Origin of the sequence: Pantoea sp. JGM49, assembly GCF_018257655.1 — a bacterium.
Taxonomy (GTDB): domain Bacteria; phylum Pseudomonadota; class Gammaproteobacteria; order Enterobacterales; family Enterobacteriaceae; genus Pantoea; species Pantoea communis.
The window spans coordinates 168,693-226,363 of the sequence record NZ_JAERJM010000001.1 but is presented as its reverse complement, the minus strand read 5'-3'; the positions used below and the strand labels follow the sequence as shown (position 1 = coordinate 226,363).

Annotated in this window: 53 protein-coding genes and 1 pseudogene (2 of these 54 cut by a window edge); 25 read left to right on the top strand and 29 right to left on the bottom strand. The window is 52.8% G+C overall.

All coding sequences use genetic code 11. From position 1 onward, the window contains the following. From motA to otsB, 5 genes are all read right to left on the bottom strand, one after another. Positions 1-510 carry the 5' portion of a flagellar motor stator protein MotA gene (gene motA, locus JK231_RS01215; protein WP_034821846.1) on the bottom strand. 378 nt of this gene lie to the left of the window's left edge, so 510 of the gene's 888 nt are visible here — the first part of the coding sequence; its start codon is at positions 508-510; its stop codon lies beyond the left edge, outside the window. A 132-nt stretch (positions 511-642) separates the two neighbouring features. After that, entirely contained in the window at positions 643-1,221 is a 579-nt protein-coding gene (gene flhC, locus JK231_RS01210) for a flagellar transcriptional regulator FlhC (protein ID WP_034821849.1), read from the bottom strand. Further along, a complete protein-coding gene (flhD, locus tag JK231_RS01205; protein ID WP_211727820.1) occupies positions 1,221-1,571 on the bottom strand; it encodes a flagellar transcriptional regulator FlhD in 351 nt (116 codons plus the stop codon). Before flhD ends, flhC begins: the two co-directional genes overlap by 1 nt. Positions 1,572-2,531: 960 nt before the next feature. Beyond that, entirely contained in the window at positions 2,532-3,971 is a 1,440-nt protein-coding gene (gene otsA, locus JK231_RS01200) for an alpha,alpha-trehalose-phosphate synthase (protein ID WP_211727819.1), read from the bottom strand. Next, positions 3,968-4,756, bottom strand: coding sequence for a trehalose-phosphatase (otsB, locus tag JK231_RS01195; protein ID WP_034821859.1), 789 nt, complete (start codon positions 4,754-4,756; stop codon positions 3,968-3,970). The genes otsA and otsB overlap by 4 nt, the downstream gene beginning before the upstream one ends. Positions 4,757-4,980: 224 nt before the next feature. On the opposite strand from otsB, the gene JK231_RS01190 reads away from it, so the two are divergent. From JK231_RS01190 to JK231_RS01170, 5 genes are all read left to right on the top strand, one after another. After that, a complete protein-coding gene (locus tag JK231_RS01190; protein WP_160834653.1) occupies positions 4,981-5,289 on the top strand; it encodes a hypothetical protein in 309 nt (102 codons plus the stop codon). A gap of 9 nt (positions 5,290-5,298) precedes the next feature. Next, on the top strand, positions 5,299-5,589 hold the full coding sequence (locus JK231_RS01185) for a hypothetical protein (protein ID WP_034822107.1): 291 nt from the start codon (positions 5,299-5,301) through the stop codon (positions 5,587-5,589). Positions 5,590-5,699: 110 nt separating this feature from the next. Beyond that, complete coding sequence (locus JK231_RS01180) at positions 5,700-6,383, top strand: outer membrane beta-barrel protein (RefSeq protein WP_211727818.1); 684 nt, start codon at positions 5,700-5,702, stop codon at positions 6,381-6,383. 169 nt (positions 6,384-6,552) lie between these two features. Then, positions 6,553-7,065: a GNAT family N-acetyltransferase gene (locus tag JK231_RS01175; RefSeq protein WP_034821865.1), complete on the top strand. Its 513-nt coding sequence runs from the start codon at positions 6,553-6,555 to the stop codon at positions 7,063-7,065. Positions 7,066-7,223: 158 nt separating this feature from the next. Beyond that, on the top strand, positions 7,224-8,282 hold the full coding sequence (locus JK231_RS01170; protein WP_211727817.1) for a YeiH family putative sulfate export transporter: 1,059 nt from the start codon (positions 7,224-7,226) through the stop codon (positions 8,280-8,282). Between the two features lie 32 nt (positions 8,283-8,314). On the opposite strand, the gene JK231_RS01165 is transcribed toward JK231_RS01170, so the two are convergent. The 6 genes and pseudogenes from JK231_RS01165 to umuD form a co-directional block, all read right to left on the bottom strand. Continuing rightward, positions 8,315-8,626, bottom strand: a complete 312-nt coding sequence (locus tag JK231_RS01165) for a hypothetical protein (RefSeq protein ID WP_058959704.1) — start codon at positions 8,624-8,626, stop codon at positions 8,315-8,317. A gap of 311 nt (positions 8,627-8,937) precedes the next feature. Continuing rightward, on the bottom strand, positions 8,938-9,198 hold the full coding sequence (locus JK231_RS01160; RefSeq protein ID WP_058959703.1) for a hypothetical protein: 261 nt from the start codon (positions 9,196-9,198) through the stop codon (positions 8,938-8,940). A 258-nt stretch (positions 9,199-9,456) separates the two neighbouring features. Continuing rightward, a pseudogene (locus JK231_RS25435) lies at positions 9,457-9,642 on the bottom strand (sigma 54-dependent transcriptional regulator); the annotation flags it as partial. A 67-nt stretch (positions 9,643-9,709) separates the two neighbouring features. Beyond that, on the bottom strand, positions 9,710-10,306 hold the full coding sequence (locus JK231_RS01155) for a DsrE family protein (protein ID WP_038647436.1): 597 nt from the start codon (positions 10,304-10,306) through the stop codon (positions 9,710-9,712). Between the two features lie 154 nt (positions 10,307-10,460). Continuing rightward, positions 10,461-11,723: a translesion error-prone DNA polymerase V subunit UmuC gene (gene umuC / locus JK231_RS01150; protein ID WP_097119227.1), complete on the bottom strand. Its 1,263-nt coding sequence runs from the start codon at positions 11,721-11,723 to the stop codon at positions 10,461-10,463. Beyond that, positions 11,723-12,145, bottom strand: coding sequence for a translesion error-prone DNA polymerase V autoproteolytic subunit (gene umuD / locus JK231_RS01145; protein ID WP_034821888.1), 423 nt, complete (start codon positions 12,143-12,145; stop codon positions 11,723-11,725). Before umuD ends, umuC begins: the two co-directional genes overlap by 1 nt. Positions 12,146-12,404: 259 nt before the next feature. Between umuD and alaE the strand changes: the two genes are divergently transcribed. The 4 genes from alaE (at position 12,405) to JK231_RS01125 (ending at position 17,470) form a co-directional block, all read left to right on the top strand. Then, positions 12,405-12,842 carry an L-alanine exporter AlaE gene (gene alaE / locus JK231_RS01140; RefSeq protein ID WP_211727816.1) on the top strand — a complete coding sequence of 146 codons (438 nt, stop codon included), beginning with the start codon at positions 12,405-12,407 and terminating at the stop codon, positions 12,840-12,842. A 1,064-nt stretch (positions 12,843-13,906) separates the two neighbouring features. After that, positions 13,907-14,191 (top strand): biofilm development regulator YmgB/AriR family protein, encoded by a 285-nt coding sequence (locus JK231_RS01135; RefSeq protein WP_058959699.1) that lies wholly within the window; start codon positions 13,907-13,909, stop codon positions 14,189-14,191. Between the two features lie 392 nt (positions 14,192-14,583). Continuing rightward, positions 14,584-15,324, top strand: a complete 741-nt coding sequence (locus JK231_RS01130) for an SDR family oxidoreductase (protein ID WP_211727815.1) — start codon at positions 14,584-14,586, stop codon at positions 15,322-15,324. A gap of 511 nt (positions 15,325-15,835) precedes the next feature. Further along, entirely contained in the window at positions 15,836-17,470 is a 1,635-nt protein-coding gene (locus tag JK231_RS01125; RefSeq protein WP_160868197.1) for a sigma factor-like helix-turn-helix DNA-binding protein, read from the top strand. Positions 17,471-17,830: 360 nt separating this feature from the next. On the opposite strand, the gene JK231_RS01120 is transcribed toward JK231_RS01125, so the two are convergent. Continuing rightward, positions 17,831-18,232 (bottom strand): hypothetical protein, encoded by a 402-nt coding sequence (locus JK231_RS01120; protein ID WP_211727814.1) that lies wholly within the window; start codon positions 18,230-18,232, stop codon positions 17,831-17,833. A gap of 1,659 nt (positions 18,233-19,891) precedes the next feature. On the opposite strand from JK231_RS01120, the gene JK231_RS01115 reads away from it, so the two are divergent. From JK231_RS01115 to JK231_RS01105, 3 genes are all read left to right on the top strand, one after another. After that, positions 19,892-21,130, top strand: a complete 1,239-nt coding sequence (locus JK231_RS01115) for a hypothetical protein (RefSeq protein ID WP_211727813.1) — start codon at positions 19,892-19,894, stop codon at positions 21,128-21,130. A 329-nt stretch (positions 21,131-21,459) separates the two neighbouring features. After that, positions 21,460-21,852 (top strand): VOC family protein, encoded by a 393-nt coding sequence (locus JK231_RS01110; protein ID WP_211727812.1) that lies wholly within the window; start codon positions 21,460-21,462, stop codon positions 21,850-21,852. Positions 21,853-21,920: 68 nt separating this feature from the next. After that, on the top strand, positions 21,921-22,349 hold the full coding sequence (locus JK231_RS01105) for a hypothetical protein (protein WP_211727811.1): 429 nt from the start codon (positions 21,921-21,923) through the stop codon (positions 22,347-22,349). Positions 22,350-22,413: 64 nt separating this feature from the next. Here the strand turns inward: JK231_RS01105 and JK231_RS01100 are convergent, their stop codons facing one another. After that, entirely contained in the window at positions 22,414-22,917 is a 504-nt protein-coding gene (locus JK231_RS01100) for an ATP-binding protein (protein WP_211727810.1), read from the bottom strand. Positions 22,918-23,024: 107 nt separating this feature from the next. Here JK231_RS01100 and JK231_RS01095 point away from each other — a divergent pair, with 107 nt between their 5' ends. The 4 genes from JK231_RS01095 (at position 23,025) to dcuR (ending at position 26,670) form a co-directional block, all read left to right on the top strand. After that, positions 23,025-23,591 (top strand): flavin reductase family protein, encoded by a 567-nt coding sequence (locus JK231_RS01095; protein ID WP_034821914.1) that lies wholly within the window; start codon positions 23,025-23,027, stop codon positions 23,589-23,591. Between the two features lie 64 nt (positions 23,592-23,655). After that, a complete protein-coding gene (msrA, locus tag JK231_RS01090; protein WP_211727809.1) occupies positions 23,656-24,192 on the top strand; it encodes a peptide-methionine (S)-S-oxide reductase MsrA in 537 nt (178 codons plus the stop codon). A 130-nt stretch (positions 24,193-24,322) separates the two neighbouring features. Next, the gene (locus JK231_RS01085) at positions 24,323-25,954 is read left to right on the top strand and encodes a sensor histidine kinase (protein WP_034821920.1); all 1,632 of its coding nucleotides are present in this window, start codon (positions 24,323-24,325) and stop codon (positions 25,952-25,954) included. Further along, positions 25,951-26,670 (top strand): two-component system response regulator DcuR, encoded by a 720-nt coding sequence (dcuR, locus tag JK231_RS01080; RefSeq protein ID WP_034821922.1) that lies wholly within the window; start codon positions 25,951-25,953, stop codon positions 26,668-26,670. Before JK231_RS01085 ends, dcuR begins: the two co-directional genes overlap by 4 nt. Here dcuR and JK231_RS01075 read toward each other — a convergent pair. Beyond that, positions 26,664-27,623: an FAD:protein FMN transferase gene (locus tag JK231_RS01075; RefSeq protein ID WP_211727973.1), complete on the bottom strand. Its 960-nt coding sequence runs from the start codon at positions 27,621-27,623 to the stop codon at positions 26,664-26,666. The genes dcuR and JK231_RS01075 overlap by 7 nt on opposite strands. 133 nt (positions 27,624-27,756) lie before the next feature. Then, entirely contained in the window at positions 27,757-30,537 is a 2,781-nt protein-coding gene (locus tag JK231_RS01070; RefSeq protein WP_097119218.1) for a flavocytochrome c, read from the bottom strand. 606 nt (positions 30,538-31,143) lie between these two features. On the opposite strand from JK231_RS01070, the gene JK231_RS01065 reads away from it, so the two are divergent. Both JK231_RS01065 and fumA read left to right on the top strand, forming a co-directional pair. Then, the gene (locus JK231_RS01065) at positions 31,144-32,655 is read left to right on the top strand and encodes an anion permease (protein ID WP_211727808.1); all 1,512 of its coding nucleotides are present in this window, start codon (positions 31,144-31,146) and stop codon (positions 32,653-32,655) included. 164 nt (positions 32,656-32,819) lie between these two features. Next, positions 32,820-34,463: a class I fumarate hydratase FumA gene (fumA, locus tag JK231_RS01060; RefSeq protein WP_097119217.1), complete on the top strand. Its 1,644-nt coding sequence runs from the start codon at positions 32,820-32,822 to the stop codon at positions 34,461-34,463. A gap of 78 nt (positions 34,464-34,541) precedes the next feature. Here the strand turns inward: fumA and JK231_RS01055 are convergent, their stop codons facing one another. From JK231_RS01055 to JK231_RS01045, 3 genes are all read right to left on the bottom strand, one after another. Then, on the bottom strand, positions 34,542-34,706 hold the full coding sequence (locus JK231_RS01055) for a hypothetical protein (protein WP_211727807.1): 165 nt from the start codon (positions 34,704-34,706) through the stop codon (positions 34,542-34,544). Between the two features lie 151 nt (positions 34,707-34,857). Further along, positions 34,858-36,201 (bottom strand): aryl-sulfate sulfotransferase, encoded by a 1,344-nt coding sequence (locus tag JK231_RS01050; protein WP_211727806.1) that lies wholly within the window; start codon positions 36,199-36,201, stop codon positions 34,858-34,860. Between the two features lie 124 nt (positions 36,202-36,325). Further along, positions 36,326-37,846 carry an aldehyde dehydrogenase family protein gene (locus JK231_RS01045; protein WP_160832521.1) on the bottom strand — a complete coding sequence of 507 codons (1,521 nt, stop codon included), beginning with the start codon at positions 37,844-37,846 and terminating at the stop codon, positions 36,326-36,328. Between the two features lie 383 nt (positions 37,847-38,229). Between JK231_RS01045 and JK231_RS01040 the strand changes: the two genes are divergently transcribed. Further along, a complete protein-coding gene (locus JK231_RS01040; protein ID WP_211727972.1) occupies positions 38,230-38,793 on the top strand; it encodes a methyltransferase domain-containing protein in 564 nt (187 codons plus the stop codon). On the opposite strand, the gene JK231_RS01035 is transcribed toward JK231_RS01040, so the two are convergent. Next, entirely contained in the window at positions 38,781-39,500 is a 720-nt protein-coding gene (locus JK231_RS01035) for a glutamine amidotransferase (RefSeq protein ID WP_058959686.1), read from the bottom strand. The genes JK231_RS01040 and JK231_RS01035 overlap by 13 nt on opposite strands. A gap of 191 nt (positions 39,501-39,691) precedes the next feature. Here JK231_RS01035 and JK231_RS01030 point away from each other — a divergent pair, with 191 nt between their 5' ends. Both JK231_RS01030 and JK231_RS01025 read left to right on the top strand, forming a co-directional pair. After that, positions 39,692-40,576 carry an EamA family transporter gene (locus JK231_RS01030; protein ID WP_211727805.1) on the top strand — a complete coding sequence of 295 codons (885 nt, stop codon included), beginning with the start codon at positions 39,692-39,694 and terminating at the stop codon, positions 40,574-40,576. A 47-nt stretch (positions 40,577-40,623) separates the two neighbouring features. Continuing rightward, positions 40,624-41,985, top strand: coding sequence for a CoA transferase (locus JK231_RS01025; RefSeq protein ID WP_160832519.1), 1,362 nt, complete (start codon positions 40,624-40,626; stop codon positions 41,983-41,985). Here JK231_RS01025 and JK231_RS01020 read toward each other — a convergent pair whose 3' ends face one another. From JK231_RS01020 to ghrA, 3 genes are read right to left on the bottom strand one after another with little or no spacing between them, the layout of a single operon-like run. Continuing rightward, complete coding sequence (locus tag JK231_RS01020; protein ID WP_211727804.1) at positions 41,986-42,546, bottom strand: molecular chaperone; 561 nt, start codon at positions 42,544-42,546, stop codon at positions 41,986-41,988. Between the two features lie 26 nt (positions 42,547-42,572). After that, positions 42,573-43,310, bottom strand: a complete 738-nt coding sequence (locus JK231_RS01015) for a phosphatase (protein WP_160832518.1) — start codon at positions 43,308-43,310, stop codon at positions 42,573-42,575. 24 nt (positions 43,311-43,334) lie between these two features. Beyond that, positions 43,335-44,273, bottom strand: coding sequence for a glyoxylate/hydroxypyruvate reductase GhrA (ghrA, locus tag JK231_RS01010; protein WP_211727803.1), 939 nt, complete (start codon positions 44,271-44,273; stop codon positions 43,335-43,337). Between the two features lie 207 nt (positions 44,274-44,480). Between ghrA and treA the strand changes: the two genes are divergently transcribed. Both treA and JK231_RS01000 read left to right on the top strand, forming a co-directional pair. After that, positions 44,481-46,160 carry an alpha,alpha-trehalase TreA gene (gene treA, locus JK231_RS01005; protein WP_211727802.1) on the top strand — a complete coding sequence of 560 codons (1,680 nt, stop codon included), beginning with the start codon at positions 44,481-44,483 and terminating at the stop codon, positions 46,158-46,160. Between the two features lie 398 nt (positions 46,161-46,558). Beyond that, on the top strand, positions 46,559-48,655 hold the full coding sequence (locus JK231_RS01000) for a TonB-dependent siderophore receptor (RefSeq protein WP_097119208.1): 2,097 nt from the start codon (positions 46,559-46,561) through the stop codon (positions 48,653-48,655). Between the two features lie 61 nt (positions 48,656-48,716). Here the strand turns inward: JK231_RS01000 and JK231_RS00995 are convergent, their stop codons facing one another. Further along, positions 48,717-48,965: a GlsB/YeaQ/YmgE family stress response membrane protein gene (locus JK231_RS00995; protein WP_038647498.1), complete on the bottom strand. Its 249-nt coding sequence runs from the start codon at positions 48,963-48,965 to the stop codon at positions 48,717-48,719. A 186-nt stretch (positions 48,966-49,151) separates the two neighbouring features. On the opposite strand from JK231_RS00995, the gene JK231_RS00990 reads away from it, so the two are divergent. Next, a complete protein-coding gene (locus tag JK231_RS00990; protein WP_160832514.1) occupies positions 49,152-49,886 on the top strand; it encodes a flagellar brake protein in 735 nt (244 codons plus the stop codon). A gap of 89 nt (positions 49,887-49,975) precedes the next feature. Continuing rightward, the gene (locus JK231_RS00985) at positions 49,976-51,103 is read left to right on the top strand and encodes a mechanosensitive ion channel family protein (RefSeq protein WP_211727801.1); all 1,128 of its coding nucleotides are present in this window, start codon (positions 49,976-49,978) and stop codon (positions 51,101-51,103) included. Positions 51,104-51,137: 34 nt separating this feature from the next. Here the strand turns inward: JK231_RS00985 and JK231_RS00980 are convergent, their stop codons facing one another. The 6 genes from JK231_RS00980 to JK231_RS00955 all read right to left on the bottom strand — a co-directional run. After that, positions 51,138-52,625 (bottom strand): FGGY-family carbohydrate kinase, encoded by a 1,488-nt coding sequence (locus JK231_RS00980; protein ID WP_211727800.1) that lies wholly within the window; start codon positions 52,623-52,625, stop codon positions 51,138-51,140. A 2-nt stretch (positions 52,626-52,627) separates the two neighbouring features. Beyond that, positions 52,628-53,572, bottom strand: coding sequence for a transketolase C-terminal domain-containing protein (locus JK231_RS00975; protein ID WP_097119205.1), 945 nt, complete (start codon positions 53,570-53,572; stop codon positions 52,628-52,630). Beyond that, entirely contained in the window at positions 53,565-54,395 is an 831-nt protein-coding gene (locus tag JK231_RS00970; protein WP_034821964.1) for a transketolase, read from the bottom strand. The genes JK231_RS00975 and JK231_RS00970 overlap by 8 nt, the downstream gene beginning before the upstream one ends. 197 nt (positions 54,396-54,592) lie before the next feature. Beyond that, the gene (locus JK231_RS00965) at positions 54,593-55,693 is read right to left on the bottom strand and encodes an ABC transporter permease (RefSeq protein WP_034821966.1); all 1,101 of its coding nucleotides are present in this window, start codon (positions 55,691-55,693) and stop codon (positions 54,593-54,595) included. Positions 55,694-55,695: 2 nt separating this feature from the next. Further along, positions 55,696-57,210 carry a sugar ABC transporter ATP-binding protein gene (locus JK231_RS00960; protein WP_097119204.1) on the bottom strand — a complete coding sequence of 505 codons (1,515 nt, stop codon included), beginning with the start codon at positions 57,208-57,210 and terminating at the stop codon, positions 55,696-55,698. Beyond that, positions 57,210-57,671 carry the 3' portion of a DUF2291 family protein gene (locus JK231_RS00955; protein WP_211727799.1) on the bottom strand. It continues 150 nt past the right edge of the window, so the window shows 462 of its 612 coding nt (coding positions 151-612); its start codon lies beyond the right edge, outside the window; the stop codon is at positions 57,210-57,212. Before JK231_RS00955 ends, JK231_RS00960 begins: the two co-directional genes overlap by 1 nt.

Here is a 57,671-nt window from a genome sequence, read left to right as displayed (position 1 = left end):
ATCGCCCATGGCCGATATACTTTGCGCCGGCACTTCACACTCGTGCTCGTAGGTCTCGATCTCTTCGTCCATCAGCGCTTCGATTTCAAACGCATTCATATTTCCGCTCACCATCAATCGCAAATAGTCGGTAATAAAATCCACCAACTGTTTATCGGACAAAATACGCGGATAGTTAGCAAAAATTTCGCTCTGGCTGGGATCTTCAATGTCACGTTCTAATGACAGCATGCCTTGCTGACGTGATTTCGCCATCAGGCGATACAGCAGTGCCATTAAATCCATGTATACAGCTTTGTTATATTTCGAGCCGCGCATTAACATTGGCAAGGCTTTTAATGTTTTCTTGATCGACTTGCCATTGTTGCCCACTAAAAAGGCACCAATACCGGCACCGCCGATAATAATCAGCTCGGCAGGTTGATAAAGCGCCCCCAGATGGCCACCGACCATCATATAGCCGCCCAACACGGAGCCGACGACCACGATATAACCCAGAATAATCAGCACAAAAAATCCTTACGTCCGTAACGTGTTGGTAGAAGTTAAGCCAGAGAGCCGCAGGTGTTATTCGTAAATCGTGGGCAAAAAAAAAGCAGCGGACTAAGCCGCTGCTGGATGTTTTCCACGATGCGAACAAACTTAAACGGCGCGTTTAACCTGTTCATCCAGCAGTTGTGGAAAGGTATCGGCAGAATCTGCAGAAAGTTTACGTCTTTTTACGGCACGTGATGGCGGCTGGCACAGGCTGCAAACAAAGCTGCCAACAGGCTGATGAGCATGATTAATAAAGCTCCCGCCACAGCATTTACAGTCAGACAATTCCAGCATGCCGCTTTCAACGAATCGCACCAGGGTCCATGCACGCGTTAGCGCCAACAGCGGGCCCTCGTCCGATTGCGGACACTGCTCAAGATACAAGCGATACGCTTTGATGACCGCTTCAACACCATTGCTCAGCCCGGTTTTCAGCAGGAACTGCCAGGCATTACAGAACATGGATGAGTGAATATTTTGTTCCCAGGTCATGAACCAATCGGTTGAGAATGGCAGCATGCCTTTCGGTGGTGGTGCACCACGCAGCTCTTTATACAGTTTAATCAGGCGACCACGGCTCAACTGGGTTTCGCTTTCCAGCATTTGCAGTCGTGCGCCCAACGTAATCAGCTCCATGGCCAGCTGAATATCGCGCGCTTCCTGAACAATACTTTTTTCGGTCATTAAACCGCCCTCTTCTTCGCAGAGGCATCATCTTTTGACGCGTTCCGCAGTAAACGGCTGGATAATAAAATGCCGGTGTGGATTTGCTGCAGGTCATCCACGCGTGATTCTTGAGTCAAACGGTTAATATGGTTGTGATCGGTAAAGCGGAACTGGCAAACCAGTTGATTGGTTTCCGCTAATTTTACCATCTCAGGCAAGGTTAATTGCGACAATGCATCTGCCATCGATTCATCGATGCCTAAACGAAACAATGCTGAAGCTTTTTCCTGGTTAATTAAACGCTGAGCAAGAAGCAAATATGACAGATTGATGTCATATATATGTTTTAGTAATTCTGATGTACCCATTTTTTTCCATCCTGATAGACGCGACACATATACGGCCACAGAATTAAAAGTTCTATGGTTCGGGTTGCTGGTTGGTAAATCTAAAGATGGCAAAAAATAATCAGGCAAAGCCAACGTGTACTGAACTGTTTCACTTCCCGCCGGGACACTGATCAGTAGTAGTCAAAACTCCAGGCCAATCTTTTCTTGAGTTGTAACCATCTTCCGTGACGTCTGCTTACAGTTTTTTAAGACTAATCCGAAAACAACGCAAATCTATATCGTCTGATTTCTACATACAACGTGAGTGGTGCGAAATTTTAGATAAAGTGTGATCTGCGTCACACTTTTAAGGCAAATTTTTTCCTGGAAGCTTCAGCATTGCTTTTCTGTTGTGCGTTTTTTGAGCGAATTTGAATTGTTTAGCTAATATTTCACTCTAAAAAGCCCCTTTTTAGCCTGTGTGGTCGATTGTCATGACAACGCGATCTTTTATCTGTTTAGTTGGTTTTAAATGGAGACATGAAGCCACTTAAAACCATAAAGGCAGCATAATGTGCTGATTTTGGTAAAAACTATTTGCTTCTAAATTAATCACTTACAGGGAATATTGCTGAAATGCACTACCACCATGATGATAGATAAGCGTGAAGACTGGACGCAGCGCGCCTGGGAACTGTTAGGGCTTTGTAGGGAGTGTTTAGCGGACGGCAGTGGATGTAACAGTGCGTTACATTAGTGATATGAATGAATTGGGGATTTGACGCATTGATTTGAGATAACTATCGGCCTGACCAACCAAACCTTTAGGGCCGACATGAAAAAAAAGCTTTTTTCACGTTCGATTGCACGCTTTTTAACCAAAACGTGCGATTTTAGCTGCCGTGTCAGGCAGTTACTCCTTAAGGAAATGAAAACGATTTCGCAGGTTTAAGATGGGCAGTGAAAACGGTGCGCAGCATTGCGCACCGGGAAGCAGATTTAAGCGAGTTTCTGGAAGGTCGCCACTTTATTGGCGATACCATGATCGGCGCTGCGCGCAGGTAACGCATTTAAATCACGCAGGAAGCTCTCACGCCATTGCGTAATATCCTGCTTGCGCAACACCGCCATCATGTCGTTGTAGCGCGAGATACGCTCGGTGCGCGGCATGGTGAGCGCTCTGTCGAGTGCGGCGGCGACTTCATCACGATCGTAAGGATTGACGATCAGTGCCGATGTCAGTTCGTTCGCCGCCCCGGCAAAGCGTGACAGCACCAGCACGCCCGGATTGTCCGGGTCCTGCGCGGCAACATACTCTTTCGCCACCAGGTTCATGCCGTCACGCAGTGGCGTGACCAGACCCACATCGGTTAAGCGGAAGATTTTCATCAATAGGCGGCGATCAAAGTGCTGGTTCAGATAATAGAGCGGTGTCCAGCCGAGCGTGCCGTACTTACCATTAATACGCCCCGCTTCTGTCTCTAATTGATGGCGAATATCCTGATAGGCCTGCACATCGCCACGGGACGTCGGCGCGATTTGTGAATAACGGATATTGCCGCGATGCTGCGGGAAATTCTCCAGCAGTGCCTCATAAGCCAGAAAGCGTTCCGGCAATCCTTTTGAATAATCGAGCCGCTCGCTGGCAATAATATTTTGTACATCGCCCAGCTCACGTTTCATCGCCGCCATTTTCGGTGGCAGATGTCCTTCGGCCATCTCTTTGATGCTATCCGGCTCAATACCAATCGGATACACCTCCGTCATAAAGGTATTGCCAAAGGCACGGTGTTTCTTCTCGCCTTTATTCTGCAACTGCGTCAACTGGCTGAGGCTATCGAGGAAGGCTACGCGATCGGACTCGGTCTGGAATCCCAGCAGGTCGTAATCGCACAGCATCTCCAGCAGTGTCTGATGCGGTGGCAGCGCATTGAAGATCTCCGGCGTCGGGAACGGAATGTGCAGGAAGAAGCCGATACGATTGTTGACGCCCAGTTTGCGCAACTCAGCAGCAAACGGCAGCAGATGGTAATCATGGATCCACAACACATCGTCAGGTTGCAGCAGCGGCTTCAGGCGCTGGGCCAGCAAGGTGTTCACACGGCAATAGCCATCCCAGGCTTCGCGCTGATACTGCACTAAATCCAGACGATAGTGGAAAGCCGGCCAGATAACGGTATTAGAGAACTGGCAGTAGTACTGATCATAATCGTTCTGATTGAGCGGCAGTGAGGCATAAGTAATGCCATCCTGTTCCATCTGCGAAAGTGGCTCATCTTCTTCCTCGCCAGAGAATTCACTGATTTCTCCGTTCCAGCCAAACCACAAGCCTCCGGTGGTGCGTAACGCGTCCAAAATGCCCACCGCAAGACCACCCGCGCTGGCTTTGCCTTTATCCGGAATGGCGATACGGTTAGATACCACGACTAAACGACTCATAACCTTGACTCCTTACCGACGATGTCATGTTCTAGTTGTAATAATAGTTGCGCCAGCCAGTGCCATACCGCATCAACGCTGTCGAGACGGTAGCGCGCATGGCTGGCGCCTTCTCCGACCTTGACTGAAATGCCCTGCATGGCGTTAACGGCGAGAAATCCTTTTTCATCGGTCAGATCGTCACCCACGAAGACCGGAATGCGGCCAATAAAGGGGGCTTCTTGCATAAATTCACGTACCGCAGCACCTTTATCGATGCCCTGCGGTTTTAGCTCCACCACACACTTGCCCGGCTGTAGTGCCAGCGCAGGAAAGCGCGTCACGGCGTCTTCCGCCAGTTGCATGATGGATTTTTCGTACTCGGGCGCGTTGCGATAGTGCAGCGCAAACGCCATGCCTTTCACTTCCAGCAGGGTGCCTGGCCATTGGTCGAGTGTTTGCTGCAGTTCGGTTTGCAGCGTTTGCGCAATGTCGCCAGGCAGCGAATGCCGGTGCACGTGCCCACTGGCGTCACGGCGTTCCGCACCATGCACGCCCGCCGCGGGCGCTTCCAGTGGCGCAACCAGTGCATCCAGTTGCGCAATCGGACGGCCCGATACCAGCGCCAGGGCGCCATGACTCAGATTGGAGATTTGTTGCAGATGCTGGCGCACCGATGCGGGGATGGAAACCGACTCGGGTTGCGACTGAATGGTCGCTAATGTGCCGTCGACATCAAAAAAGAAGGCATAAAGACCGCCGCTGAGTGACGGCAAGGTGCTGTTCTGATTAACCGCAGGGGTCACGTCTCCTCCTGTTCATTAGGCTTTAACAGGATGTTCGAAGTCAGGCTGGGTGTTTTCAGTTGGATGTCTGGACTGAGGCGAGGAGATTGAGCCAAAAACGGGGGACTGCGATAGGTAACTCTCCACAAACGCACAACTTTATAGCCAACACAGCAACCTGACTGCGAACATCGTCAACATTAAGTCTAGACGGAGATCACAGTTTTGCCAGGCACAGTGGGTTAATGCATGAGAAAAGTGTCTGTTTCAGGTCTTTGCAACGGCAAAAAATCGCCCCCTTTCCTTTTATAACGCTTCGCTTTTTTAAGACCTTAAATTTTGCCCGCCCTCTTTCCCTGGTGACGCCTCATTTACCAGATTTTCCTTACTTGCATCCGCGCCGCCGATTGGCTTATGGTGCGGTTACCGCGCGATTCAAGGCGGAAAAAAGGCCGATAAAGGCCCATATCTGCGCCAAATGGCGCTTTCAGGCAGGCATTCAGGACGATGAAAATCCGATCAGGTTCACACTTTTGCGATGTCATGGCGGGTAACAGCCTATGATCCCCCAGAGCTACAGTCAGCGCGTGCATTTCTATTACTGCATCTTGGTGGCGCTGAAGATCAATGCAAAAACGCGCAAACCCGCCGGCGTGCGCGGCAAGAATAACTTTCTGCTGAAATGGCTGCGTAACGCGCAGAACAACACCATTTTCCATCCCGACATCACCAGCGAAATTGAGTGGCTGCGTGGCAAAATTATCAGCTCCGGGCCGGATGCCGATTTAGAGCCGATGCTGCAATACGTTTATGAGACCGCCAGGCGCGCTGAAACCTTGCGTTTAGGCTCTTAGCTACCTTACGTAACTCTACCAGGTTGCCTAAGTATTCAACCGAATTTTTCTCGTGATTGGCCTTTCTTATGATGCGTTCTCTACCTGATAAAGAATGAGAACGGAATCATATGAAACTTAATGCGTTAATCTTTGCTATGCCTATGCTGTTTGCTGCGGGCAGCGCTGTTGCAGCCGAAACCCGTGAAGGCTATTACGCCTCTGCAAAATATCTGCAAAGTGAACAACGTGCCAAAGAGATGGATACCAGCGCACGTCCTGGCGTGGGGCAATTTGTTGCAGGCAATGAAAAGGCACATAACGGCGCGGCAGCGCTTGCAGCCGGTTATCAATGGGGCAATGGCTGGCGCACGGAAGGCGAATATACCTTTGGTCAGAAATCCGAATTCACCAGTGGTTCATCGACTTTCACTTCCAGCTATAACCATCTGCAAACCGATGTCCAGCGCTTGATGCTGAACGTGTATCGTGACTATCAAATCGGCTATAACGTTGCGTTGTACGGCACCGCAGGCGTCGGCGTCAGTAAAATCAAAGCAGGCGGTTGGCAAGGCAACTCCTCTCGTCAGTATGCTTCAACCACGCAAAACAACCTGACCTACAGTGTCGGCGCCGGTATTAGCTACACGCCGATTGAGCAGGTGAGCCTGGACCTTGGCTACCGTTATGTGGATATGGGCAAAATAGAGAGCGGATACAATACATTCGGGAACGCTCGTGGCCTTAAAGATGAGCAAATGAAAGCGCATCTGGTAGAAAACCAGTTTGTTCTGGGAGCCCGTTATTTGTTCTGATGCCTTACGCATCCCTGCGCTCTCCAGTCGGAGGGCGCATCACTATTCTGATTCCACACTTAGCATGTGTCGGAACCGTCTCTCCCTGTTAAAGTACCCTGCTGAAAAGTCAGCGATGGAACGTTTGGCTGCACGACCATCAATAGGGACGGATAACAGGACATCTTACATGAATTTCACCATACGCAAGGCTCAGGCCGAGGACGCGGAACTGCTTCATCAGCTGGGACGCATGACCTACAGCGCGCATTTCAAACATATGTGGGTTTCAACCGACGAAATGGATGCGTTTATCGATAAAGAATATGGCCTGACGGTGCTGCAGAGCAGCCTCGCGGCGGAAAACGAGAGCTGGCTGATCGCCGAGACCGATCACCCGGTAGGTTTTGCCAAGGTCACCTGGAATACACCGGTTCCTGATTCCGGCATGACGGGCGCCATGTTGAATAAGCTCTACCTGAATCCCGATCAGACCGGTAAGAACTTCGGCAAAATCATGTTCCAAAGCATCATCAATGAAGCCCGTGAGAAGCAGGAAGGTTACATGTGGCTGGAAGTGATGGCTGAAAACGTGCGTGCACGTAAGTTTTGGGAAGCCTTTGGCATGCAGCACATCAAAGACATCCCGTTCGTCACCGCCTCGCAGCGCAGCACACTGCAAATTTTGGGTATGGTGATTTAACCCGACAAGGCGCCGCGAACACCGATTTCGCCGCGCCCTCTCCGCCTTTATCTGCGTTCATCCCCGTCTTTACCACTTATTCAGATTTGTTCTAACGATATAATCAGTTTTTCTTTCAAGCCATCTCTCCGCATCATAACGGCAACACAGGAGGCGTTATGGCTGATATCTCTCTACACAAACACTCACAGGGTATGGCGCATTTCGCGCCCGGTTTGCTGCTTACGGCGGCCATTGCGCTGGCAACGGCATGGCTCGGTAATCTGCCGTCGGTCGCGCAGCTGGGGTTAGGCGCCCTGACGCTGGCCATCATCGGCGGGATCATTCTCGGCAACACGCTCTTCCCGACGGTGCACGGTCACTGCGACGCGGGCGTACAGTTTGCCAAACAGAAACTGCTGCGTCTCGGCATTATCCTTTATGGCTTCCGTCTCACCTTCCAGCAGGTGCTGGATGTCGGCGTCAGCGGTGTGGTGATTGATGTACTGATGCTGACCAGCACCTTTACCCTCGCCTGCTGGCTGGGACGTAAAATCCTGAAACTGGATCGTGAAACCGCGTGGTTGATTGGTGCAGGTAGCAGTATTTGCGGTGCCGCCGCCGTATTGGCGACCGAACCGGTGATTAAAGCCGAATCGTCCAAAGTGGCGGTGGCGGTCGCGACTGTGGTGATCTTCGGTACACTGGCGATTTTCCTTTACCCGCTGATTTGGCATAGCGTTTCGCCATTACTGCCGGGCCTGAGCCTGAGTGAATTTGGTATTTACACCGGTTCGACCATGCATGAAGTGGCGCAGGTCGTGGCGGCCGGACATGCCATTAGCCCGGAAACAGAAAATGCGGCGGTGATCGCCAAAATGCTGCGCGTAATGATGCTGGCACCGTTCCTGGTGGTGATCGGGGTGATGGTACGCCGCAGCGCACCGGCCACCAGCGGGGAAAAACAGCGTATTACTTTCCCATGGTTTGCACTGGCATTTATTCTGGTGGCGCTGTTTAACTCAGCGCATCTGATTCCCGCCTCGGCGATTGCGGTCATTAATCAGCTGGATAACGTGCTGCTCGCCATGGCGATGGCCGCACTGGGTCTCACCACCCATATCAGTCAGCTGAAGCGAGCCGGTCTGCGTCCGCTGTTATTAGGTTTGATGTTGTTTATCTGGCTGATTGTCGGCGGCGGCGCGATTAATCTCACTATCCACCATTGGCTTGGATGACTTATTTGCCGCCCGACCGGGCGGCAAAAGCCTTATTGTTTGAAGTGTTTTCGTGAATAGATGGCGGTCTGTCTGCGGCTTTTAATGCGGAATTTGGCATGAGAGATCACCGTCATCCACTTCGGATCAACCTTGTTAGTCAAATAGATATTCAACTGATCCAACAGTGCCTCCCAATTCTTCGCCTGCCAGGCTTTATCACTACCAAGACTCTCCTTCATTCGCTGAATAAGGCTATCCACCCTGGCCTTTACATCACTCAGCGTTTCTCCGGCCTGATGTGCTGCTGCTAATTTCCGGATTTCGGTGGCGTAATAATTGATATCGATCTCGTTTTCGCGCACGCGAACCTCTGCTTATTATTGGTCCGTAATATTACAGTAACCTAAGTCTGCGAATTAACATAATCGGCAATACCTCTCGCCGCTTCGCTATTCTTACACACCCATACTATTTTTCAGCAATAGCGCGCAATATTCGTGCGATCGGACAATTAAAAACGCCGCCTGAAGGCGGCGTTTCACAGGGCTTGGGTCGTAATATAAAATGGGGTTTCATTATTTTTTCGAAATCTTAACGCATTTCTTTCAGTTACCCATCAAACAAACAGACCCACGAGTTATCAGTCAATTGACGAACATCCACTGACTTACGTTCACTCTTTAATCGTGAATTCCAGCTCACTCAGTTTTTGATATTCCTTCGCCAGCTTTTTAAGTTGCGCCGCACGCATTTTATCCGCACGCGCCAGGGCTTCTTCTTCGGTTAACTGAAACTCTTTTTTCTTAAAGAACTGCTCAAAGTTGTACTCACGATCGCGACGCTGTACAAATACCTCGCCATCGTTTTTGAGTTCGCCTTCTGCGATGTAAATGCCCCGGGTTAATGCATATTTTGTTATATAGGCTTTTGTCATGCTGTCCTCTCATCTTGCTTCGTCAGTTAATTAAAGCAAAATCGCCGCGTAATTTACAGCGCCTTGAAGAAAAAACAGTCTATTCCTGGATTGTATTGCCATTGATTTAATTAATGTTTTAATTAAACCGAACGCAAAGGCCAAGCGAAGACATTCATCTGGTATGGTGGCAATTAAAAGCGCAGCGTGCCTTTAAGATTCCAGTAATGCAAAGCCATCCCATATGAAATTCCCGCTCAGCGCCTCAAATGATAGCTTTCATTTTTTCTGGATATTTTCCCAACTCAACCCAAAGCGCATAAGGTATTTACGTAAGCGATCGGCATCATTTGGCTGTTTTTTATGCTGCCGCGAGACCGCAAATAAATGTCGGCCCGCTTCAGATAATGTTGAGGTGTGTTGGCAGACTTCCAGCACGGTTTCGAGTTGTTTTTGATCGAAGAGTCATTAAGCTGAAGCAGCAATCATGGCGTTGAGGTTCTTGCAGGGGCCAGCAAAGCCACAAACGCGATCACATACTCAGTAAAGCGTACCCCTGATTTTGCAGCGTGGTCATCGTGGTGAGTGCGGAAGGTGTATGGATCACTGAATCTGCAATCCATTGAGGTTCGTAGTGATGCCATGCAAGCGCCTGATCGCACACCGTGACTTTGACGCCCTGCTGTTCCAGCGCCGATATCAGCGCAAGGTTGGGATTATCCACACCAAACAGCTGTCGAAAACGGGTGTTTTCCAGCATCGCGGGCGTCGCTTCGCCATTCACCGCTACCACAAATTTTAACTGCTTTGCCGGCACGCCGGCCGCCACATAGGTATTCACCACTTGTGCCACATGCTCCAGCGCCGGATTCACCTGACTGCGTTCTTCCGCGCCACGACTGACTTTGAAGACCACTTTGTTACTCAGCGCACTGCTGGGCTGGAATGCGCTGCTGGCGTCATAGTGCACTTTGCCGTAACCGGCAATAGCGGGCGTGGTCCAGTTGATGGCGGGATCGGAAGGTGGGGCACTCACTTTCGCGGCAAAGAGGGTTTCATTTTGGCTGAGTAAGGCACCGCATACCCCACCCGCTACTGCGACAACTGCGCTAATCACCACTGAACGCATCTCTTTTCCCCCGCGACATCGTGAAAAATCGGCCTTGCCAAGTATGGCATGGATTGGCATTTTGTCGGCTTATCGTGGCGGTATACGGGCATATTCAGCCATTTCCTAACGCCCGGTAAAAAGTGGCTGCTCATGTTATGCGCTAATCCGCTATTTACTTCGCCACCGGGAGATCTGCGTATCGGGTGGTATACGCCGGAGATAACATCTCACGTTTCATCGCCCAGGATTTCTGGATTCCTTGTCCGGCGAACCATAGCTTCCCTTTCCCGCTTTGATTAATGCCATCGATCACCCGCATCAGCGTTTCGCTATTCGCCTGCGGCTGGATGTCATCAAACAAATTGAGCTGCGCCACACCCTGACTGAAGAAGTCACCTAACATTACCCCCGCTTTCATATAGCGGCACCCTTCCCGCCAGATGCGATCCAGCGCCTCGGTGGCCACGCGGATAATATCGCGGCTGTCATTGGTGGGCGTTAGTACTTTAATGATCGCCTGATTACCGTAAAAGATTTCACCCTCCGCATGCGGGCTGGTGCGAATAAACACGCCGATCTGTCGACAATACTGCCGTTCGCCACGCAACTTTTCGGCGGCGCGCACGGCATAGTTGCACACCGCTTCACGCATATCGGCGTACTCCGTGATACGTCCCGCAAACGAGCGTGAGCAGACAATCTGCTGCTTCACGGGCGCAAACTCTTCCAGTTCGAGACAGGGCTCACCGCGCAGCTCGCGCACGGTGCGCTCCAGTACCACATTGAAGTGCTTACGGATCACCCAGGTGCTCTGCTCCGATAAATCCAGCGCGGTGGTGATGCCCATGGCATTCAGCTTCTTGCTGATACGACGCCCTACGCCCCACACATCCGCCACATCGACTAACGCCATTAACTTCTTTTGCCGCTCAAGGTTGGAGAGATCCAGCACGCCGCCGGTTTTACTCCATTTCTTAGCGGCATGGTTAGCCAGCTTGGCAAGGGTTTTGGTGGGCGCGATCCCCACCCCTACCGCCAGATGCGTTTCGCGTTTCACCCGCTGCTGGATTTCCCGTCCGAACTCTTCCAGCACGCGGCAATTCCGCACGCCCGTCAGGTTCATAAACGCTTCATCGATGGAGTAGATCTCAACGGCGGGCGCCATCTCTTCCAGTATCGTCATCACGCGCAGACTCATATCGGCGTAGAGCGCATAGTTAGAGCTGAACACATGCACGTTATGGCGACGCAACACATCTTTGATTTTGAAATAGGGGCCGCCCATGCCGATATCCAGCTTCTTGGCCTCGGCCGAACGTGCGATGACGCAGCCATCGTTGTTGCTTAACACAATCACCGGCTTGCCTTTGAGATCCGGCCTGAATACCGTCTCACACGAGGCATAGAATGAGTTCACATCCACCAGCGCAAACATTACCGTCTCAGCGTCTTGATGACATGTTTAACGACACCGAAAATCTCAAACTGATCCGGGTCGGGAATGGGAATGATGGCGTGCGCCGCATTCATCGGTTTGAGGTGCAAGCAAGGCTTCAGCATCAGCTGCTTCACCGTGAATTCCCCCGCGATAGCAGCCACCACCACATCACCCTGCTCGGGTTCTACAGCACTATCGACGATCAGCATATCGCCATCACTGATTCCGCCCTCAATCATCGAGTCACCGCTGACTTTGATGAAGTAAGTGGCGCTGGGATGCGTGACGCAGAGATCATTGAGGTCAATACGCTGCTCAACGTAATCCTGCGCCGGTGACGGAAAGCCGCACGGCACACGACTGATAAACAAGGGCAAACTGAGGATGGCGCGGAGTTCCGCCGGTTGATAAAACACCATAATGATGGCCTTCAAGAATATACTGTATATAAAAACAGTATTACTATGTCGGGCAGTTTGATCAAGCGGGATCCTTCGGGATGGTGCAAAGCAGTTGGCAGGAAAGGAGATTTAGTTTTGGCGGGTTTTAACGGTGAGATGGATGTGCTGCGGTGGTTTTGGGCTAGGGTGAAAGGAGGGTTCGCTACAAAGTTGAACGACTGTTTTTCTCACGACTTCATATAGGAAATGCACTTTGCCTCAACCTCAAGACCAGCGCATGCGCCGAACGGCCTTTATGGCGGATACCACTGCACTGATTTTATTTTTCACCACGACGGGCATGATTAATGAACGATGGATCGCCGGCATGGCGTGGGATCAGGTGCTGCATGCCCGTTTGAGTGGTGCCGTTTTGATGGTGCCAGTTGCCCGCCCTTACGGCTTGTGGCGCGATTGGGTAATGCAGCGTGCGGGATCGGGCCGGGTTTCGAAACTGCTGTGGGACAGTGTCGCGCTGGTGAGTTTTCAGGTGCCGATCTATGCAGCAATCATTGCTTTTAGCGGTGCATCGGGTAGTGGATTAGTGCGCGGTACGCTCGGTGCTGCGTTGATGATGCTGTGTTTGGGAAGGCCTTATGGCGCGTTTCTAAATTGGGTGCGGGGGTTGTTTGGTTTGCCGCCGGGTGGGGAGAAGCCGATGTCGTTGGATAGCTAAATGATTCTCTAGCGGAAGCGAACAAAAATGATTCGAATAGCCTGTGAAAGGGTGTGTTAACCTTTTGATGAACAGGCACTTTTCCCACATAAATAATCCATTTTTTATAAAATCATTAAAGCCCGTGCCTCACGCTGTATTAAAAATGAACAAACCCCGTTCCGCATGATGGAAACACCAGATTGAATATTTAAAGCCTTCGCTTTTATTGATCATGAAAATCCACACCATGACATTATTAAGACGAGTCGTAATGCAATATTGAAAATAGCTTCTAAGTTTAAATTGAGGTTTTCATTAATTCGATCTGATGGAGGATTTTCATTGTTATTTCAAGATCATGAAAAAGCCATATTATCATTGGTGAAGCCGCATTAAGCCTTGCTTTATGTCGAAAGGAAATCAGTGTTGCAAACCTTTTTTCACAGCTTGGTTTGATGTCTAAATCAGAGAATAATATTGACCGCTTGACTCAAATCGCTAAAGCCAGAAACTGGTTAATGAGCTTTGAGTCATCTTCAGTCGCCGAGGAGCAAATACCTTATTTGCAAACCTTAGTTAGCCTGAATAATGAACTGAATTAACGATTAATGAACTGAAGCCAAAGGACGTAATCCGGTTCCGGCCGGAAGACGACGAAGCGGATGACCTCATCGGTTACGCGTAAGCGTATACCGGCCGGAGACACTGTCAGGGACGACACTCTCAAAATGAGTTGCCAGAATCAGTCTTTCGCTACACCACTGGCGAAGCAACTGAGTTATCAGGCATAAGCTGATAATACACTCCACGTAAAACATCCCCGCATAACAAACCGCAAACATCGAAGATGCCTTTGAGCATAAATTGTTCTGGTAAGATTTATCGACGATGCCAGAACGGTTTTTGGTGATAACCGCCCTCCCAATTTTGACAAAATGCGCTAAATTTATTTCACATGTGGTTTCGACATGAGTCGAAATTACACCCTGTACAGAACCCGCACTCTACCCATTGATTGCGATTGTTATACGTTACAGCCTGACCATAATGACGTTTGAGTAGCGGACATAAAGGATAAAATCATGTATCAGAGCGCACAACAGTCAACCAATAGCGCGAAGTCTTTCCTTCACTTAGATGCGCTTCGCGACAAAGCCACTGCTGAAACCGTTGTGATTGAAGCGGCCGCAGGTGAAATCACCCAACGTGGCGTGAGAGTCACCAACGGTGCCGTGATTTTGCAATTGATCACTGAAGTGCAGAAGGCCTCTGATCCCGTGCAAATCGATCTGTTACTCAACGCCCTAAAAATCGTGGTCGGGATGACTCCCGGTGAAGCGGAACGCTGGGCATACTTCAACTGGTAACAGTGTTTATGAAGGCTAAGCACATCCTCGGCCATTGATATTGTTGCGACAGAAGCCCCACATCAAGGAAACAGACGGTAAGCACTCAATATTTTAAAGAATGCAGGTATCAGCTATACGCCAGGTATCGACAAACACGAAGTGGAGGATTTTCTGTCACCTTATTTAGTGAGGTCATATTAGGCGCCTGCAAATTTCGACGCTGTTCGCGCCGGAAAGACAAGATCTGCTTCACGCTGAAAGCCGACCTGACATCTCGCCAGTTGGTCCATTCCGTACCAGAAGCTGTAGTTCAATCAGCAATGCCTTAGTTGCGTAATGAAATGGATGACGAACAGTGTTCTGTTTACGTAAGGTAAATGCTCATTCCTCCGCCAAAAAAAGGACTAAGCATGGGCAGGTTTCAGGGTAAACGTATACTGATCACTGGTGGTACAAGTGGCATGGGACTGGCAGGCGCGCTGCGCATTATCGCTGAGGGTGGTAATGTAGCTATTACAGGGCTCAGTGAAGAAAGACTGGAACGCGCCCGTACTCTGCTGCCTAAAACATCGCTTATTTTGAAAAGTGACTCTGCAAGCGAAGTTGACATCAATACGCTAAAGGAAGCTATTAGCGATTGGGGTTCACTTGATGGATTATGGCTCAATGCTGGCTTCGCGGAGGTCAGTTCTCCGGAATCTGTAACGGCGGATTCTTTTAATCGTATGATGAACGCAAATGTGCGCGGCCCGATGCTACAGCTTGCCGCCCTATCAAAATCACTTAATTTAGGTGCATCCGTTCTGGTTACTTCGTCCTCTTCAACTTACGAAGGTGCGGCTATGACAAGCCTGTATGCAGCGACGAAAGGTGCCGTTATCGCCATGGTCAAAAGCTGGGCATCTGCGCTGGCGGAACGTGGCATTCGCGCCAACACTTTAGTGCCAGGCCCAATTGAAACTAATTTCAGGCACTTTATGCCAGAGGAGTCGCGTCAGCAATTTGAAGATTTCGTGGTAAGCCAGGTTCCTTTAGGTCGCGCAGGCACAGCAGAAGAAGCCGCTGCGGTTGCACTCTTCCTCCTGTCCGATGAAGCATCCTATGTTACTGGCAGCCAGTATGCTGTAGACGGCGGGCTGGTACATTACTGAGGTGTCTATAAGGAATGATGAAATCTATTGAGTAGATTCACTAAAGTCTGCTGTTCGCTCACAGTGGATCTTGGCTGTTGTAGATGTCCGCTCCGTGCCAACAACGGAAGTAGCACACGCACTTTCATCCGCACAGTAAACAGCGATCCAGAAAGTAAGCGATCAGAGTTTGTCGGACGCATCGCTGAACAGGCAATTCGTGTTAAATATGTAGGCCAGTTGATTAAAAAGCAGCATGGCCATGGCAGTCCTTTTGCCAGTGTGGGTTTTCCCGATAATACTGACAAGCCTACAACTTTGATGCTAGGTTAGAGGTAGTCAAGGTCTGGCTTCTATATCAAAACGTACAGATTGAATGATACCTTGACCCCTTTCATACATACCTAACGTAATTAACTGCAATCTGAAGTGATATTATTCGTGCCAGTTATGCCAAACACAAAAGTTGCAATGGCAAATACCAAGCATCAAAGTGGAATATTTTTCCCGCATGAGCAGGTAGTAAACGATAATGACCGAGCTTAAAGCTGCATCTGAGTCTGAAGAGTCCAAACGCTTGCCGGCCCGGCATGGCGCACCCTGGGAGTACCGAGAGTTTCTTGAACTGGTCAATGGGATCAAATGCGGACACACTACGACTCAACTTGCAAAGCTCCACCAGCGCACCTCCGGCAGCATAACTGCAGCAGCAATGCGTTTGATCCCATCGGCAGACAAACCGGCAAGCCATATTCATGCGGTGGAAGTGCTAGCCATCTATATGCGCGAGAAGGGAGATGTCGATCTCCATTCGCTGGTTCAAGCAATTTGTCCGGCACCTGTTATCCGCAAGGGTGTCGTTTCTGCCCGAAACTTAACATTACAACCAACACCTGATGGTCAGCAATCAACAAGTGGCGCTGGCAACCTACAAGCGCCGGATAAAAGCCATGAGCTTAACGTATACACAGAGTTCCCGGCAGATAACGCCACTGACGCCGATGTACTGATGCTCGTCAGTGCTGCAGTGGCAAATTTGCCCAAAGAGCGTGATCGGAACGCGCTTGAAATGCGCCTCGGTGTAGACGATCAGCCCCACACATTGGCTGAAATTGGAGAGGAATGGGGCGTATCCAGGGAGAGAGTGCGTCAAATTCAGGAACGAGGATTTAAACGTTTAGCAGCACGCGCACGCTATGAGGGCACATATGGCTCAGCACTGAAAAAACTGCTGGAGCCAGCTTCTACCTCCACCGATGAATTGGCATTGTGGTTGTTCAATACAGTTCGTTTTGATTTCGTCATTCCGCTTAGACTGGCAGCGAAGTTCATTCTTCGCACTGCCGGTTTCACCGTTCAGAAAGTAACTGAAGTGACCGCATTGTTGCCCGCTATAGAGCGGTCACACAAGGCGCAATTGCGTAAGCAGAACCGCAATCGAGCAGTAATGGAAAGAACCGAATCTGTCATCACCGGTTGGTTGAATGACAGTGAATGGCCAGAGGCCATCACACCGCCCCCACCCACTGAGCAGCTTACAAACCAGCGTCTGGTCAACGATTCGGATATTGCCGGTAATTTCTACTCTGAGAAACTCGACCGTATGGTGCAATACGAATCCGGGCTTGAGCTTGAAATATTGACACTGCTGGAACGTAGTGAACAGATAGCCTATTATCAGGAACAGCCAGCCGTCATCCCCTATACCTTCGGGGGGAGAAATCGATATTATTACCCAGATCTGTTCATCGCTACGGTAGACGGCCGTGGCTTGCTTATAGAGATAAAACCGACAGACAGAATGGCGCTAAGCATCAACCGGGTCAAATCAAATGCAGGACGAACATGGGCGCACGCCCGTGGATGGGGTTGGTTAGTGATGAGTCTTCGGCATACGCTTCGTCAGGTCGAGGATTACCAAATCCCCGTTTCCATTGTGGCGTTGCTGGATAACGAACTGAAAGAGCATGGCGTTATAACTTGGAGTGACTTGATAAATTTACGCGCGCAGCACGGTCTGAAGCGATTCGATATCACGGCCTATATAATTCAGTCAGATGCCGAATTTGACGGGGCATATAGCATCAAGCCCAAAAGATCGTGCGCTCTACATTGGCAGCACAGTGAAATGACACACAGCGCTCCACATGCACGAATAAGAGAATAGAACCAAAGATGTATTTTCATGAATTATATCTCGAATAGTGAATCACGAGGTCGATATAAAAAAAGTCTCTCCAGCTATCATGACTTGCTCCCCGCGGATTAATGCACCGCGATTTTAGTAATGCCATCATCAGTGGTTAGAACCGTTACCAGCTTCCGCCGAGCGCTCACTTCGGACCCCACAGTCCTACAGGCATTTCCGCTACGTGCCAGGAGCTGACATTGAGATATGTTAATTATGGTTCGCAGGCCAACTGAAAAATACAGTTTCTAAATCTACAAGCACCAGAAAATTCCAATAGAAAAAAAGATCAAGCAATCGAACCTTTACGTATTTATTTACGCCGCTAAGCTTTAATTATTATGGAAATAACCTTGAAATCACCTTACGCCATAAAGAACTTTTCTTTTCAGTGTCAGCCGATGAATTAGCCCAAGATGGATTCATCAAATCACTCGGTAATAAATATTTGCGATCATCATCATCGACAACGACGGCATCTAACTTGACCGCGATCTGCAACATCTTACAATACAGGGTCTCACAGGGTTGCTTGGTGTAAATTCGTCCATCATACCATTCGAGCCAAGGTTCATTATGTGGTTGATGGACATTCCATGTAGCAAAGAAATCACCATTCTTATTATCAATTGATAATTCTTCATCATTATAAACGAGCTGAAGCCATTCTTCACTCGTAATTGGATCATTTGAACTATCAAACCAATTTTCTGTTCTTACGATATGAAGTTCCCAGCCCATGAACACCTCCATTTATTTATGAATATTGCCATTTGTTGAAATGTAAAGCGAAAGCCTGATATTTATGTTGTGAGTATGCATCAAACAGTACTAGATCAGCCAGCATCAATGATCAGATATATTTGCAGGCAAAAAATTGCTCGGACAGAGCGATAGAGACATTCTCCGCTTTGATTTACTCAGTACGAATCTAGTTATTGAACATCAGTTGTGATAGCTACGCCTGACGTCCGTTCCTCGCTCTCAGCAGACATTCAGCTCAGTCAGATGGTCCGCTGTGTGCCAACAGCGGATATTGTTCCCTCGCAACATTATGCGTTAATCACTGGCGATCAGGTCGATCTCTATGAGGTCTATACGTTTTCTGAATGCTAGTTAAACCCAAACGTAGTCACTAGTAATAGAGTTATCGACATAGCTGTCTATCATCAATGCTGGCGGGGCATTCGCATAGGGGACATTTACTGTTCCAAACCAGATAGGATTAGCCGCGCAGACGGAGCCACAAATGTAGGCTGGTATGCCCGCAAACCTCGGTCGTCTGAATTACACGGCAGTATCAATGAAGGGTAACTTTGCTGATTTAGGCAGTCAGCTATCTGTTTATAAGCTTCCTGCCAATGCCCATCGGTTAGATCACCTGTAAGCACCAGTACATCCGGTTTCAGATGCATAAGCTAATTTAATACTTGGTCAAACGGAAGTAGATGATCATTTTCGGGTGAGGCGTGAATATCTGAAACCTGCATTATCAGCAGAAAGACCTAAATAATTATTTTGTGAAGAACAGGATCACAATGAATCGCTAAGTTCAATTCCTACTGCTTAGAGCTAATATTAGTATGGATGCGAATGCTCATCTCCTCGCTCGCAGCGGACCATTCGAACGAACAAGCCTGCTCTGTGCCATGATCACACGTTTTTGTCGTTATTTTTCGCAAAACTCCCTGCACAGGGCTAGGTAATCAGGTGATATAACTGCTACGCAGCACTTTTTCCTCAATTAGGATGTCTCAATCACAAGAGTAGGCGCTAATCACAATGAAAGGATGCGAAAATGTTATCTAGTGTAGACTGGATGGTATAGGTGATTTTTTATCTTCTATGTAATCGTTATACTAATCATAGTTATTTCTTTATTCACCGGCATAGAGAAATGCAAATATAGGGAAAGTTCACATGCTTATTTAGGCTATATTAAGCATAGATCTGCTTATGGTTTTTAATTCTAACTGTAACACGCTCTGGAATTTCTGAGACAGATAATTTTTGCCACGGCCTCTTGTTAAACCATTTGAATCACCCCGCGCTTGCAGCCGCATCGAAAGATAACTTTGTTCAGTTATCCCGTTCTTATCACCCCATGCTATGGATAATCAACCTCTCTTGAGGCCCCCTTGTAATCAAGCCGAATTAACGTCCGCTCAACGCGGATGCTGGCCTGCGCACAGCACACTCTGTGCCGTGGCGGAAATGGAAAATAGCGTGACATTTTAAATGAAAGGCTAAATAATTTGCATCGATAGATGCATATTTCATTATGTGAACTGACTCTGCTTTTTGCTAGCGTATTAATCGGGAGTTATCCTCGAGTGTTGCAGTTTCATCTGTTTGTGATAAGGTTTTAGTAGGACATGAAGCGCGTAAAGGGATAATAGAATGAAGAAGATAATATCAGCAATATTGATTTTTTTTATATTGCCAGCATCAAGTTGCCTTGCAGTTGAAAATAAAACGATACATTTCATTTTTGGGGTTAGTGATCTTTATTCACCTGTGCTTTCTGATGAAGAAAACAGGTCTGTACTGGAAAGTCTGACAAAGGGGGCTACTGTTACGGCAACATACAGACATACTACTCGCAAGTTTCATTGGTTTTCAACAATGAGCGGGGTCACTACGTTCCTTGATCCGGGATACAAATATACATCAAAAGATGAAACTCGCAGTTATACACTTTTACCAGAAGCTGATAACCGATCTATTTTAGGGGTTGATATGCCGGTATCGCTGGATGGTGACTATGTGCTTGCTGAATTATACGTACAACTATATCCATCACTATACCAACAACCCGGATATCTTGCGACAATAAAGAATTTGCCTGAAAAAGACCTGAAGTTTTCCCGTGAATTCAGAGGCTCATCATCATTTAGGTATCTTGTCAGCCAGGATAAAAGAAGAACACAAAGTCCTGTTAACGAACATCAAGGGTGTCTCTTTGTCACTACCCCCTATGGCTATCCTGATACCACCATTCCGGTTGTAACACTTGTTGGTACAAATTTAACAAATATGCGTCTAACCAATATTATGCATCAGCGTTGCCCACTAGTTAATATAAATACCAATGAGAAATCGACGGTTCTTACTGGACATTTACCACCTGCGAGAATAGCGGCGGCTCAAGCTAATATAGACTACTCTACAACTAAAGGTATTACCCAAAAATCGGGGGCGCTCCATCCTGTCAATAAAGAGATGGCTCGATGGTATCAACGAAATGATGAAGGGGTTTATGCTGCCTTACAGGCATTTGGACCTTTTAAGTTATTTAGGATGCGTATCCGTTTTGATGCGGCGTATCCCGAAGGAAAGCGACTACCGATACGAACTGAAAGCTGGTATCTCTATAATGAAAAATTAGTTAAATACTCTGGTTCAATTTATTATCTATCCACTGACAATGAAAAAAGTATGTCAGCAGATGAAGTGGTTTATTTTCATGACGAAAAAAAAGTTTTCAATGAGAGTAAAAAGGATAACTGTAATACACAGGGCTGTCAGAATGCTCTTGCTGATATAAAACATCATTCAACTAATTCTTGGGATGATTTACAACGAGAAGCAGTGCGCTATATGCAACTCACTTTGATTCCAATAACTGATGATGAATGATCTGACTTGCATTTAACATTTCAACAGTTAGTTTTAATTCACAATCTAGGGGCTTGCTAAAAGCCCTGAAAACTTAAAAGCCAGTACCCATCCCGGTGACGTATCCATAACTTAGGTAGGGGGCTTTTACGTCTCCTTTTCGCTCACAGCGGACCTTACCCGCCAGCCGCCAGCCGCCAGCCGCCAGCCGCCAGCCGCCAGCCGCCAGCTTACCAACAAAATACGCCCCAAAACATTATGGTAAATCCCGTGTTGTGCTGTGCTCAGTCGGTTGTATCTCGCATATTCTTCAGCAAACATCTCCAAAGCACAAATAAGGATCGAGCCATATGAACATAACCAAAATCGACCATATCCACGTCTACGTTGACGATATCGATAAAGCAGAACGCTGGTATCAGGAAACCCTTGGCTTCACCCGCGATAGCTTCCTTTATTTCTGGTTTGAACAAGGAGGGCCGCTGGTCATCAGGAATAATGGCGCATCACTTTCCCTCTTCCTGAGAAACTCACATCACCCAGGCCACACCATGGCTTTCGCCGTAAACGCGTCAACGTTTCTCGAACTCATACCTATCCTCAACTCCAAAAAAATCACCTATACCGTCAGTGACCACGATATCTCAATGTCCCTTTACTTCAGCGATCTCAGTGGCAACAAGATTGAAATAACGTCCTGGGAATATACGCAGGCAAAACAGATATTGGAAAACACGGGATAACAATTCGCCAGCCACGAACAGATAACGCTATAATCATGAACGAATTAACATTTTGAACGGAGTCAAAATTGAAATTTCACTATTCGCTTCATCGCCTTAGCCTGATAAAGCAATGGCAAAAGGACAGTTTCAGAATCGCGTTTTTCATTCTCATCGGCCTATTCTTTTCAGCCGTGATCAAATGGCTATTACCCCAATTAACTCATGTTAATATCACCGGCGGCTTTACCGGTATGCTATGCGGGCTTGCAGCAAGCTTTTGGCTTACTAATATTGCGTGGCTTAAATTTAAGACCCCCATTCGCCAAAGCGACCTGGATTCAGTTCTGGAGAAATACCATTACCAGCAAACTGAGCAAGGTTATTATGAGCTGCAGATAGCGAAATACAGAAGATTTAAATCCCAGCGCATTTATATAAGTAACGATGGCAATGACATCACGCTTGAAGGTCCCTACAACACCCTCAGAAGAATCATCAATCATCTCAATAAATAGCCGGAAGCTTTGAGGGGCCAATATTAGATGACTGGAACAAATATCAATCCAGTCATCGTCATTCTTAACCGTGCACTACCACATTAAACCCTTCATCCGCATGCGGTGCGACGAAGTAGCTGCTGATCACCTCGAACTGCGTATCGGTGGCCGCAAAGTCATGCTCACCTTCTGCGTTGCGCGCATGCAAACGGCTTTTACACACCGCATCGGGCACATCGATAAAGTGCAGCTGATGTTCCGCCTGTGCACTCTGGATCACCGCCTTCATCCACTGACGTTGGCCGACGGTGTTCGCCGGGAAATCCAGCACCACTGACACACCTCGCTGTAACAGTGCGATTAGGTGTGGCGTCATCGCATTACGTAGCTTGCCCGCACAACGCACGTAGTCCGCAACATCCTGCATCTCTTCGGCGAACAAATGTGCCAGCCAGGCGTCTTCGCTGATAATCACCGCGCCAGTTTGTTGGGCCAGTTGGTGCGCCAGCGTGGATTTTCCGGCAGCGATTTTGCCGCACAGCAGATGCAAAACAGGACGAGATGTGGACACAGACGCAGATTCCATTAGCCAGCTCCAGATAAAATGACGCTCTACCATGCCGTTAAATGCCGGTCCAGTAAAGCCTGGCATCTACACTTACGCTATCTCTGCAAAAAATAAGGAGACGCATGATGAGTCAACGCCTGCATAAAATCGACTTTCCGGTCAGCAAGGCGCGGAAGTATCTGGAACCCGGTCCGGTGGTGTTGCTGAGTTCGCAATTTGAAGATCACCACGACATCATGACGCTCGGCTGGCACACCATTCTGGAGTTCTCGCCGTCATTGGTGGGCTGCATGATCGCCAACGGCAACTACAGTCATGAGCTGATTCGGCAAAGCGGACAGTGCGTAATTAACATCCCCTCGGCGGATTTGGTGGATAGCGTGGTGGCGATTGGTAACTGCCATGGCGATCGCCTCGATAAGTTCGATGCCTTTCACCTCACGCCAGAACCGGCAAAAGTGGTGAATGCGCCGCTGATCGATGAGTGCTTCGCCAGCTTTGAGTGTCAGCTGTATGACGATTCGATGGTGAATAACTACGGCTTCTTTATTTTCGAAATCGTCAAAGCGCATGTCGCCGATAAACCGGAATTTCCGCCGACGCTGCACTACACTGGCGAAGGACGTTTTACCGTAATGAGCAATAGCGTGCTCGACAAGCACCATGATTTTAAGCCAGAAATGTTAATTTAAGCGGCTTGAATTCGCTTTCGAGCGCCCTCACAGTAACGCTTTCGACCTGACAGGAGTAATAACAATGGCAACCGAATATGCGGTGATCGCCGGTGGCTGTTTCTGGTGTACCGAAGCAGTGTTCAAAGATGTGATTGGCGTGGAGTCAGTCGAAAGTGGGTATACCGGCGGGGAGCGCCCGAACCCAACCTATGAGCAGGTGTGCAGCGGTGCCACCGGCCACGCCGAAGCGATCCGCGTCGGTTTCGATCCCGAGCAGGTGAAATATGGCGACCTGCTGGATATCAGCTTTGCGACGCACGATCCAACGCAGCTGAACCGTCAGGGCAACGACGTCGGTACCCAGTATCGTTCAGCGATCTTCCCGGCGAATCCAGACCAGGAAGCCGAAGCGATTGCCGCCATTGCGCGTGCGCAAGCCGATCTCAACGTGCCGGTGGTGACCACCATCGAGCCGCTGAAAGAGTGGTATCCGGCAGAAGATTATCATCAGGATTACTGGGATGGCGCCGGCCAGCTTAACGGCTACTGCATGGCGGTGATTCCACCGAAACTGCAGAAGCTGCGTAAGAGCTTTGCCAACCGCGTGAAGCAGGGCTAATCCAGCCCCCTAAGATGCGGCCTCTGCACGCCGCATCCAGTCTGCTTATCACCATCAAAGGTCGTCATTTATGACGACCTTTTTGCATTAAAGCGTCATAATAGCGCCCTCTTCTCTTCAGGGAGCGATGATGACCACGCCTCAACCCGCAATCCCCGCGCGCAAGCGGCCCATGAAACTCAACACGCTGGTGACGCTGATGCTCAGCGCGGTGATCGTGCTGGTGCTGCTGAGTGTGCACATGTTCTATTTCTTCCAGATTGGTGCTTCAACCCGTGCCCAGTTAGAAGATAAAGCCATGGCGGTGGCCCGCACGCTGGCAAGATCGCCGGAGATTCAGCAGGCGCTGACGCAACCGGTGGCCAATGCCAATATTCAACCCATCGCGAAAGCCGTGGAAGAGAGCAACAATCTGCTGTTTATTACCGTCACCAATATGGACGGTATCCGCTATTCTCATCGCAATCCGGAACTGGTCGGCAAGCACTTTATCGGCGAAGACATTGGGCCCGCCCTGCGCGGCCATGAAAACGTCTCGGTGAACAAAGGTTCTCTGGCAAAAGCGCTGCGCGTGTTTACCCCGGTGTATAACGCGGAGGATCGGCAGATCGGCGTAGTGGCGATCGGTATTTCCCTTGATGCCGTGACCGATCAGATCAACGAAAGCCGCTGGAGCATTATCTGGACCATTCTGATTGGTACGCTGGCAGGCGCGATTGGCACCCTGGTGCTGGTGCGCGTGCTGAAACGCATCTTATTCGGCCTCGAACCCTACGAGATTTCCACTCTGTTTGAGCAGCGTCAGGCAATTCTCAACTCGGTCAAAGAGGGCGTGGTGGCGATGGACGATCAGGCGCAGGTGACGCTGGTGAATCAGGCCGCGCGCACCCTGCTTAATGAGCCGTCGTCCAGCGGTATGATTGATAACGAGGGCATTGATGATGCCTCGGTGATCAACCAACACCTGCGAGATGTGCTGCACAGCGGCCGTGCGCGTCGTGATGAAGAGCTGAATGTGAATGGTCGCTTGTTGTTGTGCAATACGGTGCCGGTACGCAGCCAGGGACGCATTATTGGCGCGGTCTGTACTTTCAGGGACAAGACCGAAATCAGCCGACTGATGCAGCGTCTGACGGGCATGGTAAACTACGTCGATGCGTTGCGGGAGCGCTCGCACGAGTTCATGAACAAGCTGCACGTGATCCTCGGCCTGCTGCACATGAAAAACTATGCGCAGGTGGAAGCGTATATTTTGAAAACCGCCAATAATTACCAGACTGAGATTGGCTATTTGCTTGATCGCATCAAGTCACCGGTGATTGCCGGTTTCCTGCTGAGCAAGATCAATCGCGCTTCGGATTGCGGTCATCGCCTGACCATCAGCGATGCCAGCTATGTGCCCGACAGCGGTAACGAAGACCAGATGGCGGCCCTGATCACCGTGGTCGGTAATCTGGTGGAGAACGCCATCGATGCGCTCAGCGAGCAGACCGAAGGCGAGATCCACGTGATGCTGCACTATCAGAACGGCTGGCTGGCGTGCGAAGTGAGTGACGATGGTCCCGGCATTGAGCCGGCCAATCTGGCGACAATTTTTGATAAAGGGTTCTCCACCAAAGGAGAGAACCGTGGTGTGGGCCTGTTCCTGCTGAAACAGCAAACGGAAAACCTCGGTGGCGGCGTGACCGTTGAGTCAGAACCCGGCGTATTTACCCAATTTTTAGTACAACTTCCCTGGGATGGAGGAAACCAATCCGCATGATCAATGTGTTAGTGGTCGATGATGACGCCATGGTCGCTGAGCTGAACCGTTCTTTTATCGGTCAGGTTCAGGGCTTCCACTGCTGTGGAACCGCTTCGACCCTGAAGCAGGCCAAAGAGATTCTGTTCAACAGCGACACCCCGATTGATTTGGTGCTGCTGGATATCTACATGCAGCAAGAAAATGGCCTCGATCTGTTGCCGGAACTGCGCAAAGCCCAGAGTTCGGTGGAAGTGATCATCATTTCATCCGCTGCCGATGCCGAAAACATCAAAACTTCGCTGCACTACGGCGTGGTGGATTATCTGATCAAGCCGTTCCAGTTCCCGCGTTTTGAAGAGGCGCTCACCAGCTGGCGGCAGAAGAAGTCGTTGATGGATAATCAGCACTACTATCAGCAGTCTGATGTCGATCTGTTGATCCATGGTAACCCGGCCACGCAGCATGACAACAAGCGCCTGCCGAAGGGTTTAACGCCGCAGACGCTGCGCACCTTGTGTCAGTGGATTGATGCCCATCCCGGCCATGAGTTCTCCACCGATGAGCTGGCGGCGGAAGTGAATATTTCGCGCGTGTCGTGCCGTAAATATCTGATCTGGCTGGCGCAGATTAATATTCTGTTCACCAGCATTCATTACGGCGCCACCGGCCGTCCGGTGTATCGCTATCGTTTACAGCCGGAATACCATTCGCTGTTGCAGCAATACTGTCAGTAACGCAGCTGCCAGTCGACATCGCGCTGCTGGAACTGAAAGTGGCGCGGTGAAGAGCAGATGATTTGCCGATCGCGCGTCACAAACACCGCATCCAGATCGGGCTGGTCGGCCAGATAAGCCAGCCCCTGCTCCACGCCCATGCCGTACAGCAGTGTGGTGTAGATGTCGCCATCCAGTGAGCGGTCGGAAATCACCGTCACGCTCAGTAACTCGTTGTCCAGCGGATAGCCGGTGTGGGGATCGAAGATATGGTGCCAGCACTTGCCGTCCAATTCGAAATAGCGCTCGTAAATTCCCGATGTCACCACCGATTTGCCCTGCACTTGCAGCACGCCCAGCAGTTCATCCTCACGCCCAAACGGCTTTTTCAGGCCAATGCTCCAGCCTTGTGGCTCGTGCGGTGGCGCGCCGAGCGTCTGCACATTGCCGCCAAGATTGATCAGCGCCTGCGGCACGCCCTGTTGGCGTAAAAACGCCTGCACCACATCCGCGATATACCCTTTGGCGATGGCCCCGAGATCGATCTCCATGCCCGGCTGTTGCAGGAACACCGAACGCTCTTCTTCGTTGAGGATCACCTGATGTGGATCGGTGAGCGGCAACAGTGCGGCAATCTCATTGGCGGGAGGCACGGCACGCCCCTGAAAACCAATCTTCCAGCGTTTGACCACCGGACCGATGGTGAAGTTGAATGCGCTGCCGGGTGACACACTGACGGCGTGTGCCACGCTGATCAGTCGGAACACCGCCTCACTGACGCGCACTGCATGGCGTCCCGCTGCCTGGTTGATCGACATCACTTCGGATTCGGCACGATTGACGGTGAACAGGTTTTCCTGCTGCTTGATAAGTTGAAAGACCTGACGGGCTAAGGTGGGGTTATCGTCGAAGAGTTTGAGCAGAATGGGCGAACCCATCAGAACAGCAGAGTAGGAGTAGACGCCTTCGGTCATAGAGCCTCGTTTACCCGCCATACTGCGCGCCAGTAGGTTGTGTCGATAACCCAATGACCGACCGCTGCCAGTCATTGGGATTCACCCTTAACGCTTTACTCTGGTACGCAATATTTTGGGTAATTAACGTTAATTAATTTCCTAACGCCAGTTTAGCCGCATTGTGACCGGCCTTGATACCGAAGATGATGATATCCGCTACTGCATTACCGCCGATACGGTTCGCACCGTGGATACCGCCGACCACTTCACCAGCAGCCCAGGCTCCGGGAATTACCTGTTTCTGCGCATCCAGCACCGCAGTATCGGTGTTGATGGTGACGCCGCCCATAGTGTGGTGCACCCCTGGGGCGATACGGATGGCGAAGTACGGACCTTTATTCAGCGGGTGACGCAGCGCCGTCTTACGACCGAAGTCTTCATCATCCTGCTTCGCCACGAACTCGTTATAACGGCCGAGTGTGGTTTGCAGCGCTTCCTGATCCATGTTGAGTTTGACCGCCAGCTCGTGCGGGGTTGGTGCGCTAATCACAAAGCCTTTGGCGATATATTCATCGGCCGCTTTGTTATTAGCACGCACCTGCTCATCAAACACGATCCATGCGCTTTTCTCTGGCAGTGCGATGATCTCAGCAGAGACTTTGTCACGGGTTTCCATCTCATTGTAGAAACGCTTACCCGCCTGGCTGACCAGAATCGCCCCGCCGCCACGCATCGCTTCGGAGATCAGATAAGACGTAGTCTGCTCAACCGTTGGGTGAATCTGGATCTCGCCCATATCCACGGTATCCGCACCGATTTTTTGCAACATGGCGATACCGCTACCGGTGGCACCTTTGTGGTTGGTGGTAACGAAGCCATCCAACTCCGGACGGTATTTCACCACCATTTCGCGGTTAGCACTGAAACCGCCGGTGGCGACAATCACGCTTTTCGCATTAAGAATGCGGCTGTCATTGTACTCATCCACCACTTTGACGCCGGTAACGGCACCGTTTTCCACCAGGATCTCTGAAACTGAGGTCTCCAGCAGCACTTCGATTTCACGCTGGTTGACGTTTTTCACCAGACCGCTGATCAGGAAGCCACCGACGGCAGAACGATCTTCCGGGCGGTGCGTGCGGTCGATGCTCATGCCGCCAGTGATGGTGATGTCGCACAACTCGATATTTTTCGCCGCCAGCCACTCAATCGCTTCCGGCGCCTGCTCAACAAACTCGCGCAGCAGCACCGGGTTGTTTTTGAATTTACCGCCCTTCAGCGTCTCTTCGTAGAACAGCTCTTTGCTGTCTTCGATGCCTTTCAGTTTCTGATAGCGGGTTTCGGCGGCGTTCATGCCCACCGAGGCTTTGATGGTGTTACCGCCAATGGTCGGCATCTTCTCGATGATCACCACGCGTGCGCCGTCATCGTGCGCCTGAATCGCCGCCGCCAGACCGGCACCGCCCGTGCCCACCACTACCACGTCATAATTGACCGGTGCGTTCGGGTTACCGCCCTCTTCAATCACATACTCTTTACTGGAGGTGGTCAGTGCGCGGGAGACCGCTTTTTTCAGCGCCTCACTCTGTGTGGTCGCACCGGTGATGGCATCGACGTGCGGGCTGTTCGCCACCAGAATGCGTTCACGCAGGCTTTCAAAGGTACTGGTAAAGTCGACATCCAGGCTGGGATCCGGCACCAGTGAGATATCAGTGATACGGTCGGTGTCGAGGGTGACGTTGATTTTCAGCTTCAGCGCTTCGGCTTCCACTTTCGCCTGGTAAACCCCGGCTTTGTATTTACGATGGCCATCGCTGACGTCACGGATCATCGCATCCACCAGCGAGAAGCGCCACAGCGGTTCTGGAATCGTCAGCGCCTCACGCTTGGTGCTGTCGATGTAGAGTTCCATGTGCTCGTTTTTGATGATGCGATCGGCCCAGTCCGGATAGGCGATGCAGGCTTTACCGACCGCCACCAGATCAAAGCCGTGCTCCAGCGCATTCTCGGCATCTTCTTTATTCACCACACCGCCGACGCCAATCACCGGCACTTTCGCCAGCGTGGCAGAGCGTTCGGCCAGGTATTTGGTGATCAGGGGCGTGGGATCTTTGGTATCGACAATCGATGGACGCAGCAGCTGTCCGACGGAGAAGTGCACGTAATCCAGACCGCGCGCCGCCAGTTTTTCCAGCAGATACATGGTGTCATCCCAACGGATGCCGGGAACTTCCAGCTCTTCCGGTGAGAAGCGATAACCGATGATGAAGTCAGCCGCCGCAAAGCGATCGGCCATTTTATGGGTGATCTCCAGCACTTCCATTGGGAAGCGTGCGCGGTTATCGCGGCTGCCGCCCCATTTGTCGTCGCGCTGGTTAGAGTTAGGTGAGTAGAACTGCTGGATCAAATAGGTGTTCGCGCCGTGGATCTCAACACCGTCAAAACCGGCTTTGATCGCGCGGTTTACCGCATCACCAAACTTGGTGATCATCACATCGACTTCTTCGGCGGTCAGCGCTTGCGGTTTGGTGGCACCGTCACGCGGTGCGGCAATGGCGCTCGGTGCAACAGGGGTTTTACCGCCAATCAGCGCCGGTTCCACCATGCGGCCACCGTGGTAAATCTGCAGAATGGCTTTTGAACCTTCAGATTTTATCGCATGGGCGATTTTCGCCAGCCCGGCAATTTTGTTGTCGCTGTCGATACCCAACGCGCCAGGGAAAGCCGGGCCACGGTTATCAATAAAGCAGCATTCGACAATCACCGTACCGATACTGCCCGCACGTACGCGGTAGTACTCGACCAAATCGCTGGTGACACCGCCATCAAAATAGCCGGTACAGGTGGTCATCGGGGCCATCACCAGACGGTTTTTCAGCACCGCACCTTTTGGCAGCGTTAGCGGGTTAAGGATTGGGGTGAGCTTATTCATAATGAGCAACTCCAGAATTAAGAAATTGTGTATTCAATTCTTTGGCGGTTCGGCGCGGCTTTATAATTATTTAAGTGGTCCGATTTCATGGCATAAATATACCATTTTATTTAGTTACATAACCCAGATTGTTAGTTATATAAGTTTTACGTTTAGAAATGATATTTGATGCTCATTGCTGGAATTAGCGCTCCGATAAGTTTTAACCAAGACTTGACAAAAATCAACTTTTTCCTTACATTTAAAACAAATGTAGTACTATCATAAAGATAAAAGCCTCCAACCCGCCTCATTTTGCTCGATTTTTCGCGTTTCGATAGTTTGTAGCGTTTAATCCACAGCAGACAGAAAGTTAAATAAAAAGCAAAAGATAAAAATTAAAAAACAGTGCATATTTTTTATTGATCTAGATCAAAGGAGATATTTTAATTAATCGCATCTTAGCTGCATTCAATTGATAATTCGCGTATCGAATTTGCAAAGCAAAGTTTCATCAAAGAACAAAATTTAAATTGTCACGACTCATCTGCTGCACGCATGTTGAAACCAAAAGAACAGTGTGTTCGTGACAATCAATCGCATTCTTCCTAACTTGCAGACAAAACTATGAACACACAAACAACCCAGAGTGCCTCCCCCATAGTGCCTCCTGCGGCGCCGGGGAAAAAGAATCGCCTGATTATGTTGTGCCTGCCGATCATTGTGGCGGTGCTGTTGCTGTTGGTCCCGACCCCTGCCGGGCTGGAACCTTACGCATGGCACTTCTTTGCTATCTTCGTTGGCGTGATTGTCGGGCTGATCTTTGAGCCGCTGCCCGGTGCCGTTATCGGCCTGACTGGCGTGGTGGTGATAGCGCTGTTCAGCCAGTGGGTGCTGTTCAGCCCGGCCGAACTGGCGGATCCCAAGTTCAAAACCGCCGCACAGTCGTTCAAATGGGCAGTGAGTGGCTTCGGCAACTCCACCGTCTGGCTGATCTTCGGTGCCTTTATGTTTGCCGCCGGCTACGATAAAACCCAGTTCGGACGCCGCCTGGCGCTGATTCTGGTGAAGTATCTCGGCCGTCGCAGCCTGACGCTCGGTTACGCCATCACCTTCGCGGACCTGTTACTGGCACCGTTTACGCCTTCTAACACCGCGCGCAGCGGCGGTACCATCTACCCGATCATCGCCAACCTGCCGCCGCTGTACGGTTCCAAACCGAATGACCCGAGCGCACGTAAGATTGGTTCTTACCTGATGTGGGTGGCTATCACCGCCGCCTGTATCACCAGTTCAATGTTCCTCTCTGCACTGGCACCGAACCTGCTGGCGCTGGCGCTGGTAAAAAGCGTGGTGGGCTTCGAAATCTCCTGGGGTATGTGGTTCCTCGCCTTCCTGCCGCTCGGCGTGCTGTTGATTCTCACCATGCCGCTGCTGGCGTACTGGCTCTATCCGCCGGAAGTGAAGGTTAATGACGAAGTGCCACGTTGGGCGACCGCTGAACTGGCGAAGCTTGGCAAGCTGTCACGCAATGAAATCCTGCTGCTGGTGTTTGTGGTCTCAGCACTGATGATGTGGATCTTCGCTGCCGCATGGATTGAACCGGCGATGGCCGCCCTGCTGGTTATCGTGTTGATGCTGTGGACCGGTGTACTCAACTGGAACGATATCACCAGCAACAAAGCGGCATGGAATACCTTTGCCTGGTTCGCCACGCTGGTCGCCCTGGCAGATGGTCTGGCACGTGTGGGCTTTATCGCCTGGCTGGGTAAAGAAGGTGCGCAGCTGCTGCACGGCTATGACCCACAAGTCTCGGCGGTGGTGTTGCTGGTGGCCTTCTACTTGCTGCACTACCTGTTCGCCAGTACCACTGCGCACACAACTGCGCTGTTGCCAGCGATGCTGACCATTGCCGCTTCGATTCCGGGTATCAATATGCCAGTGTTCTGCCTGATGATGTGTGTGTCCTTAGGTGTGATGGGTATCATCACCCCGTACGGCACCGGCCCAAGCCCGATTTATTACGGTAGCGGCTACCTGCCAACCAAAGATTACTGGCGTCTCGGTACCATCTTTGGTGCCATCTTCCTGATTGCTCTGATGGTTATCGCCTACCCATGGATGGTGATGATGTTCTGATGATGTTGCTCCGATGTTAAAATCGGAGCCGCGCAGTACCGTGAAAGTGTTATGATGCTCGCCAGTCAGTCCTTACGGAGGGCTGGCGAGAGAAAATCAAAAAACAGATCGCCTAATTTGTCACCTGCCACTCTGACAGGCGACACGAAGCTAAGTGAGCCAACATGTCGAACAAACCCTTCTATTATCAGAATCCCTTTCCTCTCGCCAAAGATGATACCGAATACTATCTGCTGAGCCGCGATTACGTCTCAGTAGCCAACTTCGATGGCGAAGAGGTGTTGAAAGTCGATCCGAAAGCCCTGACGCTGCTGGCGAAGCAGGCATTCCATGATGCTTCATTCATGCTGCGCGCCTCGCATCAGGCGCAGGTTGCCGCGATTCTGGCCGATGACGAAGCCAGCAAGAACGACAAATACGTTGCCCTGCAGTTCCTGCGTAACTCGGAAATTGCTGCCAAAGGTGTGTTGCCGACCTGCCAGGACACCGGCACGGCAATCATCATGGGCAAAAAAGGCCAGCGCGTCTGGACTGGCGGTGGCGACGAAGCCGCGCTGTCACAAGGCGTCTATAACACCTTTATTGAAGACAACCTGCGTTACTCGCAGAACGCCGCGCTGGATATGTACAAAGAGGTCAATACTGGCACTAACCTGCCGGCGCAGATCGACCTCTACAGCGTGGATGGCGACGAGTACAAATTCCTGTGCATCGCCAAAGGCGGCGGTTCTGCCAACAAAACCTATCTATATCAGGAAACCAAAGCGCTGATCACCCCGGCCAAGCTGAAGAATTATCTGGTTGATAAGATGATGTCACTTGGCACTGCCGCCTGCCCGCCGTACCATATCGCGTTTGTGATTGGCGGTACCTCAGCAGAAAGCACGCTGAAAACCGTCAAGCTGGCTTCCACCCACTACTACGATTCACTGCCGACCGAAGGTAACGAACACGGTCAGGCATTCCGTGACGTGGCATTGGAGCAGGAACTGCTGAAAGCCTCACAAGAGCTGGGCCTCGGCGCACAGTTCGGCGGTAAATACTTCGCCCACGACATTCGCGTGGTGCGTCTGCCGCGTCATGGCGCGTCTTGCCCCGTTGGCATGGGTGTGTCCTGCTCGGCTGACCGTAATATCAAAGCCAAGATCAACCGCGAAGGCATCTGGATCGAAAAACTGGAAGATAACCCAGGCCGCTATATCCCGGAAGAACTGCGTCAGCAGGGCGAAGGCGAAGTGGTGAATGTCGATCTTAACCGCCCGATGAGTGACATTCTGGCGCAGCTGTCATCCTATCCCGTGGCAACCCGCCTGTCGCTGAACGGCACCATTATCGTGGCGCGTGATATTGCCCACGCCAAGCTGAAAGAGCGTATTGATAACGGCGAAGGTTTGCCGCAGTACATCAAAGATCATCCGGTGTACTACGCGGGCCCGGCGAAAACCCCGGAAGGTTATGCATCCGGTTCACTTGGCCCAACTACTGCCGGTCGTATGGACTCCTACGTTGACCTGCTGCAGGAACACGGCGGCAGCATGGTGATGCTGGCAAAAGGCAACCGCAGCAAACAGGTGACTGATGCCTGCCATAAACACGGCGGCTTCTATCTCGGCAGCATCGGCGGCCCGGCAGCGGTGCTGGCGCAGCAGAGTATTAAGAGTCTGGAGTGCGTGGAGTACGCGGAACTGGGAATGGAAGCCATCTGGAAGATTGAAGTGGAGAACTTCCCGGCGTTTATCCTGGTGGATGACAAAGGCAACGACTTCTTCCAGCAGATCCACAATCAGTGTTCTGCCTGCGTGAAGTAAGGCTTTTAGCCGTGCTAAAACTAAAAATCCGCGGCTTATGGCTGCGGATTTTTTTATGGGGTGAGCACTGCGCGATGCTTACATCGCACCGAGTTGTACGTCTAACAGCATATCGGCATCATCATCGTTTTGACCAATCACGTAGATCGCCTGACGTCCCGGCAGATTCACCGTGATGATGTGCTGATCATCGGCATCCAGCACGTCATCGTGCTGTTTTTGAAACTTATGCAATGTGTTCATGTTTTTCCTTAAAATGGTGCGCGACTTTACTTTCCCTACACTCTTATATCGACAAGACCAGGCTCAAATGTAGCGGAATATTCTGCTTTCGTGATGCAGGCACTCTGTCACGGCCAAATGACAGTCTGATTAAAGAAGTAACGCACATTTCTTACTGTGAGGATGTCAGTGCCGGACAACCTGGTAGCGCCGGATAACGGATGCAATCCGCTGTCACCCCCTTCTCACTGTGCGGCGTCCCATCTGGTGCCCAGCGGTAATCCACCATGTAGGCGCGATACACCGTGTTGCCACTGTAGTGATCGCGCGGCATCGCTTTGCCGTAAAACGGGCTGACGTACTCCCAGACAATCGCGCCCTGCGGTGTCACCTGGAACAGGCGGCCGCTCTGCCCTTCGTTGATCAAGGTGTTGCCATTCGGCAGGCGCTGCGCGTTGCTGATATAGGCACTGTAGAAGGTGGAGATCGCTTGTCCCGATTTCTCGCCGGTGTACTCCCAGACGATTTGTTTGGTTTGCGGGTTCACTTCAATGACGCGTGAAGCGGAGAAGAATCCTTGCCGCGTGGGCGGGAATCCGGCGTTGCCCTGATTATCAAAAATCAGAATATTGCCAGCACCCGGTAAGCCCGGTCCGATCATGTGCACATCGTGCTCGCCAATCAGTTGATCCAGCGGACGCGGCAGCGGTGTATCCAGCTTCAGCGCTGGATAATCAGGCCCGATGCGCCACACCACTTTGTCCGTCTGCCGATCGACAATCACGGCCACGTTGCCGTTGCGCGAGTTAAACAGGATGTTGTCAGGGGCAAAGCGCTGATCGCCTTTATCAAACCACGGGTTTGGTCCCAGCGGTGCCGCCGTGTTCATATGCAAAAAGTCAGCGTCCTGACTGTCACGGATCATCGCCAGTTGCGCGTCAGAAAAACCCAGCTCATTGAGGTGATCGGCCACCGACCAGCTCCATAGCTTTTCCCCCTGCGGCGACACCTCCTCCAGCGTATTATCGATAATGCGATAGTTGTAGCCCGGCAGCTGGCGCAGTGCCGCGCCCAGCACCAGGGTGTTGCCATCTGCCAGGCGCTGGATTTCATGGTGTTGATGCACCGGCTGCTGCTGACTGCCGTATTGCCACTGTACCGCACCGTTCCAGTCCACTTCCGCCACGCTGGCATTCACCATGCCGTTGCCGGGGCTGGCTTCCTTATCGAGATCTTTCTGACGCTCCAGCTGTACCAGCAGATGCCCCCGCTGGCCGTTGATGCGATCAGTGGGAATTGGCCAGCTTGGGAATCCTTCATAGGCCCAGCGATGCACTTCCTGCCCGGTCATATCAATTAAGTGGGTTTGGTTATCGCTGCCGGGGATCACCACATAACCGTTCCAGGCACGCGCGGGATCGTAATACGTCACGCCCGTAGGAAACGCACTGGGAATGGCCGATGCACCAAATGAGATGGACAACAGGCAGACAGACAACGTTGCCGCAATACGCATGATTCACCATCCTGACTAAGGGAGAAAGAAAACGCCCTTATAGGGTAGATGCGAATGGCGGCAGGATTAGTCCGAATGAGGCATGTGGGAGAAAAGGCAGCGGCATGACCCGCTGCCTGAGTGCTTAGAAAAAGCCCAGCGGTTGCGTGCTGTAGCTCACCAGCAAGTTTTTGGTTTGCTGGTAATGATCAAGCATCATTTTATGGGTCTCGCGACCGATACCGGATTTTTTATAGCCACCGAACGCCGCATGTGCCGGATAAAGGTGATAACAGTTGGTCCAGACACGACCCGCTTTAATCGCGCGCCCCATACGATAGGCGCGGTTGATATCGCGGGTCCAGACGCCAGCGCCCAGCCCGTAGATCGAGTCATTGGCGATGGCGAGCGCTTCCGCTTCATCTTTGAAGGTCAGCACACCGACCACCGGTCCAAAGATCTCCTCCTGGAACACGCGCATGCTGTTATCGCCTTTCAGCAGCGTGGGCTGGATGTAGTAGCCGCTATCAAACGCTTCACCAATCTTCTCTACACCGCCGCCGTGCAGCACCTGTGCGCCCTCTTTCTGCGCGATTTCCAGATAAGAGAGGATTTTGTCGAACTGCTGTTGCGACGCCTGCGCGCCAATCATGGTTTCGGTATCCAGCGGATCGCCGCGTTTGATGGTTTTAATACGTTTCATGACGGCCGCCATAAACGGCTCAAAGATCGACTCTTGCACCAGCGCGCGTGACGGACAGGTACAGACTTCGCCCTGATTCAGGAAACCGAGCACCACGCCTTCTGCCGCTTTCTCGATAAAGCTCTCTTCCGCATCCATGATGTCTTCAAAGAAGATGTTCGGTGATTTACCGCCCAGCTCAACGGTGGACGGGATCAGGCTTTTCGCCGCCAGCTCGAGGATGTGCCCACCGGTAGCGGTGGAGCCGGTAAAGGCGATCTTGGCGATGCCCGGATGTGACGCCAGCGCTTCACCGGCTTCTTTACCGTAACCGTGCACCACGTTGATGACACCCGGCGGTACCAGATCTTTGATCACTTCCATAAACAGGGTGATCGACAAGGGCGTCTGCTCAGCCGGTTTCAACACCACGCAGTTACCCGCTCCGAGCGCCGGAGCCAGTTTCCACGCCGCCATTAACAGCGGGAAGTTCCACGGGATGATTTGCCCGACCACGCCCAGCGGTTCGTGGAAGTGATAAGCGGCGGTGAATTCATCGATTTCTGCTGCGGTACCTTCCTGTGCGCGCACGCAGCCCGCGAAGTAGCGGAAGTGATCTACCGCCAGCGGGAGGTCAGCGGCCAAGGTTTCACGTACCGGCTTGCCGTTATCCCAGGTTTCGTTGACCGCGATGTATTCCAGCTTCTCTTCCAGTCGATCGGCGATTTTCAGCAGCACCAGCGAACGTGCCTGCGGGGAGGTTTTGCCCCAGGCATCTGCAGCGGCCTGTGCTGCCGCCACCGCATTATCGATATCGGCCTTATCCGAACGCGGGAACTCGCCGATGGTAGAACCGTTGATGGGGGTGGTGTTGACGAAGTAATTACCGTTCACCGGCGCAACGAATTCGCCGTTGATAAAGTTGCCATAACGCGATTGCAGAGTGATGAGAGAACCTTGTTCTCCCGGAGCAGCGTAACGCATGGTGTTTCTCCTTGCGGACAGAGTGGCGAATAACAACTATGAAACCTGTTATTAACATTGATCGATCAATGTCAGCCTGTCAGATCGCAGAGCGGGAAACTGTGACCGCACCGAAGGAAAATTCCGGCAATGAGGGTTTGAGATTTATGCGTGATGATACTGCACGTCAGTCTCAGCATTGATTAAACGTTACGCTCTTGCCCGCCGCAGATGGCGGGAGTCTATTGCGCCAATTCACAGCCAGGTTATCAGCTTTACATCTCTCCAATTTCTTCCCCGCTTCGTTGCGGAAAATTCCGAGTTTTGCCGCATATGCAGCGAAAAGCGAAACAAACGCAATGAATTTGGTCAATATGAAACAGGATACTCATCAGGAGAAAGAGATGTTGGCTTCAGCCCTGACGTTAATGCGCGCCAAAGCGAACTTTGTTCAGCAATTTATTCGAAACCCGCGCAAGATGGGCAGCATCACGCCCTCCTCTGCTGCGCTGTGCCGCACCATGTGCGATGCCGCCAACTGGGATCACAGCCTGCATATCGCCGAACTGGGTGCCGGTGACGGCGTGTTAACCCGTCATATTCTGGACAGAATGTCGCCGCAGGCTCAATTAGATGTGTTCGAGATCAGTCCAGATTTAGTGAAGAGTTTGCGCGCGTGGAGCGATCCGCGCATGCAGGTGCGTGCGTGCTCAGCCGAGTACTTGTCGGGTGAATACGATGTGATCTTTTCCGGCCTGCCGCTGCTGTCGCTGCCGCCGGAAACGCGCGAAGCGATTCTGAGCGCCGTGCACGATGTATTGGGCCCGCGCGGTGTATTTATCCAGTTTCAATACACCTCATTGACCCAACCTACCCTGTCACGTTACTTCACCTGGCAGCGCCAGCGGGTGCTGAAAAATATGCCGCCCGCCTGGGTTTATCGCTGCACACGGCATTACGCGCCCTGAGCCTGCACGCGCGGCTGCGGCCGCGTTTGCTGCCAGAATCTTTGGAGCAACTCACGTGACCAATCCTCACCGGCGACCTGCGCGCCATCATCACTCACGCCTTCCGGTAAGCAGGTGGTCATGATTTCGCGGGTAAACTCCGGGTGGAACTGCACCGACAGCGCCTGCGGGGAATAACGTAAAATCTGGCAGCCATCCAGCTCGGAACGTGCCAATACTTCAGCCTGCGACGGCGGCGTAATCACCGACTGACGATGTGACAACCACGCCTGGAATTCACCTGGTAACGTCGCTAACCAGGGATCATCACTGGCAGTGTGGGTCAGGGTTTTCAAGCCGCGCTCCCAGCCGTTCGGGTTATCACCCACTTTGCCGCCCAGCGCATACGCCATCAGCTGATGACCGTAACAGACGCCCAGCAGCGGCAGCTCCGCTTCCAGCGCACCACGGATCCATGCGGCCGTGCGTTCGCTCCAGTCGGCGTGGTCGGTGACCATTGCCCAGGAGCCGCTGAGAATCGCGCCGCTGACGCGATCAAACGCCGGCAACTCTTCGCCAAGATGCGGACGGACAATCACATAGTCTTCAGGCTGCAGTTGCAGCGCATCAATAAACCAGACGGGTTGTTCACCAATTTGCGCCACAACCTGCGGTGGCGGCACTTCGAGTTGAATCAGAGCAAGGGGTAACGCGCGGGTGTGTGTCATTCCGAATTCATTCCTTAACGGAGTCAGCTTTCGGACATCCACTTTGACAGGAAATCAGTGACCTGTCTTATTTTTTTCCTGCATAAGCTCATGCCATAACGAAAAATATTTTTGCACAATGTCACAGAAATGTACGGCTTCGTGCCATGATTAGCCGGTGATTACCCCCCTTTCATGTGAAGGATGACATTGTGGCAGTGCGGCATTTCTTTATGGTTCTGATGGTGGTCTCCATCTGGGCTTTCAATAACGTGGCAGTGAAGTGGGGATTGCTGGAACTTCCGCCGCTGTTCCTCACCTGGATGCGCTTTGTGGTGGTGGCGATTGTACTGGTGCCGTTCTGCCGAATTACGCGCGAACAGCTGCCATGGCTGCTCACCCTTGCCTTCACCTTTGGCTTTATGCACTTCTCGCTGCTGTTTGTCGGCATGCGCTTTACCGATGCCGGCACCGGTGCGATTGTGGTGCAGCTTGGTACGCCGATTGCCATGTTGCTGGCAATGCTGGTGCTAAAAGAGAAGCTGACGCTGGTACAGCTGTTTGGTATTGCGATCTCTTTAAGTGGCGTGGCGGTGCTCTCCGGCAGCCCCACGATTCCGGCGTGGTGGGTCTTATGCATCTTGTTGTGCAGCGCCTTTGGCTGGGCCATCAGCAATATGATCGTGAAGAAATCGCCGCCGATAAAACCGCTGACGCTCACCGGTTGGATCTCCTTCCTCGCCGTGCCGATTGTCGGTGCCGCTTCCTGGCTCACCGAATCGCACCAGTTTTACGCCTTAAGTCATGCGGGCTGGCGCGGCTGGTTTGGTATTCTTTACAGCGCGCTGGCTTCCTCGATTGTGGCTTATACCCTGTGGTATTCGTTGCTGAAAAAGTACAACGTCAACTTAATCATGCCTTACTCGCTGCTCACGCCCGTGCTGGCCGTGTTGATGGGCGTAATTGTGCTGGGCGATAGCATGAACAGCTTCAAAATTCTCGGGGCGTCTCTGGTAGTGCTCGGTACCGCCATTGCGGTGATCAACCTGCGTAATCTGCGCATGCACGCGCGCTTTCCTCGCCTGCGCCGCCGTTAAATTCTCTCTGCTATGCTTGAGTCTCGCGCGTTTTCCGGAGACTCAATATGGATACTCAATCTGCTGCCGCGTTATGGCAGCAACTGTGGCAAGGATTGCGTGGCGCGGAACCCCTTCCCGCGCTCAGCTTTCTCCAGCCCGATACCTTTTCTTCCGCGTTTGCCGTCAGTGAACTGGCCGCCACCAGCATCGGGTTGGCAAGCCAGGCAGTGAGCGATTTACTCGGGCAATCGGCCCCGGTTAGCGTCAATGTAAGGCTCGCCTCTCGCTGGTTTCAGCACAGCCTCACGCCGCTAAATCGCTCACCCGCCGCGCTCTGGGATCCCTTTGCAGGCGATTACGCCACCGCCGATGGCTGGATCCGTCTGCACACCAACGCTCCGCATCATCGCGCCGCCATGGAGCAGGTGCTGGGCCAACACGCCGACCGCGCCGCATTAGCGCAGCGGGTGTCTCAGTGGCAAGCGGCCGCGCTGGAGCAGGCCGTGATTGAGGCTGGCGGCTGTGCTGCGCAGATGCGCAGTGAGCAACAGTGGTTGCAGCACCCGCAAGGGCTGGCCGTCAGCAGTGAAGCGCTGATCGCCCAACAGGCCACGGGGGATGCCCCAACGCCCGGCTGGCAACTGCAGCCTGCTCGTCCGCTGCTCGGCGTGCGTGTGCTGGATCTGACGCGCATTATCGCCGGGCCGGTCGCCACGCGTTTTCTCGCCAGCCTTGGCGCGCAGGTTTTACGTATCGATCCTTACGGCTGGGAAGAGCCAACATTGGAGGAGGAGATCACCTGCGGCAAACGCTGCGCACGGCTCGATCTCAAATCCAGAGCGGGCGTTGAGCAGCTGCGCGATCTAATCAAACACGCTGATGTGCTGGTGCATGGTTATCGCGCGGATGCGCTGGAAAAGCTGGGGCTGGATGCCGAGTCACGGCGCAAACTGTCGCCCGGATTGGTGGATGTCAGTCTCAATGCGTGGGGCTGGGGCGGACCATGGCGCAATCGTCGCGGCTTTGACAGTCTGGTGCAGATGGGATGCGGCATTGCCGAACAGGGCATGGTCTGGCGTGGTAACATCAAACCGACACCGCTGCCGGTGCAGGCGCTCGATCACGCCACTGGCTATATGATGGCCGCCGCTGTGCTGGAAGGGATGCGTCAACGTCGGGAAAATCACGTTGGCTGGCAGGCACGCCTATCGCTGGCGCGCACCGCCAGGCTATTGCAACAGTTTGGCGCGTCACCGCAACAGCCGCAGCATGGCATTACCGCGCAGCACGACGATGCCCTGCCGACAGTTGAGATCAATACGTGGGGGATTGCCGAAAGGTTGCGTGCCGCTGCATACCTGCCCGGCACGCCGATGATCTGCGCCACGCCGGGCGTCAAGCTCGGCAGCAGCGCAGCCAGCTGGTAATCAGGCTTCTTCGTCGTTGCCTTCGTTCAGCTCGTCGTACATTGCCTGAATAGCTTCACGGCTCAGCGCGGCCAGCGTGCGGTAGAACGCGCTGGTCGCGTGGGCTTCCACTTTGCCGAGGAACGCGCCGCACCACGGCAGCAGATAGTCGTCGAACAGCGCTAATTGCGCAGCAAACTCATCCTCCGCGGACTGATCTTCCAGCCACGAGGCCGCCAGCAGCAGTACGCCAAAATGGTCGGCTGGCGCGTCGCTTAACGGCATGCCACGTGAAGAGAGAAACGCACGCACATCCGCTTCTTGCGGGCCGTTTGGCCATTGTGAGGCGTAAGGCGGTACGCTGCATTCGCTGCCGACGAACAGTGCGTTGTAATCCGCCGCCAGGGCCTGCGGATCGCTATTCTGCTGCAGACGTGTTAACAGTTCATCCTGCTCCAGCGGCCACTGAGCCTTCAGTTTGCCTTCACGCAGCATGGAGAAGAGCGGCACCAGCAATGGATCTTGTGGCTGGCGGTTGAACAGCGAGCCGATGACGCGGCAGAGAATGGAAAACTCATTCATGCAACAGAATTCCTTGAGGCTAAAAGTTAAAAGTCCGCAAATTCAGCAATGTGCTTACCGGTTCGCTGTTGGAGAAAGTCGAGCAGGCGGCGCGGCGTGACATTTAACACGCGATCCTCGGGAAAATCCACTTCACGCGTAATGCGGATGCAGTGTTCGAAATGACCGAGGGTAAAGGCGGTGTGCGAATCCGACCCAAACGCCAGACGCCCGCCGGCATCACGCACCGCTTCAGCGATGGCGCGGCAGTTGGGTTCACTGCCCGGACGCGAATGGGTAAAAGAGGAGTTATTGATCTCCAGCGCCACATCATAATGCGCGGCGGCTTCGGCAATGGCGCGGATATCCACCGGGAATTTCGGGTTGCCAGGATGTGAAATAATGTGCACCAGCCCGCCCGCCATCGCGGCAATCATCGCTTCCGTGTGATGCGCTTTATCACGCGGTGCGTACACCGGCTCATGGAAACCGGCCACAATCAGATCCAGCGCATCCAGCATCGGGCCGCTGCAGTCAATGTCGCCTTGCTGGTTTTTGATGTTGGCTTCAATACCACGCAAAACGCCTACGCCATCAATCACGCGTGGCCAGATGCGCATATTAACGAAGTGCCAGTAGTGCGGCGCATCCGCCATATCCGGGCCGTGATCGGTGATGGCAAACAGCTTCAGGCCATTCTGCTTCGCCTGCACCACATAATCATGCAGTGTGCTGTATGCGTGGGTACTGGCAACGGTGTGCATATGCAAATCGACGGGATACATCCTCTTCTCCTGACTCAATGTGAATTAATAACCGCGCTGGCGATCAACTAAACCACCCGGCTGATCCCCTTGATCCAGAGCAAGTATGGCACCGGCAATGAAATCCATCGCCTCGCCGGGCAACGTGATAGCCGCAGTATGTGGCGTCAATGTGACATGTGGATGAGACCAGAGCGGGTGATCCGCCGGCAGTGGCTCGGTCTGGAACACATCCAGCGCCGCGCCCGCCAGTTGCCCGCTGTTCAGCGCCGCCAGCAGATCGGCTTCCACCACATGCGCGCCACGCGCCAGATTGAGGAAAAAGGCCCCGTGCGGTAACACGCGCAGCAACTTTTCATCGATCAGGTTGGTGGTTTCCGGCGTGGTGGGCAGCAGATCGATCAGCACCTGAGTGCCATCCAGAAACGCATCCAGCTGATCGCGACCGTGGAAGGTTTGCACGCCCTCAATCTGCTTAGCCGAGCGGCTCCAGCAACGCAGCGGGAAGCCCCACTGGCGCAAACTTTCGAGCACACTACTGCCCAGTACGCCCGCACCGAGCACGCCGATGGTGAAGTTGGCGCGGTCTGCTGTGTCGAGTGGCTGCCAGTTTGCCTGTTGCTGCTGCTGGCGGTAGTCGGCAAAACGGCGGAACCAGCCTAGCACGCACCAGTTGGCGTATTCCTGCATCTGTCGCGCCATGCCGGTATCTTCGAGACGGAACAGCGGCACGTCATCGGCTAACATTTCCGGATGGGCGCGCAGTTGCTTAAGAATTTCGTCGACGCCCGCGCCCATGGCAAACACACCTTTCAATGGACGACCAGCCAGCATCTCGGTGGGTGGCGAACGCACGATGGCATAATCCGCCGGATCCGTATCGCCCGGCTGCCAGTAGCGCACGTTGGCTTGCGGTAAACGCTGACGTAGTCCCGCTAGCCAGCGATCGGGGGCTTGCGACGGGTGATACCAGATGATCTCCATACAGCTCTCCTTTTTTTCCTTCAGCCTCAGGCAAATAGCGCTTCAGGGCAAGCAAAAACCTTAAGGTTAATGCAATTTCTTGCGTGATTAATTCCCGCGGCTTCACATTTCCATGGCCTGAGGCGGCTAAGCGGCGCGTTAGCGACTAAAGTTGTTCGGGTGGTCAATGTGTTAGCGCACCACCTTTTCGGACAAGGAGAAAAACCGATGATAAAAAATGTCAAATTCACCCCCGCGCCACTGACATTCTTACTGAGCGCGGCGCTGCTGGCCAGCGCCTCTGTTGCGCAGGCGGAAGATACCAGCCGAATGCTAAGCAGCCAGCCACAGCCGCCCGATATCCGCCTGGGGCCTCTGTTTAATGCGGTACAGCAGGCAAAATTTTATCCGGATCAGAAAACCTTTGCCGATGCGGTTCCGAAGTACAATCCCTCCTCGATACTGGCGGACTGGCAGATGCAAAAGAGCCAGCGCAATTTCGACCTGAAGCATTTCGTGGACGCTAATTTCACCCTGCCTAAAGAGCAGGACAAATACGTGCCGCCTGCAGGACAAAGCCTGCGTGAACATATCAACGGCCTGTGGCCGGTGCTGACACGATCGACACCGACCGCCAGCCAGTATGATTCCCTGTTGCCACTGCCGAAACCCTATGTGGTCCCCGGCGGCCGTTTCCGCGAAGTTTATTACTGGGACAGCTACTTCACCATGCTGGGCCTCGCCGAAAGCGGGCACTGGGATCGCGTGCAGGATATGGTGGATAACTTCGCCACCGAACTGGATAAATACGGCCATATCCCGAACGGCAACCGCAGTTATTATCTCAGCCGTTCGCAGCCACCGTTCTTTAGCCTGATGGTGGATCTGCTGGCGACCCATAAAGGTGATGATGTCTATCGCCAGTATTTGCCGCAGTTGCAGAAAGAGTACGACTACTGGATGGCGGACAGCGATAAGGTCGCTGCCGGTCAGGCCAGCAAGCGCGTGATCAAACTAGGCGATGGCACCCTACTCAACCGCTACTGGGACGAACGTGATGCACCGCGCACCGAATCCTGGCTCGACGATGTCAACACTGCCAACAAAGCGCCCGATCGCAATAAACAGCAGGTGTATCGCGATCTGCGTGCCGGTGCGGCTTCTGGTTGGGACTTCAGCTCTCGCTGGTTTACCGATGCCCACAATCTGGCCTCGATCCGCACCACCCAACTGGCACCGGTCGATCTCAATAGCCTGATGTTCCATCTGGAGCAGGTATTGTCCAAAGCCTCGAAACTGGCGAATCAGGATGACAAAGCCAAACAGTTCGCGGCAGATGCTGAGAAACGTCAGGCAGCGATTAATCGTTATCTGTGGGATGAGAAACAGGGCTGGTATGCCGACTATGACTGGCAGAAAAAACACATTCATCCGCAGCTGACCGCCGCTACCTTGTTCCCACTCTATATGCAGGTGGCGAGCGAGAAACAGGCGGACCGCACTGCCAAAGCGGTGGAGAAACAGCTGTTGAAACCTGGCGGTTTGGTGACCACCACCGTGAACAATGGTCAGCAATGGGATGCACCAAATGGCTGGGCGCCTCTGCAATGGGTGGCGGTGGAAGGTCTGGAACATTACAAGCAACCCAAGCTGGCACAGGAAATTGGTCAGCGCTTCCTGCAGAACGTGCAGGCCACTTACGATAAAGAGCACAAGCTGGTTGAAAAGTATGTGGTGGAAGGCGCGCAACTGGGCGGCGGTGGCGGCGGTGAATATCCGTTGCAGGACGGTTTCGGCTGGACCAACGGCGTGACGCTCAAACTACTGGATAAATACTGCCCGAAAGATCACACCTGTAATAACGCGAGCGATATCCCGAATATGCCCGCGCTGAGTGCGGGTAAATAACCCTCTCCCTCTACTTTAAAACCGCTGCTACTGCTTTGTTTGTCAAACGGTAGCAGCGCAATCGGTTCGCACTGTCAAAGCTAAGGTGCTCAATGCCATCATCTCAGGCAGGCGATGTCACCATTTAACGCAGCGAAGTCATCACCTCAGGTCTGCAAACCATCGTGCACCGCGACAGAGGGTATGACTGCATCATGAAACCTTTTCTCACATAAAGCCGCGCTCGCTACGCCACCGCTCCTGTTCATTTCCTCACAATCTCTTTCACTCACATTAACAACTTGAAACACACCCACTAAAAGATAATAATTCTCACTCTTAATTTTAATCGTATTCTCAATTTTCGGCATTGCCGATTGAGTGCTGCTTTTGTTCTGCTTCCCGTTAAAGGATTTCCAATGACGCTTTTTACCCTTAATCGTACCCGCATGCTCTGTGCACTGGCTCTGGCCCTCCCTGCTGCAACCTTCGCAGAAGAGTCCATCGTCGTCACCGCGCAACCGCAGGAGAGCGCCAACTCACCGACGCAAGGCTATCTCGCCACCCGCAGCAGCGGCGGCAGTAAAACCGATCAGCCGCTGATCACCACGCCGCAGTCCATCTCAGTGGTGACACGTCAGCAGATGGAAGATCAGGGTGCGCAGGATCTCAATCAGGTACTGAACTACACGCCGGGCGTATTCACCAACTTCGGCGGGGCCGCCACTCGCTATGACACCATTGCGCTGCGTGGTTTCCATGGCGGCGATGTCGATAACACCTTCCTGGATGGCTTGCGCATCATGAGTGATGGCGGCAGCTTCAACATCTTGCAGGTAGATAACTGGTTCCTCGATCGCGTTGATGTGATCAAAGGCCCCTCCTCCGCACTTTACGGCCAGACCGTACCAGGCGGATTAGTCAATCAGGTGAGCAAGCGGCCGCAGTTTGCTGAAGAGGGCCATTTCCGCCTGTCTACCGGCACCAACGCCACCAACAGCGCCGCCTTTGACTACACCAATGCGATTAACGATCAGTGGGCTTTCCGTCTCACCGGCATCACGCGTAACAGCGATACGCAATACGATCACACCCGTGAAGAAAAATATGCGATTTCGCCACAGCTGCTGTGGCAACCCAGCGAAGACACCAGTCTGGTGCTGCGTGCCTATCTGCAAAAAGATCCATCCGGCGGTTATCACGGTTCCGTGCCCGCTGAAGGCACGCTTTATAGCCATAATGGCCGCAAGCTGAGTGATGGATTCTATGAGGGCGACAGCGCGCTGGATCAGTTCAAGCGCCACGAGCAGATCTACAGCTACGACTTCTCGCACCGCTTCAATGAAGTGTGGTCTGTATACTCCACCGCCAGCTATAGCCACGCCAATGTCGATCTCGATCAGGTGTATCAGATTGGCTGGGATGCCGCTAACCCGGACCTGCTGACCCGCTACTACTCCGGTGAACGTTCCTCGCTCAGCGCATGGGCCAACGATAACCGTCTGCAGGCCGATTTTGCCACCGGCGCGCTGCAGCATCGGGTGATCCTCGGTGCCGAATACCACCGTTATAAGAATGATTTGAGTAAAGCCAGTGGCTATGCGAGTTCATTAAACCCCTGGACGGGCGAAGCGGTCGGCAGCATGCCGGATTACAGCTGGACCGAACAAACGCGTCGCTATTATCAGACCGGACTCTACTTGCAGGATGAAATGCAGCTCGACCGCTGGCATCTGGATCTCTCTGGTCGTTACGATCGCATCGTCTCCAATAATGGCACCAGCCGTCGCCAGGATGACCACGTCAGCGGCCGTGCTGCGCTGCTGTATGCGTTCGACAGCGGTATTTCACCTTACGTCAGCTGGAGCCAGGCGATTACCCCGGCTTCTTTGACCGACCCAGACGGCAATCAGCTGAAGCCAACCACTTCCGAGCAGTATGAAGCCGGTGTGAAATACCAGCCGGTGGGCACGCGCGATATGTACTCCATCGCGCTGTACGATTTGACGCAGAACGATGTGGCGAACCGCAACGTGGTAGACAGCACCTTTACTCCGTCCGGCAAAGTGCATTCGCAGGGCATTGAGCTGGAAGCCCGCAACCAGCTGACGCCGCGACTCAGCACCATCGCCGGTTACACGCTGAACCATCTGCGTTTCAAAGATTCCGTTGACGGGAATGATGGCCATACGCCTTACGTCACGCCGAACAGCATGGCGTCATTCTGGGGTCACTATCAGTTTGATTACGGCTTGAGCGCCGGCGCAGGCGTGCGTTATATCGGTAAGCAGTGGGCCGATAACGAAAACACCACACGTTTGCCGTCGGTAACGTTGTTTGATGCTTCCGTACGTGCCGATCTCGGTGCGTGGGATTCACAATTGAAAGGAGCTTGGCTGCAGGTGAATGCCAATAACCTGACCGACAAAAAGTATCTCGCCGCCTGCTATGGCACCGGCTATTGCTATCGCGGTGCGGAGCGGACCATTACCGCCACCGTGGGTTACGACTTCTAACCGCCATAAAAAAATCCGCATCCCGTAGGGGATGCGGATTTCATTAAATCAGAGTGTATTGCTAGGTACGCACTTTACGGTAGATCCACAGCACCACAATGGCACCAATCACCGCCACCACGAAGCTGCCAAAGTTGAAACCGTCAACCTTGCCGAAGCCAAACAGGGTACTGATCCAGCCGCCAACCACCGCGCCGACAATCCCTAAAACCACAGTGATGATAAATCCGCCGCCATCTTTACCTGGCATGATCCATTTAGCGATGATCCCGGCAATCAAACCAAAAATAATCCATGAAAGAATACCCATTTACTGCTCCTTACGTTATGAATCAAGGTGTTCACTGCGATTAGTATAGCCGGATATTTTTAATCTGCTTGATGAACATCACAGTAAATAGATAGTTAGCAGGCTAAAGCTTTTTGTCAGAACGTCGATAACAATTCGATAGCCGTGTCACCCGTGATAATAACAATCGGATAAGTGGAGCAGGATGTGAAAGACGCCGATAACGAACAATATCTCAAACGAGGCACCCTTGCTGTTTTAAACGTAATGAAGGATTTGTTGCGTTTCCAGACCCCATTAATGGTCAGTTTTTCGCGCGGTCAATTTATCAGCCGCATGCTGGATGCCGATGAAGATCGCGTGATCTTCGACCTCGGCAGTAATGCACTGGATAACGATTTAGCGCTGCAGGGCGGTGAAGTGAATATCGCGGCAGAAACCCAGGGTGCCAAAGTGGAGTTTGGCTTGATCAAACTGGAGCGCACCGAGTTTGAGGGCTTACCGGCGTTTACTGCCCCGCTGCCTGAGCTGCTGTGGCAGATTCAGCGTCGTGAGTTTTTCCGTGTTTCAGCTCCGATGGAACCGGTGTTTTACTGCCATACGCAGTGGCCGGATGGCAGTAAAGCGCGCTTCCGTTTACAAGATCTCTCTCTCGGTGGCGCAGGTGTCTTGCTGGACGAAAGCTTGCCAGAGGGTCTGAACCGCGGTGATACCTTTAAAAACCTTCGCGTGGAATTGGGCGAATACGGTCATTTTGAGGTCACCGCACAGCTGCTGCACATTGGCGAGCGCAGCATGGTCACCAGCAAGAATGAAACTCGCACAACCCCTCGTCTCAGCTTCCGTTTTACCGCCATTGAGCCCGTACAGGAACGCCAGCTACAGCAAGTGATCTTTGCGCTGGAACGTCTGGCCCGCGACAAAGCGAATCGCTTCCAGTAAATCCCTGCTGGCGCCACAAAAGGCGCCCGCCAGGCTATCCTTTCCTTGCTTTCACTTTTTATCGCCTCCCAGCAAGGAGAATCTCCCCAATGGAAAACTGGCTTTCTGCCCATCGTTTACAACTCATTTTTCTCAATCAAACCTTCTGGATAAACAGCGCCATCATCGTCTTCGGTACCTTGATGATGTATTGGCTGTTACGCACCCTCATCCGCTTTGTATCCAACCGTATTGCGCACTACAGCGAGCAGCGGAATCACCGCGTCACCACACTGTTGGTGGAAATTCTGCGCAGTACCAGCCAGCCTTTGCTGCTGATTTTCTCATTACTGATTGCACTGAGGTTTGTCGACCTACCCGCCAGCTGGAGCGTGACGATTGCACACGGCTGGTTCCTGGCCTTTATTCTGCAAATGACCATGTGGATTGACTGTGGCATCCGGCTCTGGCTACAGAGTTTGCTGCGTGATCCATTGCACGTGCGCAATCCGGTGACCACGGTGATCCTCGGCATTCTGCTGCGGGTGGTGGTGTGGGTGATGATGATGTTGGCAATCCTGTCCAACATGGGCATCAATATTACCGCACTGGTTGCCAGCCTCGGCGTCGGCGGCATTGCGATCGCCCTGGCGATTCAGACGGTGTTGAGTGACGTGTTTGCCTCGCTGGCCATTGGTTTTGACAAGCCCTTTGAGCATGGCGATTTTATTGTGTTTGGCGATGTGGCGGGATCAATCGAACACATTGGTCTGAAAACCACCCGGCTGCGCAGCCTGAGCGGGGAACAGATCGTTTGCTCGAACACCATTTTGCTGCAGCAGACCATCCACAATTACAAACGGATGCAGCAGCGTCGCATCGTGTTTAAGTTCGGCATTAATTACGCTACGCCTGCTGAGAAAGTGCGACAAATTGGTAGCATGGTGAAGGAGATCATTCAGGATGTGCCGGATACTCGTTTTGACCGCGCACATTTCCTCGCTTTTGATGAGTCGCAGCTGACATTTGAAGTGGTCTACTTCGTGCTCAGTGCCGAGTACAACAAGTATATGGACATCCAGCAGGAAATTAACCTCCAGCTGATGGCGCAACTGGAGCAGAAGCAGATTCGTTTTGCTTTCCCAATGCGTCGTGTCGAGTTTACGGGGGGTGTATTACCACGGATTAATCTCAGCGATGCCTCCAATGAATCCTCACCCCAGACGGCACAACGTTAGTGAGCGATGTTCAGGCGGTTACCCCGCCTGAACGCTAATGCGGTTGATAACGACAACGCGCCACCGCATCCAGCCAGCCGCGATAATTCTCTTGCATAATGGTCGCGCGATCGCTGCGCGGCTCAATCACGCTGCCCCCCTTCAACGCCTGCATATCACTGCCCTGCTGCCACCAACCTAATGAACGCCCCGCCAGCAGCGCGGCACCCAGGGCGGAGACTTCAGCGGTAGGGGGACGTTTCAGCGGCCGCTGCAACACGTCTGCCTGCAACTGCATCAGCCAACTGTTTTCGGTTGCCGTGCCATCCACACAGAGCGCGGGTAACTGCACACCACTGGCCTGCTCCATAGCGAAGAACACATCGGCAATCTGGAAGGTGATTGATTCCAGCGCCACGCGCGCCAGCACCTCTGGCGTGGCGGCATCGGTAAGGCCACATACCATGCCGCGCGCCTTCAAATCCCACCAGGGCGCGCCCAGGCCTGACAATGCAGGCACGAAATAGATGCCCTGATTATGCTCGCTGCGTTGCGCCATCGCCGTCAGTTCACGCGGATCGCTGATGCCCAGCATGCGTCCCAGCCAGGCCGCGCCCGAACCGGTATGGGTGATGTTACCTTCAAAGGCAAATCGCAGCGTCCCATCGTGCCACGCCACCGTGGTGCTGAGGCCGTTCTCGGTCAGCAAAGGGGTGGCCATTGACATCATCAGCGATGAACCGGTGCCGTAAGTGGCTTTCACCACTTCTTCGCCTGCACTGCGTTGCGCCTGCAGTGCCGCATGGGAATCGCCAATGCGCGACAAAATGGGCGTACCCGCTTTCAGTCCGGCGATGTCCTGTACCGTGACAACACCCTGCGCACTGGCGGAGGGCACAATATGTGGCAGTGCCGCACGCGGGATATGGAATAACGCCAGCAGTTCGTCATCCCAGTCGCCGCTGTGCAAATTGTAGAGTTGGGTGCGGGCCGCATTAGCGTGATCGGTGACAAAACTTTCGCCGCCGCTTAATTGCCAGCTGAGCCAGCAATCCACTGTGCCGATGCAGAGTTCACCGGCTTGTGCACGCGCCAGTCCATCTGGAATCGTCGCCAGCATCCCGGTGAGTTTGCCTGCGGGAAACATGGGATCGACCGCCAGGCCCGTTAAGCCGGTGATGCGTGGCGCTTTGCCCGCCATGCGTAAATCGCGACAAAAGGCTTCCGAGCGACGATCCTGCCAGCTCACCAGCGGCGTCAGCGGTTGCCCGTCGCGGCGCTGCCAGATCAGCACCGACTCGCGCTGGTTGCTGATCGCGACGGCGGCCACCTCTGCCCCGCCGCACTGCGCCAGACAGCTTTCAATCGCCTGTTTCACCGCCTGCCAGATCGCCAGCGGATGCTGCTCGGCCAATCCCGGCTGGGGATGGGCTAACGTCAGAGGCTGGCTGCCGCGCGCCACCACGTTGCCTGCGCGGTCCACCGCTATGGCTTTCGCGTTAGTGGTACCCTCATCAATTGCCAGTATTAATGGACCCGCCATGTTTACGCTCCTGCACACATGCGCACTGCACTCTTCACCACGCTGGCGGCGTCAATACCATGATGCGCGCGCGTGGAGGCACGATCGCCAGCAATCGCGTATTGACCATCGGGGATGCCCAGACGTAACAGCGGAATTCCGCAGCCGCCTTCAGCCAGCACTTCGGCCACCAGACTGCCGACGCCGCCGTTAACATTGTGCTCCTCTACGGTGATCACCGCCGGATAATGCTTTAACAGCTCTTGCAGCCGTTGGGTATCGCAGGGACGAATTGATGGAATGGCGATCACACCTGCGCTGATTCCCTGTTCCTGTAATTGCTCGGCCGCACTCACCGCCTCATGCACGGTGGAACCCATCGCCACCAGCACGATGTCGTTGCCTTCACGCAACACGTCGATTTGGCCCGGACGGAACTGGTAGTTTTCATCGTGCAGCTGAGGCAGGTCCTTGCCATCCAGACGGATGTAAACCGGCCCCACATGCGCAAGGGCATAATCGATGATCTGGCGGCACTCCAGCGGGCAGGATGGCGCGTAAATCTCGATATTGCCGAAGCCACGCATCACCGCAATATCATCAATGCTGTGGTGGGTGCTGGCCAGCGGGCCGTAACTGGCACCGGCATTCAGGCCAAACAGTTTGACGTTGGTATTGTTGTAACAGACGTCCACTTTTACCTGCTCGTTGGCGCGCGAAATCAGGAACGGAGCTGCATTACAGGTCACCGCCACTTTTCCACCGATTGCCAGACCGGCCGCCGTGCCCACCAGGGTTTGTTCCGCAATGCCAACGTTCACCAACCGATCGGGAAACGCCTTAATGAAAGGCGATATTTTTGCCGTTGAGGTGGAATCTGCCACCACCGGCACCAAATCCACACCGCGATTTACCGCGTCAATAAAGGCTTCCACCATCACCGTGGCCAGGTGTTTTGCATTACTCATCTTTTAATTCCTCCAGTGCCAGTTCGATCTCTTCCCCTTTCGGCACACGGTGATGCCACTCTGGTTTGCCCTGAATAAAGGAGATGCCAAAGCCTTTCTCGGTATGCGCCACAATCACCTGCGGTTTGCCGTTACGTGGCAGGTTTTCAATGGTTTCCACCACGGAAGCCATGTCATTACCGTTGCATTCAGTGACTTCCAGACCGAAGGCTCGCCATTTATCCGGCAGCGGATCGGTGTTCATAATGTCGCGCGTGTGCCCTGCCAGCTGCAGTTTGTTCTTGTCGTTGATGATCACCAGGTTATCGAGGTTGTAGTGCGCCGCCACCAGCGCGGCCTCCCAGTTACTGCCCTCGGCCAGTTCACCGTCGCCTGTGACCACAAAGATGCGGCGGTCGCTGTTGTCTTTTTTCGCCGCCAGCGCAATACCCACCGCCACCGGTAAGCCGTGGCCCAATGCACCGGTGTTGAGTTCCACGCCCGGCGTTTTCTGCCGCACCGGATGGCCCGGCAAATGTGAATCCGAATGCTGATAAGTGGGCAGCCATTCGGTTGGGAAGTAACCCGCCTCCGCCAGCACACAGTAATAGCCGCCGACCGCATGCCCTTTCGACTGGATGTAAATGTCACGCTGGGGATCGTTAGTGCGATCCGGTGCGCAATTCAGGATGCGGAAATAGAGCGCCGTCAGGATTTCGACCTGAGAGAGATCGGCACCGGTATGTCCACCCGCCGGACTACCGGCATTGAGCTGGATGATGCGGCGACGCACAGCGCGCGCTTTCGCTGCCAGGTCCGCCACCGAATATTTGAAAGGATTCATAGACACCTCTGCATTTTAAAGCGTTATTGAATATATATTCACAGCAGGTAAAAAATTTACCCGGATTTTTCCCCTGAATAAGCTGAGTTGCGGGAAGGCGGCCAGCTCGTCAATCCCCCAGGAGCTTACTCAGGTCAGTGACTGGGGTGAGCAAGCGCAACCGACGCACCTGCGGCTCGGCTTATGACGGGTAACAATTAACCTTTGGCCTCACCTTCCTGAATCAATGCCTTCTGCGCCACCACGGCGGCCTTTTGCTGCATGCGGCTTTGCATTTGATCGATGATCACTGCCACGATAATCACGATGCCTTTGATCACCATTTGCCAGAACTCGCTGACGCCCATCATGATCAAGCCATCCGCGAGGAAACCGATGACAAATGCCCCCACCAGCGTGCCGAGAATGGTGCCGCGCCCGCCAGCCAATGAAGTACCGCCCAGCACGACCGCCGCAATCGCATTCATCTCGAATGAGGTGCCGTTCGCCGGATGGCTGGCCACCAGCTGCGAGGAGACCACAATGCCGGCAATCGCCGCACAGAAACCTGAAATGGTGTAAACCCAGATTTTCACCGACTTCACTTTGACGCCCGAGAGTTCCGCTGCACGCTCGTTATCACCAATCGCATACACCTGACGGCCAAACGGCAGGCGACGTGCTACATAGGCAATCACCAGCGCCAGCACCACCATCATCCAGATCGCCCACGGTAAGCCGAGAAAATACCCCGCACCGATTTTGTCGAAACCGGTGTTACCCAGCAGCGGATTGCCCTGCAAGCCGGGGAAGGTTTCGCCGCCGGAGGTCAGCATCGCCGCCCCGCGCAGGATGTACATGGTGCCCAGCGTGCAGATAAACGGGGCCACGTTGTATTTGGTGATGATCCAGCCATTCACCGCGCCAATCAGTCCACCCACCACTAACACCACGGGCACAATCACCCAAACGCTGGGAAAGATGGCGATGCCAAACATCGGCAACACAATGCCTTTGGTAATCAACCAGCCGGCAATCATGCCGCACAAGCCCAGCGTGGCACCGATGGAGAGATCAATACCCGCAGTGATAATCACAAAGGTGATGCCGAGCGCCAGAAACGCATTGATGGCGATGTGTTTGACCATGATCACCATGCTACCCACGGCGAGGAAATCCGGCACGGTGATGGCAAAGAAGCCGACGATGAGGAACAACGCGATAAAGGTGCGCAGTTTTAACAGCAGCAGAATCATGCCTTCACGCGAGTTGAAAACCTTACCTGGCGAAGCGAGCGCCATTGCGCCATTGTTTTTCATGCTCAGAACCCCTGTGCACTTGCTTTAACCAGCGCCGCCTCTTCCGCTTCCGCGCGCGGCAGGTCAGCTGTCAACTTGCCGCCAGACATCACAAGAATGCGATCGGCGACGGCCATAATTTCTTTTAAATCGGAGGTGGAGAACACCACGGCAATGCCCTGCTCTGACAGTTTCACCATCATGCGAAACACTTCCGCTTTGGCACCCACATCAATGCCCCGGCTCGGCTCATCCAGCAGCAGTAAACGTGGATTGGTGAGCAATGAACGGCCAATCACCACTTTCTGCTGGTTGCCGCCACTCAGCGCACTGATCGCCACGTCGGGTGACGATATTTTGATGGCCAGATTGCCTACCGTACTGTTTACCGCTTCGCGTTCAGCTTGTTCGGCGATCACGGTGCGATGCGATAAACGTCGCCACAGGCTGGCAATGGTGAGATTGCTGGCCACAGAGGAGACCGGGAAAATACCGGCCCGTTTGCGATCTTCCGGCACCAGGCTCATGCCCATACGAATACGTTCGGCCGTTGGCAAGCGTGTGGGTAACGGTTTGCTGTCCAGCCACAGTTTGCCGAGATAGTTGCGCTGGCTGCCGAGCAGGCACTCAAACAACTCGGTGCGCCCCGCGCCCATCAGGCCATAAATGCCGACGATCTCCCCGGCGCGCACATTGAAACTGACATCGTCCACCAGCGTATTGCCATGGGCACTGACACAGGTGATGTGCTCGGCTTCCAGCACCGCCGCCCCGAACTGACGATTAGGCGGCAGAAAGTTACTCACCGGTTCGCTGCCGAGCATTTCACGCACGATCCACGGCACATCGATGTCGCTGACCTTCGCTTCCGCCTGAAAGCGACCGTCGCGCAGGATGGTAATCACATCGCCAATCGCCATCAGCTCTTCCAGCCGATGCGAGATATAAATGATGGAAACCCCCTGCCGCGTCAGTTCGCGGATCACGCGGAACAGGATCTCCACTTCGGTTTTGCTCAACGCCGAGGTCGGCTCATCCAGAATTAAGATGTCGGCGTTTTCTGCCAGCGCTTTGGCAATTTCCACCAACTGCTGCTGACCCACTTTCAGGTTGCCGACCATCTCGTCCGGTGAAATTGGCTGGTCGAGACGTTGCAATAACGCAGCCGTGCGTCGCTTCTGTTCAGCTTCGTTAATCGGGCTGATGCCGCGCTGGATTTCCCGTCCCAGAAAGATGTTCTCCGCCACGCTGAGGTTTTCGAACAGGTTGAGTTCCTGATGCACCATGCCGATACCGTGGCGGGCGGCGTCTCGCGTACTGCTCAACACCACTTTTTCGCCGTTAAGGAACATTTCGCCGCTGGTGGGCTGCTGCACCCCGGCGAGGATCTTCATCAGCGTGGATTTACCTGCCCCATTTTCACCGATGATGACGTTCACTTTGCCGCGCCACACGCGATAATCGACACGGTCCAGCGCCAGGGTGCCCGGAAACAACATCGACATCTGTTTGGCCTGCAGGATGATTTCATCGCTCATCATGGATTCCCTTGCTGCAACTGAATCGCCACCACGTCATTCACCTGATTCGGCTCCATACTGACGGCTAACAGCGCCTGCACCGGTTTGCCGACCCAACTGGCATCCACCGGCGGTAGCTGCTGGACGGCATGGCGGTTCAACGCTTTAGTCAGCTGTGCGTATTGCACCTGATTGGTGAACTCTTCAAAGCGATAGCCCGCCGCATCACGAATTGCATTACTGCGCAGTACCGGCCCAATCAACACCTTGACCGGTTTGCCATTGATGGTGACAGTCAGGCTGCGTTCGCGTTCGTTGCTGTTATCAAAGGCGGTGACGGTTCCAGCGGCACGCACAAATACGCTTTCGCTGCCCCCGGCCTTGACGGTATGACTTTTGGTTTCCATATCCGCCCAGCTCAGCGCCTGCTTCTCAGCCGGTTGCTGTACCCGGCTGGCCCAGCTCGATTCGGCGATCTG

What these genes read in the sequence shown, in the direction of transcription:
- JK231_RS00960 (WP_097119204.1), bottom strand. Translation starts at nt 57,210, where the DNA reads ATGAGCGATGAAATCATCCTGCAGGCCAAACAGATGTCGATGTTGTTT.
- JK231_RS00970 (WP_034821964.1), bottom strand. Translation starts at nt 54,395, where the DNA reads ATGAATCCTTTCAAATATTCGGTGGCGGACCTGGCAGCGAAAGCGCGC.
- JK231_RS01025 (WP_160832519.1), top strand. Translation starts at nt 40,624, where the DNA reads ATGGATACTCAATCTGCTGCCGCGTTATGGCAGCAACTGTGGCAAGGA.
- JK231_RS01125 (WP_160868197.1), top strand. Translation starts at nt 15,836, where the DNA reads ATGACCGAGCTTAAAGCTGCATCTGAGTCTGAAGAGTCCAAACGCTTG.
- JK231_RS01115 (WP_211727813.1), top strand. Translation starts at nt 19,892, where the DNA reads ATGAAGAAGATAATATCAGCAATATTGATTTTTTTTATATTGCCAGCA.
- umuD (WP_034821888.1), bottom strand. Translation starts at nt 12,145, where the DNA reads ATGGTGTTTTATCAACCGGCGGAACTCCGCGCCATCCTCAGTTTGCCC.
- JK231_RS01085 (WP_034821920.1), top strand. Translation starts at nt 24,323, where the DNA reads ATGACCACGCCTCAACCCGCAATCCCCGCGCGCAAGCGGCCCATGAAA.
- treA (WP_211727802.1), top strand. Translation starts at nt 44,481, where the DNA reads ATGATAAAAAATGTCAAATTCACCCCCGCGCCACTGACATTCTTACTG.
- otsA (WP_211727819.1), bottom strand. Translation starts at nt 3,971, where the DNA reads ATGAGTCGTTTAGTCGTGGTATCTAACCGTATCGCCATTCCGGATAAA.
- JK231_RS01100 (WP_211727810.1), bottom strand. Translation starts at nt 22,917, where the DNA reads ATGGAATCTGCGTCTGTGTCCACATCTCGTCCTGTTTTGCATCTGCTG.
- msrA (WP_211727809.1), top strand. Translation starts at nt 23,656, where the DNA reads ATGGCAACCGAATATGCGGTGATCGCCGGTGGCTGTTTCTGGTGTACC.
- dcuR (WP_034821922.1), top strand. Translation starts at nt 25,951, where the DNA reads ATGATCAATGTGTTAGTGGTCGATGATGACGCCATGGTCGCTGAGCTG.
- JK231_RS01110 (WP_211727812.1), top strand. Translation starts at nt 21,460, where the DNA reads ATGAACATAACCAAAATCGACCATATCCACGTCTACGTTGACGATATC.
- JK231_RS01070 (WP_097119218.1), bottom strand. Translation starts at nt 30,537, where the DNA reads ATGAATAAGCTCACCCCAATCCTTAACCCGCTAACGCTGCCAAAAGGT.
- flhD (WP_211727820.1), bottom strand. Translation starts at nt 1,571, where the DNA reads ATGGGTACATCAGAATTACTAAAACATATATATGACATCAATCTGTCA.
- JK231_RS00975 (WP_097119205.1), bottom strand. Translation starts at nt 53,572, where the DNA reads ATGAGTAATGCAAAACACCTGGCCACGGTGATGGTGGAAGCCTTTATT.
- alaE (WP_211727816.1), top strand. Translation starts at nt 12,405, where the DNA reads ATGCGCCGAACGGCCTTTATGGCGGATACCACTGCACTGATTTTATTT.
- JK231_RS01120 (WP_211727814.1), bottom strand. Translation starts at nt 18,232, where the DNA reads ATGGGCTGGGAACTTCATATCGTAAGAACAGAAAATTGGTTTGATAGT.
- ghrA (WP_211727803.1), bottom strand. Translation starts at nt 44,273, where the DNA reads ATGGAGATCATCTGGTATCACCCGTCGCAAGCCCCCGATCGCTGGCTA.
- JK231_RS01155 (WP_038647436.1), bottom strand. Translation starts at nt 10,306, where the DNA reads ATGCGTTCAGTGGTGATTAGCGCAGTTGTCGCAGTAGCGGGTGGGGTA.
- flhC (WP_034821849.1), bottom strand. Translation starts at nt 1,221, where the DNA reads ATGACCGAAAAAAGTATTGTTCAGGAAGCGCGCGATATTCAGCTGGCC.
- JK231_RS00980 (WP_211727800.1), bottom strand. Translation starts at nt 52,625, where the DNA reads ATGGCGGGTCCATTAATACTGGCAATTGATGAGGGTACCACTAACGCG.
- JK231_RS01190 (WP_160834653.1), top strand. Translation starts at nt 4,981, where the DNA reads ATGCATGAGAAAAGTGTCTGTTTCAGGTCTTTGCAACGGCAAAAAATC.
- JK231_RS01055 (WP_211727807.1), bottom strand. Translation starts at nt 34,706, where the DNA reads ATGAACACATTGCATAAGTTTCAAAAACAGCACGATGACGTGCTGGAT.
- JK231_RS01180 (WP_211727818.1), top strand. Translation starts at nt 5,700, where the DNA reads ATGAAACTTAATGCGTTAATCTTTGCTATGCCTATGCTGTTTGCTGCG.
- JK231_RS01135 (WP_058959699.1), top strand. Translation starts at nt 13,907, where the DNA reads ATGTATCAGAGCGCACAACAGTCAACCAATAGCGCGAAGTCTTTCCTT.
- JK231_RS01130 (WP_211727815.1), top strand. Translation starts at nt 14,584, where the DNA reads ATGGGCAGGTTTCAGGGTAAACGTATACTGATCACTGGTGGTACAAGT.
- JK231_RS01045 (WP_160832521.1), bottom strand. Translation starts at nt 37,846, where the DNA reads ATGCGTTACGCTGCTCCGGGAGAACAAGGTTCTCTCATCACTCTGCAA.
- JK231_RS01160 (WP_058959703.1), bottom strand. Translation starts at nt 9,198, where the DNA reads ATGACAAAAGCCTATATAACAAAATATGCATTAACCCGGGGCATTTAC.
- JK231_RS01050 (WP_211727806.1), bottom strand. Translation starts at nt 36,201, where the DNA reads ATGCGTATTGCGGCAACGTTGTCTGTCTGCCTGTTGTCCATCTCATTT.
- fumA (WP_097119217.1), top strand. Translation starts at nt 32,820, where the DNA reads ATGTCGAACAAACCCTTCTATTATCAGAATCCCTTTCCTCTCGCCAAA.
- JK231_RS00995 (WP_038647498.1), bottom strand. Translation starts at nt 48,965, where the DNA reads ATGGGTATTCTTTCATGGATTATTTTTGGTTTGATTGCCGGGATCATC.
- JK231_RS01015 (WP_160832518.1), bottom strand. Translation starts at nt 43,310, where the DNA reads ATGTATCCCGTCGATTTGCATATGCACACCGTTGCCAGTACCCACGCA.
- JK231_RS01170 (WP_211727817.1), top strand. Translation starts at nt 7,224, where the DNA reads ATGGCTGATATCTCTCTACACAAACACTCACAGGGTATGGCGCATTTC.
- JK231_RS01065 (WP_211727808.1), top strand. Translation starts at nt 31,144, where the DNA reads ATGAACACACAAACAACCCAGAGTGCCTCCCCCATAGTGCCTCCTGCG.
- JK231_RS00985 (WP_211727801.1), top strand. Translation starts at nt 49,976, where the DNA reads ATGGAAAACTGGCTTTCTGCCCATCGTTTACAACTCATTTTTCTCAAT.
- JK231_RS01020 (WP_211727804.1), bottom strand. Translation starts at nt 42,546, where the DNA reads ATGAATGAGTTTTCCATTCTCTGCCGCGTCATCGGCTCGCTGTTCAAC.
- JK231_RS00965 (WP_034821966.1), bottom strand. Translation starts at nt 55,693, where the DNA reads ATGAAAAACAATGGCGCAATGGCGCTCGCTTCGCCAGGTAAGGTTTTC.
- JK231_RS01075 (WP_211727973.1), bottom strand. Translation starts at nt 27,623, where the DNA reads ATGACCGAAGGCGTCTACTCCTACTCTGCTGTTCTGATGGGTTCGCCC.
- JK231_RS01095 (WP_034821914.1), top strand. Translation starts at nt 23,025, where the DNA reads ATGAGTCAACGCCTGCATAAAATCGACTTTCCGGTCAGCAAGGCGCGG.
- umuC (WP_097119227.1), bottom strand. Translation starts at nt 11,723, where the DNA reads ATGTTTGCGCTGGTGGATGTGAACTCATTCTATGCCTCGTGTGAGACG.
- JK231_RS01175 (WP_034821865.1), top strand. Translation starts at nt 6,553, where the DNA reads ATGAATTTCACCATACGCAAGGCTCAGGCCGAGGACGCGGAACTGCTT.
- JK231_RS01035 (WP_058959686.1), bottom strand. Translation starts at nt 39,500, where the DNA reads ATGACACACACCCGCGCGTTACCCCTTGCTCTGATTCAACTCGAAGTG.
- JK231_RS01000 (WP_097119208.1), top strand. Translation starts at nt 46,559, where the DNA reads ATGACGCTTTTTACCCTTAATCGTACCCGCATGCTCTGTGCACTGGCT.
- JK231_RS01040 (WP_211727972.1), top strand. Translation starts at nt 38,230, where the DNA reads ATGTTGGCTTCAGCCCTGACGTTAATGCGCGCCAAAGCGAACTTTGTT.